The sequence below is a fragment of the Acinetobacter sp. YH12254 genome (assembly GCF_013417415.1).
In the GTDB taxonomy this organism is placed as follows: Bacteria; Pseudomonadota; Gammaproteobacteria; order Pseudomonadales; family Moraxellaceae; genus Acinetobacter; species Acinetobacter pseudolwoffii.
Genome location: NZ_VPEB01000021.1, coordinates 1 through 48,846 on the forward strand (window position 1 = coordinate 1; position 48,846 = coordinate 48,846).

Annotated in this window: 41 protein-coding genes and 1 pseudogene; 19 read left to right on the forward strand and 23 right to left on the reverse strand. The window is 43.5% G+C overall.

Features of this window, described 5'->3' with window-relative positions; translation table 11 throughout:
• Positions 1 to 787: 787 nt before the first annotated feature.
• Together FTV29_RS13475 and tyrS are read right to left on the reverse strand one after the other, a co-directional pair.
• Positions 788 to 1,075 carry a hypothetical protein gene (locus FTV29_RS13475; RefSeq protein ID WP_180072807.1) on the reverse strand — a complete coding sequence of 96 codons (288 nt, stop codon included), beginning with the start codon at positions 1,073 to 1,075 and terminating at the stop codon, positions 788 to 790.
• Between the two features lie 519 nt (positions 1,076 to 1,594).
• Positions 1,595 to 2,827, reverse strand: coding sequence for a tyrosine--tRNA ligase (gene tyrS, locus FTV29_RS13480; RefSeq protein WP_180072812.1), 1,233 nt, complete (start codon positions 2,825 to 2,827; stop codon positions 1,595 to 1,597).
• A gap of 63 nt (positions 2,828 to 2,890) precedes the next feature.
• On the opposite strand from tyrS, the gene FTV29_RS13485 reads away from it, so the two are divergent.
• Complete coding sequence (locus FTV29_RS13485; protein ID WP_180072805.1) at positions 2,891 to 4,018, forward strand: anhydro-N-acetylmuramic acid kinase; 1,128 nt, start codon at positions 2,891 to 2,893, stop codon at positions 4,016 to 4,018.
• A 60-nt stretch (positions 4,019 to 4,078) separates the two neighbouring features.
• Here FTV29_RS13485 and FTV29_RS13490 read toward each other — a convergent pair whose 3' ends face one another.
• The 4 genes from FTV29_RS13490 to FTV29_RS13505 form a co-directional block, all read right to left on the reverse strand.
• Positions 4,079 to 5,374 carry a lytic murein transglycosylase gene (locus tag FTV29_RS13490; RefSeq protein WP_218945111.1) on the reverse strand — a complete coding sequence of 432 codons (1,296 nt, stop codon included), beginning with the start codon at positions 5,372 to 5,374 and terminating at the stop codon, positions 4,079 to 4,081.
• Positions 5,375 to 5,998: 624 nt separating this feature from the next.
• Positions 5,999 to 7,120, reverse strand: a complete 1,122-nt coding sequence (locus FTV29_RS13495; protein ID WP_005173460.1) for a 5-(carboxyamino)imidazole ribonucleotide synthase — start codon at positions 7,118 to 7,120, stop codon at positions 5,999 to 6,001.
• A gap of 27 nt (positions 7,121 to 7,147) precedes the next feature.
• Entirely contained in the window at positions 7,148 to 7,660 is a 513-nt protein-coding gene (purE, locus tag FTV29_RS13500) for a 5-(carboxyamino)imidazole ribonucleotide mutase (RefSeq protein WP_005173464.1), read from the reverse strand.
• A gap of 199 nt (positions 7,661 to 7,859) precedes the next feature.
• Entirely contained in the window at positions 7,860 to 8,201 is a 342-nt protein-coding gene (locus FTV29_RS13505) for a DMT family protein (protein ID WP_005173466.1), read from the reverse strand.
• Between the two features lie 242 nt (positions 8,202 to 8,443).
• On the opposite strand from FTV29_RS13505, the gene mpl reads away from it, so the two are divergent.
• Both mpl and FTV29_RS13515 read left to right on the forward strand, forming a co-directional pair.
• Positions 8,444 to 9,808 (forward strand): UDP-N-acetylmuramate:L-alanyl-gamma-D-glutamyl-meso-diaminopimelate ligase, encoded by a 1,365-nt coding sequence (gene mpl, locus FTV29_RS13510; protein ID WP_005173468.1) that lies wholly within the window; start codon positions 8,444 to 8,446, stop codon positions 9,806 to 9,808.
• 308 nt (positions 9,809 to 10,116) lie between these two features.
• Positions 10,117 to 11,199: a zinc-dependent alcohol dehydrogenase family protein gene (locus tag FTV29_RS13515; protein WP_100329855.1), complete on the forward strand. Its 1,083-nt coding sequence runs from the start codon at positions 10,117 to 10,119 to the stop codon at positions 11,197 to 11,199.
• A 141-nt stretch (positions 11,200 to 11,340) separates the two neighbouring features.
• On the opposite strand, the gene FTV29_RS13520 is transcribed toward FTV29_RS13515, so the two are convergent.
• Together FTV29_RS13520 and FTV29_RS13525 are read right to left on the reverse strand one after the other, a co-directional pair.
• The gene (locus FTV29_RS13520; protein ID WP_100329856.1) at positions 11,341 to 11,631 is read right to left on the reverse strand and encodes a GNAT family N-acetyltransferase; all 291 of its coding nucleotides are present in this window, start codon (positions 11,629 to 11,631) and stop codon (positions 11,341 to 11,343) included.
• A 24-nt stretch (positions 11,632 to 11,655) separates the two neighbouring features.
• Positions 11,656 to 11,940: a GNAT family N-acetyltransferase gene (locus FTV29_RS13525; RefSeq protein ID WP_005173474.1), complete on the reverse strand. Its 285-nt coding sequence runs from the start codon at positions 11,938 to 11,940 to the stop codon at positions 11,656 to 11,658.
• 153 nt (positions 11,941 to 12,093) lie between these two features.
• On the opposite strand from FTV29_RS13525, the gene FTV29_RS13530 reads away from it, so the two are divergent.
• The 5 genes from FTV29_RS13530 to FTV29_RS13550 all read left to right on the forward strand — a co-directional run bounded on the left by FTV29_RS13530 (position 12,094) and on the right by FTV29_RS13550 (position 17,285).
• Positions 12,094 to 13,287, forward strand: coding sequence for a sugar transporter (locus FTV29_RS13530; protein WP_005173477.1), 1,194 nt, complete (start codon positions 12,094 to 12,096; stop codon positions 13,285 to 13,287).
• Between the two features lie 331 nt (positions 13,288 to 13,618).
• Positions 13,619 to 14,584 carry a TerC family protein gene (locus tag FTV29_RS13535; protein ID WP_005173479.1) on the forward strand — a complete coding sequence of 322 codons (966 nt, stop codon included), beginning with the start codon at positions 13,619 to 13,621 and terminating at the stop codon, positions 14,582 to 14,584.
• Positions 14,585 to 14,771: 187 nt separating this feature from the next.
• A complete protein-coding gene (gene guaD, locus FTV29_RS13540) occupies positions 14,772 to 16,109 on the forward strand; it encodes a guanine deaminase (protein WP_180072799.1) in 1,338 nt (445 codons plus the stop codon).
• 218 nt (positions 16,110 to 16,327) lie between these two features.
• Complete coding sequence (gene hpt, locus FTV29_RS13545; RefSeq protein WP_159516724.1) at positions 16,328 to 16,855, forward strand: hypoxanthine phosphoribosyltransferase; 528 nt, start codon at positions 16,328 to 16,330, stop codon at positions 16,853 to 16,855.
• A 172-nt stretch (positions 16,856 to 17,027) separates the two neighbouring features.
• Positions 17,028 to 17,285 (forward strand): GlsB/YeaQ/YmgE family stress response membrane protein, encoded by a 258-nt coding sequence (locus FTV29_RS13550; protein ID WP_005173486.1) that lies wholly within the window; start codon positions 17,028 to 17,030, stop codon positions 17,283 to 17,285.
• Between the two features lie 77 nt (positions 17,286 to 17,362).
• Here FTV29_RS13550 and FTV29_RS13555 read toward each other — a convergent pair whose 3' ends face one another.
• Positions 17,363 to 18,064: a DsbC family protein gene (locus FTV29_RS13555; protein WP_180072797.1), complete on the reverse strand. Its 702-nt coding sequence runs from the start codon at positions 18,062 to 18,064 to the stop codon at positions 17,363 to 17,365.
• A 416-nt stretch (positions 18,065 to 18,480) separates the two neighbouring features.
• Between FTV29_RS13555 and FTV29_RS13560 the strand changes: the two genes are divergently transcribed.
• The gene (locus FTV29_RS13560) at positions 18,481 to 19,626 is read left to right on the forward strand and encodes an MFS transporter (protein WP_180072809.1); all 1,146 of its coding nucleotides are present in this window, start codon (positions 18,481 to 18,483) and stop codon (positions 19,624 to 19,626) included.
• A gap of 388 nt (positions 19,627 to 20,014) precedes the next feature.
• On the opposite strand, the gene mnmE is transcribed toward FTV29_RS13560, so the two are convergent.
• The 5 genes from mnmE to rpmH form a co-directional block, all read right to left on the reverse strand.
• Complete coding sequence (gene mnmE / locus FTV29_RS13565) at positions 20,015 to 21,373, reverse strand: tRNA uridine-5-carboxymethylaminomethyl(34) synthesis GTPase MnmE (RefSeq protein ID WP_159516723.1); 1,359 nt, start codon at positions 21,371 to 21,373, stop codon at positions 20,015 to 20,017.
• Positions 21,374 to 21,464: 91 nt separating this feature from the next.
• Positions 21,465 to 23,228, reverse strand: a complete 1,764-nt coding sequence (yidC, locus tag FTV29_RS13570; protein ID WP_180072795.1) for a membrane protein insertase YidC — start codon at positions 23,226 to 23,228, stop codon at positions 21,465 to 21,467.
• A gap of 5 nt (positions 23,229 to 23,233) precedes the next feature.
• Positions 23,234 to 23,554, reverse strand: coding sequence for a membrane protein insertion efficiency factor YidD (gene yidD, locus FTV29_RS13575; RefSeq protein WP_005173498.1), 321 nt, complete (start codon positions 23,552 to 23,554; stop codon positions 23,234 to 23,236).
• A gap of 9 nt (positions 23,555 to 23,563) precedes the next feature.
• Positions 23,564 to 23,956: a ribonuclease P protein component gene (gene rnpA, locus FTV29_RS13580; RefSeq protein WP_005173501.1), complete on the reverse strand. Its 393-nt coding sequence runs from the start codon at positions 23,954 to 23,956 to the stop codon at positions 23,564 to 23,566.
• 29 nt (positions 23,957 to 23,985) lie between these two features.
• Positions 23,986 to 24,120 (reverse strand): 50S ribosomal protein L34, encoded by a 135-nt coding sequence (gene rpmH / locus FTV29_RS13585; protein ID WP_000831329.1) that lies wholly within the window; start codon positions 24,118 to 24,120, stop codon positions 23,986 to 23,988.
• A gap of 660 nt (positions 24,121 to 24,780) precedes the next feature.
• On the opposite strand from rpmH, the gene dnaA reads away from it, so the two are divergent.
• From dnaA to gyrB, 4 genes are all read left to right on the forward strand, one after another.
• Positions 24,781 to 26,157, forward strand: coding sequence for a chromosomal replication initiator protein DnaA (dnaA, locus tag FTV29_RS13590; RefSeq protein ID WP_005173504.1), 1,377 nt, complete (start codon positions 24,781 to 24,783; stop codon positions 26,155 to 26,157).
• Positions 26,158 to 26,265: 108 nt separating this feature from the next.
• The gene (gene dnaN, locus FTV29_RS13595; protein WP_074383791.1) at positions 26,266 to 27,414 is read left to right on the forward strand and encodes a DNA polymerase III subunit beta; all 1,149 of its coding nucleotides are present in this window, start codon (positions 26,266 to 26,268) and stop codon (positions 27,412 to 27,414) included.
• Between the two features lie 28 nt (positions 27,415 to 27,442).
• Positions 27,443 to 28,525 (forward strand): DNA replication/repair protein RecF, encoded by a 1,083-nt coding sequence (gene recF / locus FTV29_RS13600; RefSeq protein WP_005173511.1) that lies wholly within the window; start codon positions 27,443 to 27,445, stop codon positions 28,523 to 28,525.
• Positions 28,526 to 28,581: 56 nt separating this feature from the next.
• Positions 28,582 to 31,053 (forward strand): DNA topoisomerase (ATP-hydrolyzing) subunit B, encoded by a 2,472-nt coding sequence (gene gyrB / locus FTV29_RS13605; protein ID WP_005173515.1) that lies wholly within the window; start codon positions 28,582 to 28,584, stop codon positions 31,051 to 31,053.
• Between the two features lie 1,168 nt (positions 31,054 to 32,221).
• Here the strand turns inward: gyrB and FTV29_RS13610 are convergent.
• Positions 32,222 to 33,385 (reverse strand): zinc-dependent alcohol dehydrogenase, encoded by a 1,164-nt coding sequence (locus FTV29_RS13610; RefSeq protein WP_180072793.1) that lies wholly within the window; start codon positions 33,383 to 33,385, stop codon positions 32,222 to 32,224.
• Between the two features lie 344 nt (positions 33,386 to 33,729).
• On the reverse strand, positions 33,730 to 35,661 hold the full coding sequence (locus FTV29_RS13615) for an ATP-binding cassette domain-containing protein (RefSeq protein ID WP_180051067.1): 1,932 nt from the start codon (positions 35,659 to 35,661) through the stop codon (positions 33,730 to 33,732).
• 217 nt (positions 35,662 to 35,878) lie between these two features.
• On the opposite strand from FTV29_RS13615, the gene FTV29_RS13620 reads away from it, so the two are divergent.
• The 4 genes from FTV29_RS13620 (at position 35,879) to erpA (ending at position 39,804) form a co-directional block, all read left to right on the forward strand.
• On the forward strand, positions 35,879 to 36,883 hold the full coding sequence (locus FTV29_RS13620) for a putative solute-binding protein (RefSeq protein ID WP_100329866.1): 1,005 nt from the start codon (positions 35,879 to 35,881) through the stop codon (positions 36,881 to 36,883).
• Positions 36,884 to 37,136: 253 nt separating this feature from the next.
• Positions 37,137 to 38,147, forward strand: coding sequence for a putative solute-binding protein (locus FTV29_RS13625; RefSeq protein ID WP_159138959.1), 1,011 nt, complete (start codon positions 37,137 to 37,139; stop codon positions 38,145 to 38,147).
• A 192-nt stretch (positions 38,148 to 38,339) separates the two neighbouring features.
• On the forward strand, positions 38,340 to 39,347 hold the full coding sequence (locus FTV29_RS13630; RefSeq protein ID WP_074384156.1) for a putative solute-binding protein: 1,008 nt from the start codon (positions 38,340 to 38,342) through the stop codon (positions 39,345 to 39,347).
• Between the two features lie 121 nt (positions 39,348 to 39,468).
• Complete coding sequence (erpA, locus tag FTV29_RS13635; RefSeq protein ID WP_004281944.1) at positions 39,469 to 39,804, forward strand: iron-sulfur cluster insertion protein ErpA; 336 nt, start codon at positions 39,469 to 39,471, stop codon at positions 39,802 to 39,804.
• A gap of 55 nt (positions 39,805 to 39,859) precedes the next feature.
• Here the strand turns inward: erpA and FTV29_RS13640 are convergent, their stop codons facing one another.
• The 6 genes and pseudogenes from FTV29_RS13640 to FTV29_RS13665 form a co-directional block, all read right to left on the reverse strand.
• Positions 39,860 to 40,237 (reverse strand): hypothetical protein, encoded by a 378-nt coding sequence (locus FTV29_RS13640; protein WP_167381287.1) that lies wholly within the window; start codon positions 40,235 to 40,237, stop codon positions 39,860 to 39,862.
• 105 nt (positions 40,238 to 40,342) lie between these two features.
• Positions 40,343 to 41,251 (reverse strand): matrixin family metalloprotease, encoded by a 909-nt coding sequence (locus FTV29_RS13645; protein WP_180072791.1) that lies wholly within the window; start codon positions 41,249 to 41,251, stop codon positions 40,343 to 40,345.
• A 60-nt stretch (positions 41,252 to 41,311) separates the two neighbouring features.
• Positions 41,312 to 41,572, reverse strand: a pseudogene (locus FTV29_RS13650) (OXA-134 family carbapenem-hydrolyzing class D beta-lactamase); the annotation flags it as partial.
• Between the two features lie 170 nt (positions 41,573 to 41,742).
• Positions 41,743 to 43,686 carry a molecular chaperone DnaK gene (gene dnaK, locus FTV29_RS13655; protein WP_180072787.1) on the reverse strand — a complete coding sequence of 648 codons (1,944 nt, stop codon included), beginning with the start codon at positions 43,684 to 43,686 and terminating at the stop codon, positions 41,743 to 41,745.
• Positions 43,687 to 43,841: 155 nt separating this feature from the next.
• The gene (gene grpE, locus FTV29_RS13660) at positions 43,842 to 44,390 is read right to left on the reverse strand and encodes a nucleotide exchange factor GrpE (protein ID WP_005173545.1); all 549 of its coding nucleotides are present in this window, start codon (positions 44,388 to 44,390) and stop codon (positions 43,842 to 43,844) included.
• A gap of 851 nt (positions 44,391 to 45,241) precedes the next feature.
• Positions 45,242 to 45,751: a hypothetical protein gene (locus FTV29_RS13665; RefSeq protein ID WP_180072785.1), complete on the reverse strand. Its 510-nt coding sequence runs from the start codon at positions 45,749 to 45,751 to the stop codon at positions 45,242 to 45,244.
• A gap of 216 nt (positions 45,752 to 45,967) precedes the next feature.
• Here FTV29_RS13665 and FTV29_RS13670 point away from each other — a divergent pair, with 216 nt between their 5' ends.
• Entirely contained in the window at positions 45,968 to 47,038 is a 1,071-nt protein-coding gene (locus FTV29_RS13670) for an alpha/beta hydrolase (RefSeq protein ID WP_180072783.1), read from the forward strand.
• A 71-nt stretch (positions 47,039 to 47,109) separates the two neighbouring features.
• Here the strand turns inward: FTV29_RS13670 and FTV29_RS13675 are convergent, their stop codons facing one another.
• Positions 47,110 to 47,784, reverse strand: coding sequence for an acetoacetate decarboxylase family protein (locus FTV29_RS13675; protein ID WP_100355786.1), 675 nt, complete (start codon positions 47,782 to 47,784; stop codon positions 47,110 to 47,112).
• 103 nt (positions 47,785 to 47,887) lie between these two features.
• On the opposite strand from FTV29_RS13675, the gene FTV29_RS13680 reads away from it, so the two are divergent.
• The gene (locus tag FTV29_RS13680; protein WP_180072781.1) at positions 47,888 to 48,460 is read left to right on the forward strand and encodes a peptidylprolyl isomerase; all 573 of its coding nucleotides are present in this window, start codon (positions 47,888 to 47,890) and stop codon (positions 48,458 to 48,460) included.
• The last annotated feature ends 386 nt before the right edge of the window (positions 48,461 to 48,846 follow it).

Sequence of the window (48,846 nt, forward strand, 5' to 3'; positions counted from 1 at the left end):
CCTGCCGCCAGCGTTCAATCTGAGCCATGATCAAACTCTTCAGTTTAAAATCAGTAGTGCCTAAAGGACACCAATCTTGGCTCATCAATTTTCTGACAAATATTTCTCAAATAAACTTCGAGTCATTCTTACCATCAATCAATGAAAATAATTTCGATCGATCAACCAGTAAAAATCCACACAAGTTGTTCTTCATAAGCTCTTAATGATCTTTCCAACACCTCGTCAGTGCCAGAAGCTGGACTTCGATATACTTAACAACTCAGCAATCTGCTTCGTTCGTTTCCGTCTATCTCGTCGGTATGGGTGCATTCTAGAGGATTTCAGAATCATTGCAACCCCCAATTCACTATATTTTTCACGTATGTCTTTTTTTTCTACAAAAAATCCTAAAAAATCGCTTTTTTATCTAATTTTTAAGCGTTTTTATGCAAAAAATACACTAAACACATCATTTTATTTTTATAAGCCAAAATTTAATTAGACTTAAAAGCGATCAAAATAATAGTTAGAGTAGTGATTTTTTACTTTTTATCTTTAAATAATGCTTTTATCTGGTTCAACCCCCAGAAACAAAACCAAATCATGACATATTAGCGAAACCAACGATTCTTTCCTTTTGGCTTGGTAGTTCATTCGCACTTTTTCAGTGAAACTTCTTATAAAAGCGTATAGGTATCTTAGGCTATAGAGCAGTATTCAATGATTTTGGTGTTTGGCTATAAGGCCGCACAAGCTTGCTTATCTATATAGAGATAGAACATATCAGCAGGTTAATTCTATTCAGTTACTTTTCCTGCTTGCGCTGCCCAAGCCAGTATTGCATGACTTCTATAATTATGTCTTTTTTGCCCTGATAGTCTTCAGCAACAAAGAATAGTTTTGCACGTCGCGGTAAACGCTCTTCAATCAGGGAAAATAGATAGTAATTCGCAGCCAGATCAAGCTGCATAAATAAGTTATAGACAGGGATATAACGTTGCTGTTTTTGTTCGGCAGACTGATATTCAAATAAGAAACTTAAAATACAATCAATGTCTTCATCAAAAATATCTTCTGTTGGATAGCGATACATCGAATCATCTCTGCTTTCTTTTTATATTGTGCTGTCTTTTGCGAACCAATATAGTCAGCCACCCTTTAGCTAGCAAAACAACACTTAATTAGAGGATGAATTCTAGGTGGAATGTCCTCCAAGAAAATAATACCTGCGGTTTTAAAGGTTCAGAATGAAATCGCTACAAATAAAAAAGGAAGAGATCTCTCCCAAAATCTCCTCCTTAGAATTGAATCTTTACCCGATCCATTATGTCATTATTATAGTTATTCACTTTAAAGCTTAAAAAAGAGTCTCTTGGGGAAGAGACCTTATAAATTGTGGAGTTGTCTTATTATCACCCTCTAGATGCTTTGAACCAATTCTCTAGATGAATAAATCCTATAGATAATAAACCCGAAAAGCAAGCAATTTGGGAAAATTTAACTCTTGTTTTTATAGGGTTTTTTTTGAAGTTGCTTATTTGCTTTATGAATATAGGACATCAATAAAAAAGCAGACCGAAGCCTGCTTTTATTTCAATAACTTATCAATTTTTTAATCGGTGAAAGTAACTTTCGCAATCGCTTTTTTGCTGGCCTGAACGATCAAGGTCAGATTTTCCTTGACCGAATAAGAACTATCTACAGTGTGCCAATCCACTTTCACCGCGCCACGACCTAAAGCATCTTTGGCTTGGGCCGCATTCTTCGTCAAACCCGCTTCACGCAAAATTGAAGTAATAAAGATCTCACCACCAAATTCCGACAATGAAATAGTCACTTCAGGTGTACCTTCGGGTAATTCACCTTCAGTAATAATATTGCCTGCACCTTTATGTGCATTTTCAGCAGCTTCTTGACCGTGGAAACGCTCAACCAATTCAAGTGCAAGAATTTTCTTCACTTCTTGTGGGTTACGACCATCTTCGATTTCTTTTAGCAGAACATTAATTTCTTCAATTGATTTAAAGCTCAAAAGCTCGAAATAACGCTCAATCAATGAGTCCGGCATGGAAAGGACTTTTTGGTACATTGCACCTGGTGCATCAAACACACCAATATAATTACCCAAAGACTTAGACATTTTATTCACGCCATCTAAACCTTCAAGAATCGGTACAGTAATACATACCTGTGCTTCTTGATCATAACGACCTTGCAGCGTACGCCCCATCAACAAGTTGAAAGTTTGGTCTGTACCACCCATTTCAACATCTGCTTCAAGTGCAACTGAGTCATAACCTTGAACCAATGGATACAAGAATTCGTGAATCGCAATCGGCTGTTGATTATTATAACGTTTTGTAAAATCATCACGTTCCAACATACGTGCTACAGTTTGCTGTGAAGCCAATTGAATCAAATCAGCTGCTGTTTTTTGCGCAAACCATTCAGAGTTGAATACAACTTTGGTTTTGTTTGGATCAAGAATTTTAAAGACTTGTTCTTGATAGGTTTTTGCATTTGCTAATACTTGTTCACGCGACAACGGTGGACGTGTTGCACTTTTACCTGTTGGGTCACCAATCATTGCGGTGTAATCACCAATCAAGAAGTAAACTTCATGACCTAAGTCTTGGAAAACTTTTAATTTATTAATTAAAACCGTATGACCTAAGTGCAAATCAGGTGCTGTAGGGTCAAAACCCGCTTTAATTTTTAATGGGCGATTCAGCTTTAATTTCTTCAGAAGATCTTCTTCAGAAATAATTTCGTGGGTGCCTCGTTGGATGAGGGCAAGTTGTTCTTCAGCCGGCAGGAAATTTGACATCACAAAATCCAAATAGATCAGTTATACAATTTGTGCGATATACTAACACTTTTTCAGCACATTGCAGGCTTAAGAATCATCATGACAGCGATCTATATTGGGGTAATGACCGGCACAAGCATGGATGGTGTCGACATTGTTGCTGCTTCTTTTGATCCCTTACAGCTTCATGCCACCCTAACCCTTCCATTCGATCCCGACCTTCGTGATGAACTCATGGCACTGACTTTGCCTGATGACAATGAAATTGATCGCATGGGTAAAGCAGATGTTGCACTTGCCGAAATGATTGGTCATGGCATTAATGCACTGATTGAAAAAAACAACTTAGATAAGACGCAGATTAAAGCGATTGGCTCACATGGGCAAACCATTCGCCATCGCCCTGAACACAACTTTACCTTACAAATTGGCGACCCCAATATTATTACTGAAATCACAAAAATTCCTGTGATTTCAGATTTCCGTCGTCGCGACTTAGCCGCTGGTGGTCAAGGTGCACCTTTAGTGCCAGCATTCCACCAAGATATTTTCCAACACGAATCGATTCATCGGGTCATTCTTAATTTAGGTGGGATTGCCAACGTTAGTCTCCTACCCGCAGGCAAACCTGAAGATGTCTACGGCTTCGATACAGGTCCTGCCAACATTTTGATGGATGCTTGGTGTGAACGCTACACAGGGCAACCTTATGATGAAAATGGTAATTGGGCAGCCTATGGCACACCAATTCGCAGCCTACTAGACCGCCTGCAAGAACATGAGTTCTTTTCAAAAGAACCACCAAAAAGCACAGGGCGTGAGGACTTCAATTTAGAATGGCTTGATGAACAAATTGCGGATTGGCGTAGCAGCCTCGAATATGATGAACTCGAAGACGTTCCCGAAAATGTTCAAGCAACCTTAATGAAACTCACCACACGTGCCATTAAAAAAGCCATTTATCGCTCCGAAATGCCAACTGGAGAAGTCTATGTTTGCGGCGGTGGTGCGTATAACTCACATTTACTCGAGCAACTACGCTGGCGGCTACGTAAACATGAGTGGAGTGTACAAACCACAGCAGATTTAGGCTTGAGCCCAACCTGGGTGGAAGCAACTGCATTTGCGTGGCTCGCAATGCGTTTTATGAACCAATTAAGTGGCAACCTACCAACAGTGACAGGTGCTAAAGGTTATCGTGTTTTAGGAACCATTACAGCTGTTTAAATATTAAAAACACAGTCCAAACATGAAAAAAGGTCTGCAATTACAGACCTTTTTCTTATTCTATTTCATGATTTTTTGGGCATTTTCAGCTCGTAATGCAGCAAGAATTTGCTGACCTGCTCGCCCAGTCGGATTCAAACCCAAACGAATTTGCTCCTGACGAATCGCTTGGCGAGATTTATCACCAATCAAGCCATCCACAACACCAATGTCATAACCTTTATTCAGTAAAAATTGCTGAATCTCGCGACGTTCTGAACGCGAAGTACCCGCGTCATCGGTTGGCCAAGATGTGCTGAAGCTCCCTTTACCCTGTAAACGATCAGATAAATGCGCAATCGCCAAGGCATAACTTTCTGCTGCATTATAGCTATAAATGGCATCAAAGTTTCTAAAGACCAGGAACACCGGGCCATTCGGGCCGGCAGGCGCAAGCAAGCCAGCTTGAGAAGACGCTGATAAATTCCCTTGAATTAAAGGGGAACCATCGGCACGCACTACACCACGGCTAATCCAGCTATTCAGTGATTTTTTATTGCGACGGCCTTCATTTGAGATTGACATGCCTTGCGGGATTTTTACTTCAAAACCCCAAGGCTGTCCGGTCTGCCAACCACGCTTGCTTAAAAAGTTGGCGGTTGATGCCAAAGCATCCGGAATACTCGAAACCAGATCACGGCGGCCATCGCCATCAAAATCGACCGCAAGCTCATCATAGGTCGATGGCATAAACTGGGTATGACCAAAAGCTCCAGCCCATGAACCTTTCAGCTGATCCTCTCGTACATCACCGCGCTGTAACAGTTTCATCGTGGTAAAAAACTCACCACGGAAATAACTCTGGCGTCGCCCTTCACAGCTCAATGTTCCCAGAGCCTGCAATAAAGGATAGCGACCGGAAATATCACCAAAATTACTTTCTACACCCCATACCGCGACAATCGTTTCTGCAGGCACGCCATAGGCTGCGGAAACACGATTTAAGACTTCGCGATGTTGCTGTAATTTTTGCCGGCCGAGCTGAACCCGCTCTTCATCGACCAAACCAGACAAATAGTCCCAAATCGGGGTAGAAAATTCCGGTTGATAATTTAAACGTTCAATTACGGAATAATCAGGCGTTAAATTTTGCGTATAACGGTCATAGCTGCCTGCACTAACACCTTTTGCTACAGCCTGACTACGTAAATTCGCCAAACAGTTTTGAAAATTATTCTGGGCAGGGAAATTTGACGGGCTGCTGGCCGCTGAAGGCAAAGTAGTCGTGTCGACACGCTGACCATTAATAATCAGCTCGGCATTTGCCTGAGAAACAGCCAAGAATAAAGAACCAACCACAAGCGCAAAACGTTGCATAAGACCCTTGAATATTTAGATTTTGAATTATGTTCCTAACATAGCAGCTCAATCTAAAAATTAAAGCTCAAATAGGTAAATTTAAATTCATAATTTCTGCACTTTTGAATTCATTTTGTAGTTTTAAATTTAAATAACTTATCCACAACTTGTTTTTAAATTCAAAAGCAGCGGCGCTGTTTGAATTTAAATTTAAAATCCAGGAAACAACCTTTAAATTCAAAACCTTCTTTGTGGATAACTTAACATAAACAGGATTAATCAGATATTTATCAAGGTTTTATTTTGTGAATTAAAAACAGGGTGGCTTGGTTTATTTTTAAATTTAAACTTTGAATTCAAAGTAGCGGTTTGAATTTAAATTCATATTTTGAATTCATTTAAACTTTAAATTCAAAGACTGTTTTAAATTTAATATTTTAAATTCAAAGTATTTCTCTGTGGTCTGTGAATCTTCATTTAGACTCTTTTATGTATACGCAATTGTTTATTTTACAATCAATTGAAAAATATCATGATCCGATAAATGGCAGGCATTTTCGAAGAGGCGCAATCATGCCTGAATCTGGAGAAATAAAAAAGCGACCACCGAAGTGATCGCTTTTTTTATCAGCAAGATAGCGCTTAAATGGTCATATCTTCGCTCAATGCCAGTGGATTCGGTAAAATCTTCGCCAGTTGACGGCATAAAGTCGTCAGCTGAGTACTGTCGGTTGGCATCAGGGTAATGTGACCAATCTTACGACCTTCACGCTCTGACTTGTTATACAGATGCAAATGCGCACCTTCTAAAGCCAGAACATCTGCAGATTTTGGATGCTGTCCGATGATATTCACCAGTACGCTTGGACGAATCACTTCCGTTGAACCCAGTGGCAGACCGGCCACCGCACGAATATGGTTTTCGAACTGTGAGCAGACTGCACCTTCAATCGACCAGTGCCCTGAGTTATGCACACGTGGTGCCATCTCGTTTGCATATAAGCCTTTGTCTGTCACAAACAGCTCAAGGGTCAAGACGCCCACATAGTTCAGATGATTGAGTAAGCGAGTGATGTAGTCCTGTGCGACCGGCTGCAAGTCTGCACTGTTCGGTGCAGGCACAATCGAGTGCGACAGAATGCCATTGTGATGATGATTTTCAGCCAGGGGCCAGGTTTTTACATCACCATTTTGACCACGTACCGCAATGATCGACACTTCACGTGAGAAGGTCACAAAGCTTTCTGCAATCAGTTCACCGGCAGGGCCAAGTTCCGCCCAAGCCTGCTCAATTTGATCAGCACTCCGCAGGACAAATTGACCCTTACCATCGTAACCACCGCGAGAGGTTTTTAATACGATTGGTAAGCCCAGTTCAGCCACAGCAGCCTGTAAACCTTCAAGTGCAGTCACTGCTTTATACGGCGCAACAGGAATGTCGAGCGTATCAAACAGGGCTTTTTCAGACAGACGATGCTGTGCAATTGCCAAGGCTTGGCGTGGTGGATGCAGGTCTTTATTTTTCACCAGCACATCCACATCTGCAAGCGGGGTATTTTCAAATTCCAGACTGAATACATCAGCACTGTCAATAAAATCCTGTAGACCATTTTCGGCCTTGCTGGAAATCACTTGACCGAGTGTCGCAGAAGGGCAATCCGTACTTGCTTCAAAGAAAGTACATTGAATATTCAATGGCAATGCCGCTTGCGCCATCATGCGCCCGAGCTGACCGCCGCCAAAAATACCGATGGTTTTATCCATGATGTCTGTCCCGTATGAAGCTTGGCTTTAGTTTTGACCAGGAATGTTATTGCTTGCCACTTTGTCTGTTTGTGCTGCACGGAAATCTGCAACATTTTTCGCGATGTCAGGGCGGGTCAGACCTAAAATCTGCGCTGCCATAATCGCGGCATTGGTTGCACCGGCAGGGCCAATTGCAAGCGTACCCACCGCAATACCAGCTGGCATTTGTACGATTGAAAGCAATGAATCAACACCGTTTAAAATCGATGATTTGACTGGCACACCCAACACCGGAAGATCGGTCTTTGCCGCACACATACCCGGCAAATGCGCAGCACCACCAGCACCGGCAATAATTACCTGAATGCCACGATCACGGGCCTGTTCAGCATATTCAAACAAACGGTCAGGAGTACGGTGTGCAGAAACAACTTCAGCTTCAAATGGGACACCAAGCTGCTTCAGCATGTTGGCAGTATGTTCGAGAGTTGCCCAATCTGATTGAGAACCCATGATAATTCCTACTAGAGGAGCATCTTGTGCAGCAGCCGCATTCATTGCAAATTTTCCAGAGATTAAAGTAACAAAAAATAAATCTCGACGAGAGAGCCAAGCTTTAATAGGAGTTGCCTATTATAGACTGATTTTTCGGCTTCATAAAATTTAACGGTCAAAGCAAGGTTCGATTTTTCTTATTTTTTTGGCAGAATATTAAAAACTGGAATAAAAATAGGCCTGTAGTCTGCAAAGCTTTCGATCAGGAAGTTCTGAAGACAAAATACACACATCCGCACAGACACAAGGCTGCCCAGAGATAATCCAGTTTAAAGGGCTGCTTAAACATGAAAATCATAAAAGGCACAAAGACCAGCAAGGTCACCACTTCCTGAGTGATTTTCATTTGCCCCACGGCCAGTCCCTGCTGTGCCAGTAATCGGGTGGCCGGAATCATCAGGCTATATTCAAACAGGGCAATCATCCAGCTGAATAAAATTGCCTGCCACAACGGCGCATCATGCGGTAAAAATTTTAAATGCCCATACCATGCCAAGGTCATAAAGCAATTGGCAATCACCAGAAGAAATAAAGCCGGTAACATCGGCATGTACTCTGCAAAAAGATCGGGTTTATTCTACGATTTATTTTGCAAAAAGATATTCTCTAAATTTGAAATTTTCTCTGAATTTATCCGTGAAACAGGATTTAAAAATTCCCGCAGCAATGCTTGAACTTTGACTATCTTTTCCGTGTAAGCCTTGCTATCGTTGCTTGCAAATTGAATAAATCATGATAACCGCACCAATATAAGGTGATGGGTCAGACAGGAACGGAGTGAAGTAGATGCATCTGCATATTTTGGGTATTTGTGGCACTTTTATGGGATCGCTGGCGCTCCTTGCACGCGATCTGGGCCACAAGGTGACAGGTTCAGATTTGAACGTCTATCCACCGATGTCGACCCAACTTGAAAATGCAGGCATCAGCTTGATGCAGGGTTATGAGCGTAGTCACTTGCAGCCACATCCGGACCTGATCATTGTCGGCAATGCCATGAAGCGTGGTATTGATGCAGTAGAATATATGCTGAATGAAGGCTTGCCTTATATTTCAGGCCCACAGTTCCTGGCAGATCATGTTCTGCAAGGCAAACATGTATTGGGGGTTGCGGGTACACATGGCAAAACCACCACCACAACCATGCTGGCCTGGGTGCTGGATCAAGCCGGTTTAGAGCCAGGCTTCCTGATTGGTGGTGTGCCACTGGGTTTTAGTGAGAGTGCACGTCTCGGTGGCGGCAAATATTTCTGTGTCGAGGCGGATGAATACGATTCGGCTTTCTTCGACAAGCGTTCCAAGTTTGTGCATTACCATCCAAAAACGGCGATTTTAAATAACCTTGAATTTGACCATGCTGATATCTTTGATGATCTGGCTGCAATTCAAAAACAGTTCCATCATTTAGTTCGTACTATTCCAAGCGAAGGCCGAATCATTGCGCCGATTACCGAAAGCAATATCGATGAAGTACTAGAGCAGGGTTGCTGGACACCGGTGGTGCGCACCAGTCTGGATGCCAATGAAAAATCTGAACTGTATGCCGAACAGTTATCGACAGATGGTTCTCACTTTAAAGTCTTGCAACACGGTGTGGTGAAAGGTGAAGTGCAGTGGAGCATGACCGGACAGCATTCGGTGGCCAATGCGCTCGCGACGATTGCCGCTGCCGAGCATGTCGGCGTCTCCATTGAAACCGCCTGTGAAGCTTTATCTAATTTCGGTGGGGTAAAACGCCGTATGGAACTATTAGGCACAGTCCGTGGTATTGAGGTTTATGATGATTTCGCCCATCATCCCACAGCGATTGATACGACCTTGGAGGGCGCGCGCAAACGACTGGGTGAACGCAAACTCTGGGCAATTATTGAACCACGCTCCAATACCATGCGTATGGGCAGTCATAAAGAGGGTCTGGCTCATTCAGCACGTCTGGCCGATGCAGTAATCTGGTATCAACCGGAAGGACTGGACTGGGATCTGCAACCGATAATTAATGCTGCGCCAAATAAAGCCAAAATTGCACGCACACTGGATGACATCATTCAGACCGTGGTAGCAGAGGCAGGTGAGGGCGATGCCGTAGTGATTATGTCAAATGGCGGTTTTGGTGGTTTACATCAGAAATTGATCAGTGCTTTAAACGCATAAAATAGATGCGTGGATAAGTATGTGAAAAAAGAAGCCCGCGATGCGGGCTTCTCTTTTTCAGGGCAGTTGTTTTAGCAATCAAGAGAGAATGGCTGTTTTGACCTTTGCATTGCATGATGTCAAATTGGCCTAAAATGCCGATCACTCATCAGCCATTACGCATGATGTTTTGTTGCAATCTGAACGCGAGATAGATTGCAGCAGCACATCACTCAAGGCACAATCGAGAAGAACACAGGTATTTATAGACCTGACAGCCAGATCAGAATCAGGTCATTCTCATTCCTCACTCCTTCAGGAGATGTGTCATGACAACAATGAAAGCCATGGTCTATTACGGCAAAAACGACATCCGGTTTGAAGACCGTCCCATTCCCACTATTTTGCATCCCAGCGATGCGGTTATCAAACTCACTAAAGTCACTATTTGTGGTACAGACCTCGGGATCTGGAAAGGTAAAAACCCGGAAATTGAACAGCAAGCCACACGCAAACAGGGCAGTTTTAATGGCCGTATTTTAGGTCATGAAGGCATTGGTATTGTAGAAGAAGTCGGTTCTGCCGTTCAAAACTTCAAAAAAGGCGACCGGGTGATTATTTCCTGTGTCAGCCGCTGTGGAACCTGTGAAAACTGTCAGAAACAGCTGTATGCACATTGTCGCAATGAAGGCGGCTGGATCATGGGCTATATGATTGATGGTACTCATGCCGAATATGTACGCACGCCGTTTGCGGATACTTCTCTTTATCATTTACCTGAAGGGTTAAATGAAGATGTCGCTGTGTTCCTGTCGGATATCTTGCCGACATCACATGAAATTGGTGTGCAATATGGCGATGTCAAACCCGGAGATAATGTGGTGATTGTCGGTGCCGGCCCGATCGGCATGAGCTGCCTGCTGACCGCTCAATTCTATTCACCGGCCAACATCATCATGGTCGATGTCGATGACAACCGACTCGAGTTCGCCAAAACAGTGGGAGCGACGCATAGCATTAACTCCGCGAAAGAAGATGCCATACAACGTGTGCTGGAGCTGACGGATGGGCGAGGGGTCGATTGTGCCATTGAAGCGGTTGGTCTGGAGGCGACCTGGAATATCTGCCAGCATGTAGTCAAAGAGGGTGGACATATTGCCAATGTCGGCGTACATGGCAAATCAGTTAATTTTGAACTGAATAAACTCTGGATTAAAAACCTGACCATCACCACCGGACTGGTCAATGCCAATACCACTGCTATGCTGCTCAAAACCTGCTGTTCCGGTAAATTACCGCTGGAAAAACTGGCGACCCATCACTTTAAATTTAATGAATTTGAAAAAGCTTATGATGTGTTCAAGCATGCAGCCGATGAAAAGGCCTTGAAAGTGATGATCGAACTCAATTAATGCGGGAAAGTAAAAAGTCCGCTTGGCGGACTTTTTTTATTTGTAGCTGGAGTGAAAAATAGGGCATATCACCGCACTACTTATCAGCTTGTATTGAAAGCTCATTAGGCCGTTTTGCTCTTGGCAAATCGATCTAAATGATTAAGTAGAAGAGGCCGCGACATCAGATAAACTTTGGTCACGCTTAAACATCACATCCACATAGGAACATTGCGGAATGATGGTTAAACTTTTTTCACGGGCAAAATCGACCAGCACATCCAGCATTTTTCGGGCAACGCCCTGACCACGCAAGGAATGATCGACCCAGGTATGATCTGCAATAATCACCGAGGCTTCCCGCCATTGATAGGTAATCTCGGCCAGACGTCGACCTTGATCTTCCATAAAAAATACACCACCGCGTTTTGAATCTTGATATTGAATCTGCATAGATCTCCACCTTTATTTTCATTTTTAACTGCTTAACACATCGCTGAAATTAGGATCACGCTCAAATACCGATTGAGCAAAAGGGCATTCCGGAATAATCTTGACCCCTTGCTCACGGGCAAACTTGACCGCTGCTTCGACCAGATAATGTCCGACATGCTGTCCACGCAAACTGTCATCGACCCAGGTATGTTCAATCACCAGTCGATCCTCATCTTTCCAGAAATAGCTCATTTCGGCCAGACGCTTTTCATTTGGCTCGACAAACCATTGACCTTGACTGCCTTGTTGCTGATGCTCAATCAACATCCTCTAAACTCCGTATTTTTAATCCAGACTGACATATTTTTCAGTCGCATATTGTTCGATTTCTTTAAACGATTGTGAATCTGTGCTCTTTCCTGATATCACCGTGCAATGAACAGGTTTAAACTGCCTGTCTGTTGTTTAAGCCAGATATTTATGTCCAGCCCTTCTTTTAGCTCCTCGGTAAGACGTCAATGGATCTGCGTAATTGCGTTAGCCAGTGCCGCCTTTATTTTCAACACCACCGAATTTATTCCCGTGGCCTTACTCAGTGATATTGGTGCAAGTTTTGACATGTCGGCGACTCAGGTCGGGTTGATGCTGACCATTTATGCCTGGGTCGTGGCTTTATTGTCTTTACCGATGATGCTACTGACCAAAAACATTGAACGACGTTTCTTGTTGATGGTTTTATTTGCGGTCTTCATTTCCAGTCATGTGCTGTCTTATTTTGCCTGGAGTTTCAGTGTTCTGGTATTTAGCCGGATCGGGATTGCAGTAGCGCACGCGCTGTTTTGGTCAATTACCGCTTCGCTTGCAGTACGTGTCGCACCAGCAGGCAAAGAATTTCAAGCCTTGGGTTTATTGGCCACAGGTACTGCCATGGCCATGGTTCTGGGAATTCCCTTTGGTCGCATGATCGGGGAGGCCTATGGCTGGCGCAATAGTTTTGCCTTGATTGCCATCGTCGCCAGCGTGGTCTGCCTGCTACTGGCCAAAACCTTGCCCTTATTACCGAGTGTCAATTCAGGTTCACTCAGCAGCTTGAAAACCTTGTTAAAACGTCCAAGCCTGATGCTGGTATTTGCCCTGACGGTCATTGTAATTAGTGCACAATTCACCGCCTATAGTTATATCGAGCCATTTTCACTGAATATTGCCCAGCTCAGTTCTGTACAGACCACGACTTTATTGCTGGTCTATGGTGGGGCAGGTTTAATCGGCTCTTATCTATTTGGCCGTTTTGCACCACATTTTCCCAAACTTACTATTCCACTGTTCACACTTGGACTGGCTATCTCGTTGCTATTATTGCTGCCGTTGTCCAGCAATGTCTTGCAGTTAAATACCCTGGCTTTACTCTGGGGCGTCAGTATTATTGGTTTCAGTCTGGCCTTACAAGCCAAGACCTTAAATCTGGCCTCCGATGCCACCGACGTGGCCATGGCGATTTATTCTGGCCTGTATAATATTGGAATTGGTGCTGGCGCTTTACTCGGTGGGATCGCAACGGCACAGATCGGCTTGCACAGTATTGGCTGGCTCGGGGCCATCTTGGCCAGTCTGGGTTTTCTCATCACGTTATATTTAATTCGCCGTCCGGATTTTATTGCTCAAAAAATAGCTTGAATCATGCATTTTTGTAAATGAAATTGTAGTCTTAATAAAAATCTGTCATGCTTCTGCATATTGAGCATTTGCTCAAACAGAATTTCGTTTGAACAAGGGGAGTAGCCTCCTCCAAACGTTTAGCAATTGTGGTTCAGATTGTTCAACGTGTCAGAATATCGTCATTACACTTTGCAAAAAGTCGGTATCTGAGCATCTCACTGCGACACTTTTAATAAGAAGTGTAACAGTGAGATGTAGGCAAGACCTTGATCATGTTGGTATAGATGTTTTTCATCTGACAACAGGTCAAGGTTTTTTTATGGCCGATTGTCAGATGTGGAGAATTCACATGGAAACAATTGGTACGCTGTGGCTGTATCTTGTCTTTTTCGCGATTGTCGCAGTCATGCTGATCATCGATTTCGTCGGCTTTAAACATCAGCATGGCCAGGAGGTCAAAGTCCGGACTGCGGCCTACTGGAGTATTGCCTGGGTCAGTATCGCGACTTTATTTGGTGGCGGTTTATGGCTCTATCTGGAGCAGACCGCAGGTACTGCAATTGCCAATGCCAAGGTCATGGAATACTTCGCCGGTTATCTGCTGGAAAAATCCCTGGCAATTGATAACGTCTTTGTCTGGCTGATGATCTTCGCTGCTTTCGCCATTCCACCCGTGCTACAACGTAAATTGCTGCTCTACGGTGTACTCGGTGCGATTGTCCTCAGAACCATCTTTATTTTTATTGGCGCCTGGTTCGTTCAGGAATTCTCATGGATTTTATATATCTTCGGTGCCTTCCTGGTGTATACCGGCTTTAAATTCCTGCGTGGTCAGGATGAAGAAGAAAGCAATATTGAAGATATGGCGATTCTGAAATGGCTGCGTAAACGTATGCGGATTACACCGCAACTTGAAGGTGACAAATTCTTTATCCGTAAAGATGGTTTACTGTGGGCAACGCCGTTATTCCTGGTTTTGATTCTGGTCGAAGCCTCGGATGTGATCTTTGCGGTCGATTCTATTCCGGCAATTTTCGCTGTGACCACCGATCCCTTCATTGTACTGACTGCTAACCTGATGGCGATTTTGGGTCTGCGCGCGATGTTCTTCCTGTTATCGGGTGCCGCATCAAAAATGCATTATCTGCCTTATGGTCTCGGGATTATTCTGGTCTTTATCGGCTTTAAAATGCTGATGCTGGATGTATTCCATATGCCAATCTGGATTTCACTGAGCTTTATTGTGATTGTCTTGACGATCACGGCGATCCTGTCGATTCGCCACAGTAAAAAACATAACCAAACCACGCTCTAATAACTGTATAGACGATCATCTTTAGCGTCAAAAAAGTCCGTTCAATCATGAGCGGACTTTTTTTATTGCTCGACTGCCTTACCACAGCTTCGACTTAACTCAGGCAAATGAAGTCAGCATGATCACGTTATAAATCCACTGAAGTGGGTTACAATCTATTGAAAAAATTAAAAGCACAGGTTTTAACATGTCTTCTCAGATTGCAACAACGGCAGTCCGCGGTCGTTTCCTTGATATCCAGCATACAGTTGCCCAGGCACATGAGATTGATGACCAGGTGCGCTATGTAGAAGATGGTCTGATCATCATGCAAGATGGCAAGATTCAATGGTTTGGCAGCTGGGATGAAGGGCAGAAACATCTAGCTGAAAATATCCAAGTCGCCCATTATCCTGAACAGCTGATTGTGCCGGGATTGATCGATACCCATATTCATTTCCCGCAAACCGAGATGGTCGGGGCCTATGGCGAACAACTGCTGGAATGGTTAAATACCTATACCTTTCCAACAGAAATCCAGTTTGCAGATACAGCCTATAGCGAAAAAATCGCCGATTTTTTTGTGCAGGAATTGCTTAAAAATGGTACCACCACGGCACTGGTCTTCTGTACCGTACATCCTGAATCAGTAGATGCTTTGTTTACAGCGGCGAGTCGCAGAAATATGCGTCTGATCGCCGGTAAAGTCTTGATGGACCGACATGCACCGGAAGCGCTGACGGATACGGCAGAAAGCGCTTATACCGATTCTAAAGCGCTGATTGAGAAATGGCATGGGCAGGGCCGTAACCTGTATGCCATTACCCCTCGCTTTGCCCCGACGTCCACCAATGAACAACTTGAAAAAGCAGGTCAGCTCAAAGCCGAATATCCAGATGTCTATGTACATACCCATTTAAGTGAAAATAAAAATGAAATTGCCTGGGTCAAAGAGTTATTTCCGGAACGTAAAGGCTACCTGGATGTCTATCATCACTATGGTTTAACCGGTGCAAAATCAGTATTTGCACATTGTGTACATCTGGAAGAGCAGGAGTGGGATTGCATGCAGCAGACCAATTCAGCGATTGCTTTTTGTCCGACCTCAAACCTGTTTCTGGGCAGTGGTTTATTCCCTTTAAAAAAAGCATGGGACAAGCAGGTGAAAGTCGGTCTGGGTACCGACATCGGGGCAGGCACCTCGTTTAACCAGTTACAGACCTTAAATGAAGCCTACAAAGTGCAGCAATTGCAGGGAGAAAAACTCTCTGCTTTTGAAGCCTTGTATCATGCCACCTTAGGCGGTGCTAAAGCCTTAAGTCTGGACGATCGTTTGGGGAACTTTAATATCGGCAAGGAGGCGGACTTTGTGGTGCTGGATCTAAATGCCACCGCTTTACAGCAGTTACGCCAAAGCAGAGCCAAAAATATTGAAGATGCATTTTTTGCACTGACCATGCTCGGCGATGACCGTAATATTGCAGTGACCTATGTCTACGGAGAAGCTGTCTATGTCAAAGCCCGATGTACCCGCTCAGACGACTAAAACCCAGCACCGCCATCGCTGGCTGATCGTCTCTGCCATGTTGCTGACCTGTACTTTCATCCTGCGCAGGGATTCGCAGGCAGCAAAGAAATGATTACATTTACAGCATGCAAAACAGGTGCATCTGCAGTAGGGATGTATTAAAATTACAGTGTATTCAGGTGTTGCAGGTCAACACCTTTTTTATTTTGCTATTTTTACTTTTTAGGTATCTACCCATGACCGTTCAAATGAGCGTAATGATTTCCGCTGAAGAAATTCAAGCTAAAGTCAAAGAGCTTGGTGCTCAAATCGATGCACACTATGCCCATAGTGACAAAGACCTTGTGCTCATCGGTTTATTACGTGGTTCAGTGATTTTTATGGCCGATTTGTGTCGTGTGATTTCCAAACCCCATGAACTGGATTTCATGACGGTATCCAGTTATGGCGGTGGCACCCTATCTTCGCGTGATGTAAAAATTCTGAAAGATTTAGACGGCGAAATCCGTGGCAAAGACGTGCTGGTGGTTGAAGATATTATTGACTCGGGAAATACCTTGAGCAAGGTGCTGGAAATCCTGCAAACCCGCCAACCAAACTCGATTCAACTGTGTACTTTGGTAAGTAAACCATCACGTCGTGAAATCGATTTAAAGGTCGAATTTTTGGGCTTTGAAGTTGAAGATAAATTTATCGTAGGTTATGGTCTGGACTATGACCAGAAGTATCGTCATCTGCCATTTATTGGTGAAATCGGTCTTTAAAATTTATTTAAAAAAGTGGCTTAGGCCACTTTTTTTATGTCTCAAATAGACAGAAAAATAGGAACAAAAAATAACATCTCGTTTCAGGATTCAACTTTTTTTGCTTTCTATTCTGTTTCAAGATAATTAAACATGATGTAAAAACAAAGACATGATAATAAGGAGCATACCTATGTGGACAATTATTGTTGCGATTGTCATTGGTTTTATCGCGGGTCTGATTGCACGTGCAATCCATCCAGGTAATGACAAGGCAGGCTTTATCATGACGACCCTGTTAGGTATTGCCGGTTCCTTATTGGCTACATTTGCTGGTCGTATGCTCGGTCTTTATTCGGCAGATTCTGCGGCAGGTCTGATTGCTTCCGTGATCGGTGCGGTGATTATTCTGTTTATTTATAACATGCTGACCAAACGCCGTACGGTCTAAGCGGTTCTGGCTCAATCTGAGCAGTTCCAGTAAAAGCACCCAGTCGGGTGCTTTTTGCTCTTGTATATCTCTCAACTTTATAGTGAAAATTCCTTAAAAATCTGTTCGATCTGTTCTGCCGGATAGGCCCCCATGACTTTAAAACCATTCGAAAAAATAATTGCTGGTGTCCCATTCACACCCAAAGACTGGGCCAGTTTTTTATTTCGCTCAATCGGATTGGCACAACTTTTTTTCGATTTTGGCAGGCTACCTTGAGTGATCAGATCTTCCCAGGCCTGAGCAGGATTAGACGCGCAATACACCTGTTTTGAAGGCGCAACCGATTGTGGCTTTAAAGGCAGAATAAAAGTATAAATCGTCACATCCTTGAGTTTTTTCCACTCTACTTCAAGCTGTTTACAATACGGGCAATTTGGGTCAGAAAAGATCGCAATCTGACGTTTACCCGTACCTCTTACACTTTTCACAGCATCTTGAAGCGGCAATTTTTTCCAGTCAACACTGTTCTGTTTTAGCATCAAATCACGGGTCAGATTATGCTGATCCTGAATCCGCAGCATCGACCCAGCAAGCAGATGCTGGGCATCTTCATTCAGATAAACCACCTGACCCTGCATAAAACCACTGTAGATACCCTTCATTTCCGTGGTCTGGATATTTTCGATTTTTAAATTGGGGCTATTCTTTGCCAGATTGGCTTTTACCATATCAATATTAGCGAATGCGAAGCTTGAAACAAATGTACTTAAAGCAATAATCAGTGTTTTTTTTAACATGAATGTTCTACATGAATCAGATAAAAATATGCTTCGATTCTAATGGGTCTGCTTTTAAATTACCCACGGATTTATGTTACTGTTTATTCCAAGTTTAATCCCTGCATTATGTTTCACGTGGAACAGAAGCGATAAAAGAAGCTTAAATGACGGACAAAAATAAATTCTTGCATGAGATTACATTGTGGTTAAGATTTCATATCTTATAAAATAATATATTATTTTATTGAAATCTATATAAACACATCTATTTGATTTAAAATCTTTTACTGATTCGCCCTTGACCATGTTTCTTGGCCCGCTCTACACTGCATATACTTTTCTTTTTCTTCGCTATGCCCTGACATGGATTGGCCAAGGATCAACACTATAACGGCATGTTCATGACAACAATAACCACTTGGCGACCCTTCTGGATGGTCAGCCTGGCTTTAATCATGGGAACGATTGGTACTGCTTTGGCGAGTCCACTCTATCCGATTTATCAACAACTCTGGAATTTATCCCCAAGCCAGATTACCTATATTTTTGTCGCCTATATGTTTGGCTGTCTGGGCACCTTATTGTTTCTGGGGCGCACCAGCAATAGCATTGGCTTTTTAAAAACTCTACAAATTGGCCTCGTGTTTATTAGTCTGGGTTTGATTATTTCGGTCTTTGCCAATAATGCCCCGATTTTATCTTTGGGCCGTTTCATTATCGGGATTGCCTCTGGTTTGATGACGACTTCTGCCATGCTTGGCATGATGCAGACCATTCCGGAGAGTCATAAGCAGCTTGCGCCGCAATGGGTCTCTATTTTGACTGCGATTGGCTTTGGTCTGGGTCCGTTTATCGGAGGTGTCATTGCGCAGTTTTCTCAAGCCCCACTGGTGACTCCCTATATTCCGATTATTGTTGGAGCAGTGCTTTGTTTTATCGGCTTATTCTGGTTAAAAGTGCCTGCTTTTGAGCGTCAGCCCTTTAGTATCGCCCCCAAATTACAGCGTCCTGAGGCTCAATATCATGCTGTATTTATGATCATTGGGTTCACTGCATTTAGTGCCTTTGCTGCCTTTAGTTTATTTGCCTCACTTTCGCCTTCTTTTGTGCAAGATATTTTACCGTGGCATGGTCCTTTAGTAAGTGGTACCGCCATTACCTGTATTCTGCTGGTATCTGCAGTGGTGCAATACCTGGCCAAAGCGGTGGCTGCAAAAAAATGTCTGAATATCGGCTTGTTCATGATGCTGATTAGCCTGCTCAGCCTTGCATTGTGTATGTTGCTTAAGGCAAGTTTCTTATTCTTCGTGAGCGATTTTTTATTTGGTATTGGGCATGGTTTTGCCCTGATGGGGGCTTTTGGCGTAATTCATGCTATCACCACTTTGCAAAACCGGGCCGCGGTGATGTCGACCTACTTGTTTATTGGCTATTTGGGCACCATTGTGCCGATTCTTGCGGTGGGTTACTTGGCCGACCATTTTGGATTAAATTTCGCTGTGATCAGCTTCTGTGTGGCGATGAGTGCTTTATGTGTCGTGCTCTGGTTATGCCACCAGAAGCTCAGTGTAAAAGCTTAAAATAGCCCTCTGATGAGGTAATGCTGATCAGTTAAGGAGTTTAGAAATAGACTCTTTAACTTTTTAGTCGTTCATGACGGAGTCTTCACCTTATAAATCAAATACTTGAAAATAATTTGTTACTTTGGTTTCGCCCAAATGAGAAGCGAAGCTTCGCAAGGAAGGCATCTTGCGGAGCAACACTCCTCACCGCAAAACTCGTCAGCCTCCATCGACTAGTAAATTTGTCGCAGAAACAATCATTTTTAAATCTAGTCCTGCCTCAAACAGTTGCGGATGACTTTTCTACTTGTCAAATATGATCATGAATTTAAAAAAGAAAATACTAGTCAATTTCTTAACTGACTGGCATTCCTCTGATGAGGGCTATTTATGCATAATTTTTTGCTTACTTTCCAATACAAAACGAACCGAAAATTTTTCCAAGCAGATCATCGGCACTAAAGTCACCGGTAATTTCCCCCAGTGCATTCTGGGCTAGACGTAAGGACTCCGCCACCAGTTCACCGGCGTTGTACACCACCAATTGTTCACGTGCTTCAGCCAAATAGAGTTGAGTGCGCTTCATTGCGTCTAAATGACGGGTACGCGCAATAAAGGTATCTTCTTCAGGCTGGAAGCCTGCATGCGCTGTAATCGCCTCTATGAGCGCTTGCACACCAGTTTCCTGCTTGGCAGAGACTGCGATATGCCGGAAACCATTCAAATCAGCAATTGCAGCTTCAGCACCAGTCAGATCACACTTATTCCCAATCAGCATCAGGCGTTTTGCTTCAATATGTTCAGCAAAATATTCTTGGGCCAGTTGCAGTGGATCTTCACCTTGACTTAGGTCATAGACCAGCAGTAACAAATCGGCCTGTTCGATTTCCTTGATTGCACGGCGAATCCCTTCTTTTTCGACAATATCCCCGGTCTCACGCAAGCCTGCGGTATCCGTCAGGGTAATTGGCAAGCCATTTAAGGTGATTTTTTCATGTAAAACATCACGGGTTGTACCCGCAATATCGGTCACAATCGCACGCTCGATCCCTGCCAAAGCATTCAGTAATGAAGATTTACCGGCATTCGGTTTACCGGCAATCACCACTTGTAAACCTTCACGCAATAACTGACCTTGACGTGCTGATTGCTGAACTTGCGTGACCGCAGTCGCCACACCATCGAGCAGATTCAGAATCTTGCCATCAGCCAGAAAGTCAATTTCCTCTTCTGGAAAATCAATTGCGGCTTCCACGTGCAAACGTAAATGTACCAGCTGCTCAAGCACCGTATTGACTTTGGTCGAAAATGCACCTTGCAGAGAACGAACCGCAGAACGCGCAGCTGCTTGTGAGGTGGCATCAATCAGGTCAGCAATGGCTTCAGCCTGTACCAAGTCCATCTTGCCATTTTCAAAGGCACGCATGGAAAACTCACCGGCTTTGGCAGCAATCGCACCCAGTTCCAGCAAACGTGCAAGCAAGGCATTTTGAATCACAGGACCGCCATGACCTTGTAACTCCACCACATCCTCGCCGGTAAAAGAATGCGGATTCGGGAAGCAAATGGCTAAGCCTTCATCCATAATTTCACCAGCAGTATCGTAAAACTTACGAAAGGCAGCATAGCGTGCACCGGCAAGGGGTTGTTTTGTGAGTGCTTCGGCAATTTCATAGGATTTTGGACCCGATAGGCGAATCACCCCAACGCCGCCACGTCCTGGTGGCGTTGCAATCGCAGCAATAGTCGTGGTTCGGTTGAGCATAAAATTCACCTAAAAAATCCAAAAGTTCAGCCAAAAAAAATCCGCCTAAGAGTATCATCTTAAGCGGATTTATTCAGCCCGTCATTACAACTTAGTTGACTGGCGTTGCTTCATCACGTTTGGCACGTTCTTTAGCAACAGACTTGTTAATCAAACCTTGTTGCAGGATGGTGATCAAGTTGTTCACAATCCAGTATAGAACCAAGCCCGCAGGGAAGAACAGCAAGAATACGGTAAAAATCACCGGCATAATCTTGAAGACTTTAGCTTGCATTGGATCAGTGGGTTGTGGATTTAAGGACTGTTGAATATACATCGTCAGACCCATTAACAATGGCAGGATAAACCATGGATCCATTGAGGATAAATCCTGAATCCAGAGCATCCATGGCGCATGACGCAGTTCAACCGATTCCATCAATACCCAGTACAAAGCCAGGAAGATTGGCATTTGTAATAACAGCGGTAAACAGCCCGCAAGCGGATTGACCTGCTCACGTTTATACAGTGCCATCATTTCCTGAGAGAAGCGCATACGGTCTTCACCAAACTCTTCTTTCATACGCTGCATTTCTGGAGCAATCACACGCATTTTCGCCATTGAGCGGTAGCTCTTCGACGACAATGGCCACAGAATCAGTTTCACCAGAATGGTCAATAGAATAATTGCCCAGCCCCAGTTACCCACTAAACCATGGAAGAATTCCAGACCCACGAACAAGAGTTTCGCAATTGGCCATAACCAGCCATAATCGACTGTTTGGTTTAAACCTGTGGCCAAATCCTTCAATTCTGACTGGATTTTTGGACCTGAATAGAAGGTCGCATCAATCTCGGCCACAGTACCTGCAGGCACATTAAAGGTTGGAGAAGTAAAACCAATAATGTTCATGTTATCGGTTGATTTACGTGATTCAAGCTTGGCGCTATACGCTTCACCATTACCCTGAGTCAACTTCAGATTACCTGGTACCCAAGCACTGACAAAGTAGTGCTGTACCATGGCAACCCAGCCACCTGTCGCTTCAGTACTGACTTTTTCTTCAATAAAGTTGTCAAATTTAAGCTTGTTGTACTGCTCGTCTGGCGTACCCCAGGCACCGCCCAGGAAAGTCCCTAGCGTGAAAATACCCTGGTCTGATTTACCCGGATCTTCTGAATTATCACGTTTGATCTGGCCAAACATCTGACCTTGCCAGGTCTGAGCACTGCGGTTCACCACTTTGTGGTTCACAACAACCGGATATTCACCTTCAGTGAAATTGAAGGTTTTGATAATCTCGACACCATCCGCGGTTTTAAATACCAACGGTACAGACAAGACTTTAAGGTTTTCACCCTCTTTAGATTTGGTTGCTTTCGCGTCTGCCAAGGTATAAGCGGTTTTTTCCAGCTCATACGTCGGACGGCCGTTACGGCTGCTGTCCGGTCCATTCAGACCGATCAGACCAGACTGAGCGACATAAGTACGTTTCGCATCGCTTTCCAGCATCACGAACGGTTCATCGCTGTCCTTGTTTTTGTCATGATTGAGTAATTCAACACGAACAATATCACCACCTTTCGGATTGATCCAAAGATGATAAAGGTCAGTTTGTACTGAAATAAGCTGCTGACTTACAGGTGCTGTGGCATCCGTGGCTTGCTGCGCTGGCATATTCGCTTGTGGCAGATCAGAGGCAACTGTAGCCGTCTGAGCATTTGGCAAATCTGCAGATACGTCATGCGAAACAACAGCAGTTTCTGGCTGCGGTTTGGTTTCAGCATTTCCATAATCTTTTTGCCACGCCAAAATGAGCAAATATGCGACAACAAACATGGCTCCGAGAATTGCAATCCTGGCCCATTGTTGCATATGTATTACCCCAAGTGGTGAGAGTGATTTTGGTTCAATAAACGATCACGAAAGGGTACAGCAACGTGAAGCGTTTGAGAATCTATTTGCTGAAATGAAATAAAACGAATCGCTTTAGAGGGAACAGGATCATATCCCGAGCCCCCCCACGGATGACAACGGCAAATACGCTTAGTAGCCAGCCACACTCCACGTCCAGCCCCATGTATCTGGACTGCTTCCAAGGAATATTGAGAACAAGTTGGAATATAACGACAGCGCGGCCCCAATAAAGGACTGATCGCAATCTGATAGAAACGTATCAACCAATGTAGTAAACGTACCATTGGCCTACTCTACTTTTGTGGGGAGGGGGCTATTTTTGTATGCTTTTTGGCAAGACGGTTCAGTTTTTGCCAAGCAAATTGTAATTGCTGATGCAATTCTGCATTAGGCACTGCTTCCACACCCATTTTTGGCATGATTACAATGTCTAAGTCATCTAATTGCTGTTGATGCAGGCGAAAACTTTCGCGAGCAAGTCGTTTTACTCTATTTCGTTCGTGTGCTCGGCGCACTTTCTTCTTAGCAACAACTAAACCCAAACGGCTATTTGGCAGTTCGGAATGTTTTGCAAGAAATAAGAAATGGGGCTGATGCACTTTAAAAAGCGCACCATCAAACACACCTTTATAATCGGCGGCACAGCGTAATCGCAACTCTGTACCAAAACTATAAAGTTTTGTCATAACACCCAAAATCGTCTTAGCGTAACTGATTAAACAGTTAAGCTATGACGACCTTTTGCACGACGGCGAGCTAATACTTGACGACCAGCTTTAGTAGCCATACGAGCACGGAAACCATGAACACGCTTACGCTTTAATTCAGATGGTTGGAATGTACGTTTCATATTGAAACTCCAAAAAATGATCTTTCTATGAAGGTCCGCGATTTTAGTGCTCATTGCTTGAGCTGTCAATGCAAAAGCACTTTTCTTTTCAAATAAGCTTAAAAAAGATTTTTACCCGAGTTGTCAAAAAAACTGTTGCTAAAATGACTAAATTATACTTAACCACAGATTAAATTATTGTTATACATAGATATATAACTTATAAACAACTCTATCAACAAAGTTATCCACAATCTATCCAGTGTTGAAAAGCAAGATTCTGTTTTTGAATTTAAATTCGTAATCTCTCGATTTATCCACAGAAAACTCAAAGCTTATAAGTAAATTCAAATTTATAAATTTAAGTTTATTACTATTAGGAAGCACTTTTTCTATGGATAAGCCACTTTTTATTTAATTAAACATATATTTATGTTGTGGATAAAACTGTTTCTAATAATTTTATACTTTGTGGATAACTTTGTGCTATATTTTATCCACAGCTTGCGGATAAACTTATCCACACCGGGTTTTAAATTTAAATTTATGCACGATGATGGCTTTTTGCACAGTTTTTGTGGAAATGATCATGACAGATGTGGATAACTTGGTTAGAATGGCGACCCGCTTTTGGTCGCGGTCATCTTTTTGAATGAACAATGGAATGAATAGGGGATTCACATGCTTTGGACGGACTGCTTAAATCGCCTGCGACAAGAGCTCTCTGGAAATGTCTTTACAATGTGGATTCGCCCATTGGTTGCAGAAGAGCTGGAAGATAGCTTGCGTTTGTATGCACCCAATCCTTACTGGACGCGTTACATTCAAGAGCATCATCTGGAACTGATTACGATTCTGGCCGAACAGCTGTCCGAAGGACGGGTACGCAAGGTCGAAATTTTGGTCGATTCACGTCCTGGTGCGATTTTATCGGCCAGTGAACAGCCAGCGACTACCACCGCGGCGTTGAGTTCAACCCCAATGCCGGTACAAAAACCGAAAAAAGAAAAAGAAGATACGGTTAAAAATAGCCGTAGACGTCAGCTCAATCCGTTATTTACTTTCTCGCTGTTTGTCGAAGGCCGTTCTAACCAGATGGCAGCAGAAACCTGTCGCAAGGTACTGACCCAACTCGGTGCTTCACAGCATAATCCCTTATTTTTATATGGGCCGACCGGTCTGGGTAAAACTCACTTGATGCAGGCCGTGGGCAATGCACTGTTGCAGGCCAAGCCGAATGCACGGGTGATGTACATGACCGCGGAAAGCTTTGTACAAGATTTTGTTAGTTCTTTGCAGCAAGGCAAAGTGGAAGAATTTAAGAAAAACTGCCGTTCTCTGGATTTGTTACTGGTCGATGACATCCATTTACTGGCCGGTAAAGAAGCCAGCCTGGTAGAATTTTTCTACACCTTTAACGCACTTTTAGATGAATCTAAGCAGATTATTCTGACCTCGGACCGCTATCCAAAAGAACTGACTGAACTGGATCCACGTTTAGTTTCACGGTTTTCCTGGGGCTTGTCGGTTGGGGTTGAACCACCGGATATTGAAACCCGGATTGAAATTTTATTAAGAAAAGCCGAAAGCAATCAGGTGGATTTACCGCGTAACTGTGCCCTGTTTATTGCGCAGCAGGTGGTGGCCAACGTGCGTGAACTAGAAGGTGCGCTAAACAAAGTGGTGGCAATTTCACGTTTTAAAGGCACACCGATTGATCTGGATGTGGTGCGTGAATCCTTAAAAGATGTGCTGGCGATTCGTGCCCGCACCATCAGTACTGAAAATATTCAGCGTGTGGTCAGTGAATATTTCCGTATTCCCTTAAAAGAGATTGTCGGACCGAAACGCACCCGAATTTATGCCCGTCCACGTCAGCTGGCGATGGGTCTGGCACGTGAACTGACCGGCGACAGTTTTCCAGAAATTGGCATGGCTTTTGGTGGTCGTGATCACAGTACCGTGATGCATGCCTGCGAGAAAGTGCAGAGCCTGCGTGAGGAAGATCCAATCTTTAACGAAGACTATAAAAACCTGCAACGTCTGTTGCAAAGTTGACCTAAATCGCTCAAATTCTATTCTTGCTATGCGGCTGCTTTTGCCGCATAGTAAACCGTTAAAAATTCACTTTTTCTATATTAATCTTCAGCTTTAGAGGAATGCACCGTGCGTTTAAAAATCGCGAAAGAAAGCTTACTGAATGTTCTCTCACATGTCGTAGGAGCGGTTGAACGTCGCCATACCTTAAATATTTTATCTAACCTGAAAATTCAGGTGACTGCACAGGCATTAACCGTGACCGGTTCCGACCTTGAGGTTGAACTGGTGGCCAGTACAACACTGGCTGAAGGTGCATGTTTGCAGGCCGGGGAGACCACAGTTCCGGCGCGTAAGCTGATTGATATCTGTAAGTCACTTCCTTCAGCGGCATTGGTGGATTTGCATATTACTGAAGATCAGCGCTGCATTCTCAAATCAGGTAACAGCCGTTTTGTGCTGGGTACCTTGCCTGCTGATGATTATCCATTACTGAATACTGAAAACACCCAAGGTACGCAAGTAACTGTTACCCAGCGTGAGCTGAAGCGTTTATTCGAGAAAACTGCCTTTGCGATGGCGGTGCAGGATGTGCGTTTTTACCTGACCGGTACTTTGCTGGAAATTGATGCCAATCAGCTGCGTGCTGTGACCACCGATGGCCACCGTCTGGCGCTTTGTGAAACTGCGGCTCAATCTACTGCGACCCAGCCGATTCAAGCGATTGTGCCACGTAAAGCCGTTGCGGAATTACAGCGTCTGCTCAGTGTTGAAGATGAGCAGTTATCTTTGCTGATTGGTCGTGAACTGCTGAATGTGACCATCAATATGCCAAGCCGTGACAAGGAACAGGCCGATATTACCGTGCGTTTTACCACCAAACTGATTGATGGTAAATTCCCGGATTATCGTCGTGTGATTCCACGTGGTGGTGACAAAATCGTGATGATTGCGCATGATGTGTTCAAGCAGTCTTTGCAGCGTGTCGCGATTTTAAGTAATGAAAAACTCCGTGGCGTGTTCCTGAATTTTAATGCCGATTCCCTGCAACTTCGCGCCAATAACCCGGAACAGGATGAGGCGATTGAAGACTTAGCCATTCAATATGCCGACTCACCGCTGGAGATGTCGTTTAATGCGCAGTATTTGATTGAGGTGCTGGGTGTGCTGGATGGTGATGATGTCTCCATGACCATGACTGAAGCCAATCAGTCTGTGTTAGTACAAGACCCGGCACATACCGATCAAACTTATGTCGTCATGCCGATGCGTGTTTAAGTCGCGGCTATTGATACTCGTATAAGACATGCATATTACGCGTTTACATATTGAGCGTGTACGGAATTTAAAGACGGTTGCTCTCCACAGATTGCAGCCGTTTAATGTTTTTTATGGCCAAAATGGTTCAGGTAAAACCTCGATTTTAGAGGCGATTCATTTGCTAGCTGCCGGTCGTTCTTTCCGTACCCATATCCCGAAAAATTATATTCAGCATGGCGCACAAGACGCGATTGTGTTTGCACAGTCCGCGACCGAAAAAATCGGCATGCAAAAAATGGCCAGCGGGGAACAGCTGATTAAGGTCAATGGTGATCTGGTGGCAACGCAGGGCCAACTCGCCAAGCTATTGCCTTTGCAGCTGATTGACCCACAAAGTACCGATATTATTGATCATGGTGCCAAGCCACGACGTCAACTTTTAGACTGGTTAATGTTCCACGTGGAACCTGAGTTTTATCATGCCTGGCAATATTATTCGCGTGCCTTGAAGCAGCGCAATAGTTTACTGAAAAGCAAACGTTTCTTGAGTCTTTCCGATCTGGAGCCTTGGAACCAGATGCTGAGTGAGTATGGTGAACTTCTGCATTCGCAACGTGCGGGTATCGTGGAACAGTGGAAGTCCTTTTTTGAAGATGATCTAAAGCAGCTATTGCCTGATCTGCAGATCAGTCTGGAATACAGTCCGGGGTTTCATAGTGAAACCGGCCTGCTGAATGATCTGACCAATCAGCATGCAAAAGATCTGGAAAGACGTTATACAGAATACGGTCCACATCGCGCAGATTTGCGTCTGAAAACCCCTCTGGGGGATGCTGATGTGATCCTGTCACGCGGGCAAAAAAAGCTGCTGATGATGGCGTTAAAACTGTCGCAAATCGCAATGCTGCATTCTTGTAATAAGGAAACTGTGGTATTATTAGATGATGTGACAGCAGAATTAGATTTAACCGCACAACAACGTTTAATTGAGCGATTGAGCCAACTTGGTAGTCAAGTTTTTATTACCACCTTAGACCATGAATCAGTACAAAAGCACTTACATGATTTGTCTATCTCATATCAGTTATTCAATGTTGAAAACGGTACAGTTCAGGTTGTTGTGCAATAGTATTTTTTTAGTTTTACCCATCTTGGGATAGACCTATTTTTCACTAGGGAGAAACCATGAGTTCAGAAGATCAAGCTGCTTCTCAAACAGAACAAACCATTGAAAAGGCTTATGATTCCTCTAGCATCAAGGTATTACGTGGTTTAGACGCAGTACGTAAGCGTCCGGGCATGTACATTGGTGACACAGACGATGGCACAGGCTTGCACCACATGGTGTTCGAAGTAGTCGATAACTCGATTGATGAAGCCTTGGCAGGCCACTGTGATGAAATTATAGTGACTATTCATGAAGATGAATCGGTTTCAGTTTCTGACAACGGTCGTGGTATTCCAACCGATATTCACCCTGAAGAAGGCGTGTCTGCGGCAGAGGTGATTTTGACCATTCTGCATGCCGGCGGTAAGTTTGATGACAACAGTTACAAGGTCTCAGGCGGTCTGCATGGCGTAGGTGTGTCTGTGGTCAACGCACTCTCTGAAAAACTACTGTTGAACATCAGTCGTGCAGGTAAAACTTATGAACAGGAATACCGTCATGGTGATCCTGTTTATAAATTACGTGAAACAGGGATAACCGAAACGTCAGGTACCACTGTACGTTTTTACCCAAGTGCTGAAACTTTTAGCCAAACCATATTCAATGTCGATATTCTGGCGCGTCGTTTGCGTGAACTATCGTTTCTGAACGCAGGTGTACGCATTGTACTTCGCGATGAGCGCGTCAACCTTGAAAATATCTATGACTATGAAGGTGGTTTATCTGAGTTCGTTAAATACATTAACGAAGGCAAAACGCATCTGAACGATATTTTCCATTTCACTACTGCACAGCTCGATACCGGCATTACGGTAGAAGTGGCATTACAGTGGAATGATTCTTATCAGGAAAACGTACGCTGCTTTACCAATAACATCCCGCAAAAGGATGGTGGTACACATTTGGCCGGTTTCCGTGCTGCACTGACCCGTGGTTTAAATAACTATATGGACAGCGAAAATATCCTGAAAAAGGAAAAAGTTGCAGTCTCGGGGGATGATGCCCGTGAAGGTTTAACCGCGATCGTCTCGGTGAAAGTGCCTGATCCAAAATTCTCTTCGCAGACCAAAGAAAAACTGGTGTCGAGTGAAGTAAAAACTGCGGTTGAGCAGGCCATGAACAAGGCATTTTCTGAATATCTTTTAGAAAATCCACAAGCAGCGAAATCGATTGCCGGCAAAATTATTGATGCCGCGCGTGCCCGTGATGCAGCGCGTAAAGCCCGTGAAATGACCCGTCGCAAGAGCGCACTGGATATTGCCGGTCTTCCAGGTAAGCTGGCCGATTGTCAGGAAAAAGATCCAGCCTTGTCTGAACTGTATCTGGTCGAGGGTGATTCTGCCGGTGGATCTGCGAAGCAAGGCCGTAACCGTAAAATGCAGGCGATTTTACCGCTGAAAGGTAAGATTCTGAACGTAGAGCGTGCGCGTTTCGACCGGATGATTTCCTCTGCGGAAGTCGGCACACTGATTACTGCACTTGGCTGTGGTATTGGTCGTGAAGAATATAACCCGGACAAACTGCGCTATCATAAAATCATTATCATGACCGATGCTGACGTCGATGGTTCGCACATTCGTACGCTGCTGTTGACCTTCTTCTTCCGTCAGATGCCGGAACTGGTCGAGCGTGGTCATATCTATATCGCCCAGCCACCACTCTACAAGCTGAAAAAAGGCAAGCAGGAACAGTACATCAAAGATAACGATGCACTGGAAACTTACCTGATTTCCAATGCCATTGACGAGCTAGAACTGCATATCAGTGCTGAAGCACCTGCGATTCGTGGTGAAGCACTGGCAAGGGTGATTGCCGATTATCAAACCTCACAGAAGAGCTTGGCGCGTTTAACCCAGCGTTATCCGGCGAGCTTGCTCGATGCTTTGCTGTCGCTGGACGCCTTTAAACTCGATCAGCTTGAAGATAAAAGTTATGTCGAAACTTGGGGTGAAAACCTGCGTGCAGCGATTGAAGCCATTCAGCCGACGCTACGTCCAGAATTAACGCTGGAATCTTTTGAGAAAGAACTGGCAGATGGTCAGAAAACTCAAAGCTGGTTACCAAGAATCACCATCTATGTGCATAACCTGCCACATAGTTATCTATTAGACTCTGTGCTTTTAGGTTCAAGTGAATATGCACGTTTATTAAAGAATTCGAAGAGCTGGTTCAGCCTGCTTGAAGAGGGTGCTTATTTGCAAAAAGGTGATCGTAAGATTAACGTGAACAATTTTCATCAGGTTTGGCAGCATATTCTGTCTGACTCGCGTCGCGGCATGATGATCCAGCGTTATAAAGGTCTGGGTGAGATGAATGCGGAACAGTTGTGGGAAACCACCATGGATCCGGATAACCGTAACATGCTGCAAGTGACAGTCACCGATGCGATTGAAGCAGACCGCATGTTCTCTTGTCTGATGGGCGATGATGTGGAACCACGTCGTGCCTTCATTGAAGAAAATGCCTTGAATGCAGACATTGATACCTGATTAAGATGATTTTAAAAAGCGCCTTTCGAGGCGCTTTTTTGATGCAAAATTTATGCGAATATCATCTGAATTATTTTAGAAGCATTCCAACCTAGGTCGTGCTTTTCTGCCAAATGATCAGCTGATTTTAGCTGCAAAAAAAAGTCGAATTAAGCGGTGGCTAATCGACCTAAAAAGAATTATCCATAAGTAAGCAACATAAAGACAAGTATGAGATCTGGATGAATGCAATTTATCATGGTGGGGAAGTAATTGTGCCACTATAAATATGAAGATTTTAGCAGGGTTTAAAGGATAACTATCGATACTAGGATCAATTGTACATATGCTGCAAAATAGCGTGTAGAAGCCATTGAAGCCAAAGTTGGTGTATGAAAAATACCCGTAGCGAAGGCCGAATTGAAGAGTGGAGAGCGATAGAGCTGGAAAATAATAAATACAAAATGATAAAGCTGGTTTTTTTAAATTCTATTATTTGAATGGCTTATTAAAATATCCTGCCGTATCTCAAATAATATGTGAATAGGATTATTTTAAGGTCTGCTCTAAATATGATCAAACGTGTGGATAACTACAAAGTTATCCCTAATTAGTTATGTGAATAAGATTGTATTTATCCACAAACCAACTCCCTCTCTAGTTAATTTCTGGTTTTAAATTTAAAATATTTGGCTTGTGGGCAAGTGCTTTTGAATTTAAAATGGCGTTTTAAATTTAAAGTGCTATTTAGAGTTATATTTCCTCTGTTATACAACCTTGCAAAATCAATAGCTACTCGTCAGCATGCTTGAGCAGCTATTTTTATCGAAAACTAAAAATACTTTTAAAATTAATTACCTATATATCTATTGTAGTTTTATTTAACAATGAGCGTGAAACATATTTTGATTGAAAAATAGAGGGTGTAGTTAAACTACATAATTAATTTAACAATCAAGTTAATTTTCATTTTTTAATTTAAAATCATCGTGTTATTGTTTTTATTCCTTCTTGAGGTTTGTATTTTCTGGCTGAGTGCTAAATCTCATTGTGACAATCATGCTATGCAGGATGTTTAGAAAAAACAGAAAAGGACATCAAAGTTTTGTGGATTGAAAATAGAAAAAATACAATTCATCAAATGCGGTAAAAAAAAGCGCCTGACGGCGCTTTTTGCTATCCAAGCTATTTAGGGTGTCAGGATAATCTTGCGGCAGTCTTCTTCACGTTTATCGAAAATGCGATAACCTTCAGCAGCATCTTCCAGTTTCATGCGATGGGTAATAATCAGGTCTGGCGAAAGATCACCATTTTCAATATGTTCCAGTAATTGTGGCAGGAACTTGTGCACATGGGTTTGTCCCATTTTAAAGGTCAGGCCTTTATCGAAGGCATCACCAAACAGGAAACCGTGAATTGGACCGGCATAAACCCCCGGCACACTGACCACACCGCCACGGCGCACCGCCGCAATACATTGTCTTAGCGCAGAACCACTCGAACCTTCCAGTTTTAGATTGGTCATTACCGTTTCCAGCATACTCCCTTTGGCCTCAAAACCCACCGCATCAATCACCGCATCGACACCACGATAACCTGCCGTATTTTGAATGATGAATTCGGCTGCATCCACGTCATCAAAATTGACCGGAATCACCCCATAAGTTTGATGAGCAAAACGCAAGCGATAAGGATGGTGATCGACCATAAAGATCTGTTCGGCACCAAGCATGCGTGCGCAGGCCGCAGCCAGCAGACCGACCGGCCCAGCTCCATAAATGGCGACACTGGAACCTCGGCCAATCTGGGCATTGGTCACAGCTTGCCAGGCTGTGGGTAAAATATCGGTCAGAAACAATACTTTTTCATCAGGCAGGGAACCGGGAACCTTAAACGGTCCGACATTGCCTTTGGGAATCCGCACATATTCGGCCTGACCGCCTGGTACACCGCCATACAGATGGCTATAACCAAACAGGGCGGCACCTGGTGGAATCTGTTTTTTATTGATAATCGCACCACGTCCGCTATTGGTATTTTCACAGGCAGCCATCAGCTCGTGTTCACAGAAAAAACAGTGGCCACATGCAATCACAAAGGGAATAATCACCCGATCGCCTTTTTTTACTGAAGTGACTTCAGGACCGACTTCTTCGACCACCCCCATAAATTCATGACCGAAAATATCACCCTGTTCGGTTGCGGGAATTTTCCCACGATAAAGATGCAGGTCTGAGCCACAGATAGCAGTAGCCGTTACTCTGAGAATGACATCATCTGCTTCCTGAATGACTGGATCAGGAACAGATTCAACTCGTACATCGCGAGTACCGTGATAAGTAAGAGCACGCATGCGGATTTCCTCTCTCTAGTTCAACATTAAACAGACTCGAATCAAGGCTGCCAAAAATTAAAAAACACTTGTATTAGAGCCTTAGGATGCAAGCTGACGCTGTAAATTAATGTATGAAAAAAGCCACTCCACTGTTTAAAAAATAAACTTATATGGCACTTGCGTAATTCACGACAAAATGTGTCGAGTTTTGAAGAAGAGATGCAGCACTTAAGAATAGCGAGGAACTACACGAAGATGAAAAGCAGGAGGAAAATATTAAAAATGGGTGGTTTTAATAAAAAAAAAAGAGATGAATAACGCTTGTTACTCATCTCTCAGATAATGGGGGTGTTGAAATAGTGTTAGAAGGACTGCTCCAGACTTTCCAGTTCCATCATCAGTTCCAGCATCTGTTCTTCGGCTGTTTCCAGTTTGGCTTTCAGCTCGGTTTGCTCATTCATCAGTTTGAGCAAATCATTTTTACGTGAGGCATCATATAAAGCACTATCTCCGAGCAAGCTTTCAATTTCAGCCAGTCGTGGTTGCAGCTTTGAAATCTGTGTTTCACATTTTTCGATATTTTTACGAATCGGGCGGCTCAGTTCCCGCTGGCGTGCCGCTTCCTTACGCTGTGCTTCTTTGTCCAGTTTGGAAATGGTTGCTTTGACTTCAACCTGAGATTTCACCGGCTCGGCTGGCTTTTGTCCATTTTTGATCATCTCAATGCGGGCTTGGCGTAACCAGTCGGCATAAGCGGTCAGATCACCGTCAAATTCACGGCATTGACCATTATGTACCAGCAGCAATTCATCACAGACACTGGCAATCAGCTGGCGTTCATGCGACACCAGCACCACAGCACCTTCAAAATCCTGCAAGGCCATGGTTAATGCATGACGCATATCCAAGTCTAAATGGTTGGTCGGTTCATCCAGAATCAACACGTTTGGACGCTGCCAGACAATCAATGCCAAAGCCAGACGGGCACGTTCACCGCCCGAGAAACTTTCACTCGGCGTATCCATGCGTTCGCCGCTAAAACCAAAACTGCCCAGGAAAGAACGTAAGCTGGCTTCACTGATTTTTTTATCGGCAATACGTGCCAGCTGTAACATCGGGCTGGCATTGCCATCCAGTGCATCCATTTGGTGTTGGGCAAAGTAGCCAATATTAAGCAGTTCCGAGTCTTTGCGCAGACCCTGAAGCAATTTTAAATCACCGACCAGCGATTTAATTAGGGTAGATTTACCGGCACCATTCATCCCGAGCAAACCAATCCGGCTGCTTGGCGTGATCTGTAAATTGACATTGGTGACAATCAGCTTGTCACCATAACCAATATCGGCATGTTCCAGTTGCAATAAAGGCGAACTCATTTTGGTCGGTTCACGGAAACTGAAGGTAAATGGTGTATCAACATGGGCAGCAGACAGTTCCTGCATACGCTCCAGCTGTTTGATCCGGCTCTGTGCCTGCTTGGCTTTGGTGGCTTGCGCTTTAAAACGGTCAATATATTTTTGCAGATGTGCGCGGGTTTCCAGCTGCTTTTCATAAGCCTGTTGCTGCTGCGCCAGACGTTCACTGCGGGTACGCTCGAAGGTCGAGTAGTTACCGGTATATAAAATCAGTTCCTGATTTTCAATATGTAAAATATGGTCGGTAATCGCATCGAGAAAATCCCGGTCATGCGAAATCAGCACCAGCGTACCTTCATAGGCTTTCAGCCAGTCTTCGAGCCAGAGAATGGCATCCAGGTCTAAATGGTTGGTCGGTTCATCAAGAAGGAGTAAATCGGAACGGCTCATCAGGGTACGCGCCAGATTCAGGCGCATGCGCCAGCCACCGGAAAAACTGGACACATCCAGTTGGGATTGATGTTCAAAAAAGCCCAGACCGGCCATCAGTTGCGAAGCTTTGGCCGGCGCAGAATAACCTGAAATTTCATCAAAACGGCCATATAAATGCGCCAGTTCTGCATCATCTAGCTGATCTGGCTGCTCCAGTTTCTGCTGAATATCCCAGTATTCTTCATCGCCGGACAAGACGAAATCAATGGCTTTCATATTCAGCGCTTTGATTTCCTGTGCCATATGCGCCACGGTCCAAACCGCAGGACGGGTCAACGAACCGGTGTCTGACTCCATGCCACCGAGCAAGGCTGAAAACAGGGTCGATTTCCCGGCACCATTGACACCGGTTAGGCCAATTTTCCATCCTGGGTGTAACTGCATCGACGCTTTTTGAAATAAAACACGTCCACCGCGACGTATAGATAACTGGTCTAACTGAATCATTGAGAAATCAAAGCTAAGAAATAAGATGCGCCTATTCTAAAGGAAAGCCTTGTGAAAATGAAAAATCTTGCGACTTTTACTGAAATGAGCCAGCTTTTAAATACTGTGAATTTATATATTATGGACGCATAAGTTGAGTATAAGCTCTATTTTCAGCATTAACAGTTGTTTATAGTAGAAGCTGATCGAGCAAAAAATACGATAGAGTAAAATAAAAATGAAAAAGGGATTTTTAGTTTTATCTGCACTGGGTCTACTGGCATCGACTTCAAGTCATGCCAAAGTAAATGTCTGTGTTTTTGATTTGCTGGGCAAGTCTGGCGAATCTTTTAAATTACTGGAAGAATGGGCCTTAGCTGCAAAAGCTTGGAATGCTGATGTTCAATTGACTGCCTATCAGGACGAAGCCAAAGTGGATCAGGATGCCAAGGCAGGTAAATGCGATGGCTTCTATATGACCTCCATGCGGGCCCGCGCCTATAACAAATTCGCCGGCTCGATTGATGCGATTGGTGGTGTGCCAAATAATGACATTGCCATGAAAGCCATCAGTTATGTACTGGACAAACGCAACAGCAAGCGCTTGATCACCCAGATTGGCAAAGAAAAATTTGAAGTGGCTGGGATCGGACAGATTGGCCCGGCTTATATTTTTGTTCGTGATCGCGAGCTGAATAAACTGGAACAGGTAAAAGGCAAGAAATTTGCCGTGCTACATTATGACTATGCCCAGAAAATTATGGTCAATCGGATTGAAGCCGTGCCGGTAATGTCGGAAATTTCCAATTTTATCCGTAAATTTAATCAGGGCGAAGTCGATATTGTGGCTGCACCGGCTTATGCCTTTAAACCGCTTGAATTAGAAAAAGGTCTGGGCAATAAAGGCGCCATGATTAATTTTCCAGTAATCAATGTCACTGCCGACCTGATCATCCGGCAGGATAAATTTCCTGACTCTTTCGCAGTACAATCCAGAGACTGGTTTGTGAAACAGTTGCCGCGCAGTTTTGCCATGGTGAAACGTATGGAAGCGGAAATTCCCAATAAATATAAGCTGAACTTAAGCCGTGAAGATCGCATTGCCTATCAGAAGATTCTGCGCGAAGGCCGCATCGATTTAACCCGGCAGGGGATTTATGATCCCGGCATGATGACGGTATTGAAGCGTGCCCGCTGTACCGTCGAAAGAACCAATTTTGAGTGTTCAATTAGTGGCGAATAAAATTCAAATGATGTATATCTTTGTAACTCTCACGGATTAAATGTAATGATACGAAACTTCTATTAAATATTAAGAAATTGATATTTAAAAATATTTTATAAAATAATATTTAGAACATACGCTGATTTATCTTTATAGGCCAAAACACGGGTTTTAAATGGAGTAAATGCTCTATTTTTTTTAATTAAACTTGCTTAATATTTGTTCCGTGTAAGGACACTCAGCGAATAACAAGATTCCAAAGGATAATACAATGAAAAAAGCACTCTTATCATTGGCTGCACTTTCTACATTTGGTTTTGCCAATGCAGTGCATGCAGAAAAAGTCGATATCTGCGTGTTTGACTTACTGGGTAAATCGGGTGAGTCTTTCCAGATGGCGCAAGAATGGGCACTGGCTGCAAAAGGCTGGGGCGCAGAAATCAATCTGATTGCCCGCCAGGATGAAGCTGTTGCCGACAATGATTTTAAAGCCGGAAAATGTGATGGCGTATTTATGACTGCCATGCGCGCCCGTCAATACAATAAATTTGCCGGTTCTATCGATGCACTGGGCGGTGCACCGAGCAATGCAATTGCACAGCGAGCCATTAGTTTTGCGCTGGACAAACGCAATGCCAGCAAAATGGTGACTAATCTGGGTGGTAAAAAATACGAAATTGCCGGGATTGCACCACTTGGTTCGGCGTTCATCTTTGTCCGTGACAAAAATATTAACTCGATCGAAAAAGCCGCAGGTAAAAAATTCGCGGTATTGGGCTATGACGATGCCCAGAAAATTATGGTGCAGCGTGTCGGTGCCCAGGCCGTGATTTCCGATGTATCCAATTTTGTGGCCAAATTTAACAATGGTCAGGTGGATATGGTGGGGGCACCAGCCTATGCTTATAAACCGCTAGAGATTTATAAAGGCCTTAGCAATAACGGCGCGATGTTTAATTTCCCGGTGCTGCATGTGACGTCCGATTTTGTCATTCGCCCGGAAAAATTCCCGGCAGGTTTTGGGCAAAAATCGCGTGACTGGTTTATCAAAAACCTGCCAAAAAGTATGGCCATGATCGGCCGTCTGGAAGCCGGAATTCCGTCGAAATATAAAATGAATCTGAGCGCTGAAGATAGAACCAAGTATCAGAAAATGTTACGTGATGGCCGTATGGACATGACCAAACGCGGAATCTATGATGCTGGCATGATGTCAGTGTTAAAACGCGCACGCTGTTCTGTCGACAAAGCCAATTTTGAGTGTTCACTTTCGGGTGAGTAATTTGATTTTTAAAGAAAAAGCTTAGCTGAGTCTAAGCTTTTTTTGTGGTTGAACTGAGGCAGATCAGCCATTGTACAGCTGATTAAATAGCTTAAGCTTGATCTAAAGATTGATTTCTTATGGTTGATATAAAAACAATTAGATGCGGCTGAAATCGCAATAACAAAAACAAGGTATAAGGACATTAGGATGATGCAAAGAAGATGGAAAATACTGGCATTGGCCGCAGCGACATTTACTGTTTCAGGTCTGGTACAGGCCAAACAGGTGATGTGCGTATTTGATCTGGTGGGCAAAAATGGCGATGTGTATAGCGTCATGAAAGATTATCAGCTGGCAGCGAAAAACTGGGGCGCTGATATCGAGCTTAGAGTGAATACCAATGAAGCCGTGGTTGCAGAAGATTTTAAGGCTGGAAAATGTGACGGGATTAGTGTCACTGGAATGCGCGGACGTCAGTTTAACAGCTTTACCGGCTCACTCGATGCTATCGGGGCGATTCCAGATCTGAATCTGGCCGTTAAAGTGATGCAGGGTCTGGCGAGTCCGACTTTTGCCAAACATATGCTCAATGGCAAATATGAAGTGGTGGGGGTGATTCCTGTCGGTGATGCTTTTCTGTTGGTCAATGACCGTAGTATTAATACCGTGGCCAAAGCCGCAGGTAAAAAAATTGCGGTACTCGACTATGATGAAGCACAAAAAATCATGGTGCAGCAGGTTGGTGCTCAAGCCGTCAGTGCCGATGTCACCAACTTTGGCGCCAAGTTTAACAATGGTCAGGTTGATATCATTGGCGCACCCGCTGCGGTATTTAAGCCGCTAGAATTACACAAAGGCTTAGGTACAAAAGGTGCGATTGTGAATTATCCGGTGTTGCAAGTGACCGGTAATATCATTATCCGTCCCGATAAATTCCCGGCGGGTTATGGTCAAAAATCACGTGAATGGGTGAGAAGCCAGTTGCCGCGCGCTTTTGGTATTCTGGGCAAAATGAAAGCCGATATTCCTGCAAAATACTGGATGGATATTCCGGCTGCAGATAAACCGGGCTATCAGAAAATGATGCGCGATTCCAGAATCGACCTGACCAAACGCGGCGTATATGACAAACGCATGATGAAACTGCTGTGGCAATTCCGTTGTAAGCAGAACCCGCAAAACTTCGAATGTGCCTTACAGGATGAGAACTACAAATAATCCTGATAAAATTACTCTGATTTGACTTTTAATCTGTAGAGACTGACCATATATTGAGTGTGTTATACTTCGATATGGTCTTTTCTTTTTAAAGACATTCCATTCAACAGAGGAATCCGCCATGAATGCCCAAGCGCTTGTGCTCACCGACAATGCCGCAAATAAAGTACGCCAGTTGCGTGACAGTGAAGGTAACCAAGACTTAATGCTCCGTGTGTATGTTACCGGTGGCGGCTGTTCAGGTTTCTCTTATGGCTTTAACTTTGCCGAAAGTCAGAATGAAGATGATGCAGAATTTGCCAACGGCGATGTGAAAGTACTGGTCGATTCACTCAGCTATCAATATCTGGTCGGTTCCGTTGTAGATTATTTGGAAGGTCTGGAAGGTTCACGCTTTGTGGTGCAAAACCCGAATGCGACCACCACTTGTGGTTGTGGATCTTCATTCTCGATCTAAACACGCACAATAAAAAAGTCCTCTTGATGAGGACTTTTTTATATCTGAAGAAAACTTAATTTTCCAGTTTTACCGCTTCCAAGAGGTCAAAAATTACTGATGTGACATCCTGACTCAGCTCACGATTATTAAAAATCTCATAAGCGCTAATGGTAATATCGGTATCACTTGGCAACAAGCGCTGCTCTTCTTCGATCAGGTCATTGATCGGCAAGAGGGTCTGTTTGATTTCCAGATGTAAAATATCTTTATATTCCAGATTCTCATCGTCCAGTTCAATCAGCTGTTCATTGAAATAAGGCAATAAAATCGCATGAAGATGTGGCTGAATATCCTCAATATCAAAGATCTCGATATCACGCGTTTCATCAATCGTACTAATGTGGTCATTTACTTCAATTAAAATATGGTAGTAACTCACATGAATCTCCAAAGATGGCCTGAACAATGTAGCCGTTCACAATAACATGAAATCCGAATAGAGTGTTTTTTATAACACTTATACACTTAAATTAATTAAGGAATTCAGGCTGATCACTTAACGGTGATACAGCAAAGTCTTGTCGGCAGGTCGCAACTGAAAGTGTTGTAAATTCTGTTTTCCCAGTACCGGATACATCAGCGCCTCTGGATCATCATGATGATACAGGCCCAAAGCATGCCCCAGTTCATGAGCCAGTGTCAGACGCAGATCATCTTCTGCATCAAACTGATATACATGAATCTGATGACCCATAAATACCCCTTTATGAAATTCACGGGCAGGAAAACGTTGCTGGGCCTGAATGATATTCTGTTGATGATTTTCAAGACTATGTTGATGCAGCGAAACATTCAGGTTAAAAGAACTTTGCTGTCGCTGAAGATACTCGGCTTCCCGTTTAAAATTTTCCGATTTGTGCTGTAAAGCCTGAAACTCATATTCTAATTGTTCGTGCTCATAGGCAGATAAATTTGGCTGATGCCGTCGTTGCTGTAGCTTCTGAAATTCATAATTAATCTGATCTCTTTGCTGGATCAAGCGTTGTTGTTGACTTTCCAGATGTTGATAAGATGCTTCCAGATTTTTGACCTGACGTTGATACTGGGCATCATCTGCCAGCAACTGTTTTTCGACTTTCTTTAAGGCATTATATTCCTGTTGCCGTTGATCATAGATCAGATGAATACTCAGCTGGGCATTTTCATCATAGAGCAGCAGATCATCGCGATGGGTGCCCTGATGCCAGATCTCAACGGCTTCTTTGCTCAGTTGAATCACTTGCTCTTTACTCAGCCCAAAGCCTGCATCAACCTGATCGACCTTAAAGCGTAAACGTGTGTCAAAAGGATGACTGAGCCGGTCTGCCAGCGAGTTGTAGCGCAGTTGTGGATGAGCTTTGGTCTGCATATGCATAGAGGCAGACAGGATTAACCCAACGATGACCAAACAGAGTAGAAGGCGCATATTGCTATTGAAATGCTTGTTTTTAAAGAATATAGCTTAATTTTAAGGCATTTCCCATGCTTATTTGCCTTCCTGATCAGCTTTTGGATAAAGTCCTAATTCGGCCAAGGCCTGCTGTAAAATGTCCAGGCGAATCGCCGGATCCATATGACTGTGCATCTGCATATTCAGGGAAAAGGCCACGATGTCAGCCTGTGGTGTTTCGATCCAGCCCGTGCGCCAGCCAACTTGCGCTTCCAGCTCCATATCCCGGCCGGATTTGGCATACAGTCGACAAGCGTGGTGTTCCTGTAGCAATAACATGGCTTTAACCCATTGCTGAAAGGCCGCAAAATCAGAATTTTCAGGGTTGATGGTCGTTTCATGTTGGATTTAACTTAAACAGCTTTACTTGAACATACGATCCATTTTTAGTCATTTTACCTTCATGCTTTAAAATTTGGACATAAAAAAACCGCGCTATTGCGCGGTTTTTCAGTTAAAGCGACAAATTATTTTTTGTCATCTTTTACTTCAGTGAACTCAGCATCTACAACGCCGTCGTCCGCTTTTTGCTGTTGTTGACCAGCGTCACCACCGAATACGTTCGGATCAAAACCTTGCGCACCGCCTTGGCCTTGAGCTGCTTCATAGGCACGCTGAGTGATCGGCATGATGATGTTTTGCAACGCTTCAGTTTTCGCTTTGATTTCTTCAACATCATTTTCTTTAGTTGATGCTTCAAGCTCAGAAACCGCAGTTTCAATTGCAGTTTTTTCGTCTGCAGTCACTTGCTCGCCCAAATCTTTCACTGCTTTTTGAGCAGAAGAAACCAGTGCATCCGCTTCGTTACGTGCTTTCGCTAATTCTTCGAATTTGCGATCTTCTTCAGCATTCGCTTCAGCATCACGGATCATTGCTTCGATTTCAGCATCAGACAAACCTGAGTTTGCTTTAATCTGGATCGATTGCTCTTTACCCGTGCTCTTGTCTTTTGCAGATACTTTCAAGATACCATCAGCGTTGATATCGAAAGACACTTCAATTTGTGGCACACCACGTGGCGCAGGTGGGATATCGCCCAATTGGAAGTTACCCAACAATTTGTTTTGCTGTGCCATTTTACGTTCACCCTGGAACACAGAAATGTCTACAGCAGGCTGGTTGTCAGCAGCAGTCGAGAACACTTGAGATTTCTTCGCAGGAATCGTGGTGTTTTTCTCGATGATTGCTGTTAACACGCCACCCATGGTTTCGATACCAAGTGTCAGCGGAGTTACGTCAAGAAGAAGTACGTCAGTTTTGTCACCTGAAAGTACCGCACCTTGAATCGCAGCACCCATTGCGACTGCTTCATCAGGGTTCACGTCTTTACGTGGCTCTTTACCGAAGAATTCTTGAACCTTCTGTTGAACCATTGGCATACGTGATTGACCACCCACCAAAATCACGTCGGAGATGTCTGAAGTCGAAAGACCAGCATCTTTAAGTGCAATCTTACATGGCTCAATGGTACGCGCAACCAAGTCAGCAACCAAACCTTCAAGTTTCGCACGTGTTACGTTGATCACCAAGTGTTTAGGACCAGTCGCATCAGCAGTGATGTATGGCAGGTTGATTTCAGTTGCATTCGAAGAAGAAAGCTCGATCTTCGCTTTTTCAGCAGCTTCTTTTAGACGTTGTAGCGCAAGCGGATCTTGTTTCAAGTTGAAGTTTTGTTCTTTCTTGAACTCTTCAACCAGGAATTCGATCAATGCGTTATCGAAGTCTTCACCACCCAGGAATGTATCACCGTTAGTAGACAACACTTCGATTTGCTGGTCGCCATCAAGATCCGCAATTTCAATGATTGAAACGTCGAATGTACCACCACCCAAGTCATAAACCGCGATTTTACGGTCGCCTTCTTTCTTGTCCATACCGAACGCAAGTGCAGCAGCAGTTGGTTCGTTGATGATACGTTTCACTTCTAAACCTGCAATTTTACCTGCATCTTTAGTGGCTTGACGCTGGGCATCGTTGAAGTAAGCAGGAACGGTAATGACCGCTTCAGTTACTGTTTCACCCAGGTAATCTTCCGCTGTTTTCTTCATCTTTTTCAAGATTTCAGCAGAGATTTGCTGTGGCGCAAGTTTCTTGTCGTTGACATCAACCCAAGCATCACCGTTGTCAGCTTTGATGATTTTGTACGGTACCAGACCGATATCTTTTTGTACCGCTTGGTCTTCATAACGACGACCGATCAAACGTTTGATCGCGAACAAGGTATTTTTAGGATTCGTTACCGCTTGACGCTTTGCCGATTGACCTACCAGAATTTCGCCATCTTTATAGGCAATAATTGATGGCGTTGTACGCGCGCCTTCAGCGTTTTCGATTACTTTAACTTTGTCGCCTTCAAGTACTGCAACACATGAGTTTGTAGTACCTAAGTCAATACCAATGATTTTAGCCATTTGGATGTTTCCTCAAAAATTTTTTTATTCCCAAACTTTTCCCTTTATCAAAGGGAAATTAAAAGGGATTTACTTGTTATCCGATATGAGAGCCGTTCGATTTTTTTCAAGTAAAATTGTTGAAAAAATTTCACAAACTCCCGAATTTATTTGGCTTAAGCGCCAACCATGACCATCGCCGGACGCAACAGGCGATTATTCAGCGTGTAGCCTTTTTGCAAAACAGTGCCAATTTCATTGGCTTTGGCATTTGGATCAATCCCAACTGCCTGATGCAGATCAGCATTAAAGCCGTTACTGGTGTCTACCACCACGACTCCAAATTTCTCTAAGGTATTCAATAAAGATTTAAGTGTCAGTTCAACGCCTTCCAGCAGTGGAGTTTTCTCTTCACCTGCGGCAACAATGGCGCGCTCGAGATTGTCGACGGTTTCTAAAAGTTCTTTAGAGAACTTTTCTAAAACGGTATCTTTATGCTTTTCAGATTCACGCTGAATACGTTCCACACTTTTTTGTGCTTCGTAGACTGCATTGGCCGTACGTGCTTTTTCTAACTTTAAGTCACCTTCAAGCTGCGCAATCTGCTCTTGTAAAGACTCAACGGAAACTTCAGCCTGCTCGGTTTCAGCTTGAGTTTGCGCTGTATCTTGTTCCGCTTGCTCTTGCTCAAATTTTTGAGCTTGCTCGTTTTGCTCAGTCGCCATTGATTTACTCCGTTTAAATGGGTTCTTAAACATGTACAGTCCTCAGGCCTCAGTATTCACTGCGTTAATGCTGAACTGCCATGGTTGAAGTTCTTGATTACCTAAAGAAATCGGGGCAGGGCGTAAAAATTCAAGCGTCAGTCAAGATTAAATTTAAGATTTATACAAAATTCTGAATAAAACAGCGAGCAGATGGCAGGCTTTTACCGCGATATAGGCGGAGATAAATTGAAGTAAATGATCAAGGAGTCATCTGATCATTGTTGTATACGTCGCTGAATAGACAGTCTGAGCTTTAAAATAAAACATGAATTATTTGAAAATAAATATAAAAAATTGATAATCGTATTTTTAAATAAATTTAATAATTTTAATCTGTTTTAAATATTAGTAAAAAAATTGCATGATACTGACATAGACAGCGACCTTGTTCAGAGGAGAGAGCCGAACTCGGTTGCTGTTGCCTTATTTCAAGTTACTTTTTTCAAGCTGAGTTCCCCAAGACTTGGCTTTTTTTTGCCTGATTATTTATTAGACATAAAAGCGATTAATATCTAAGCAATAAAGTATTTCTCAATAGATGAACTTTTGATTAATATTTATTCCAGATTCTATCGCTGTAGTTTCTTCTTATTTTGAAATGTGTTTTCGTGGCTTATCTTTTTCTCTAAGATAGGCCTTTTTTTTGCTAAAATTGAGCATTCTTGATCTGATCAAGATAAAAATGATTGCTTGGCGGCTTAGTCCGACCTTCATGCAAAAATACTGCTTTTATTCAATCAGCTTGAGATAAAATTTTCCATTAAAAAAGCCTGCTACAGGCTTTTTTAACAAAGAGTGAAATCAAAGTATTAATCACGGCGATCGCGTGGGCGCTGTTGTTGCTGTTGACGTCGATTATCGCTCCAGCGTGGGTTAGATGAACGGTTTTGCTGGGCTTTTCTGGCACGTTGATCGGTGATCCGTTTAGGATCCTGCTCCAGGCGGCGTTTATTACGTTCTGTTTCAGCCTGTTTTTGCCGTTGGCTCATCATGTTTTTACGCTGCTGTTCCTGGCGTTGTCGTTCCAGCTGGCTTTTACGTCGGTCCTGTTCTAACTGTCTTTTACGGTTCTGTTCCCAGTTACGACGCTGCACTTCCTGTTTACGTCGATCCAGTTCAATACGTTTACGTTGCTGTTCATATTCCCAGCGTTGCCGATCATAACGACGCTGTTGCTCATAACGACGATCCTGTTCATAGCGGCGATCAGAACGCTGATCATAACGGCCATCGTAGTAGCCACCATCTTCAGGGAAAGCAACACAGCCTACAGCCAAAAATGCAGTCGCCAGAGACAGAGCTATAATTTTGCCAGCCATAGGCATTCTCCCAACTTGAAATAAAAAATATACTGAAGCTCGCAAAACTACGTCAAAAATACCATTTAAACGGTCAATGACATCTTTTATAAATCAGGTTAACGTATTGGATAAAACTATATGTACTTAGATATTAAGACTTATATAAGAATATGGTCACTGAAACGCTAATCGTGTAGAAACTATGAAGAATTAAGAGAATAAGGACTAAAAATAATGACTGTGAATCATCCAGTACTGAAAAGTGTCATGGAGAAAGGGCAAGGCACAGCAGCGCGTATGCTGGATCGCTTACCTGGTATTGCACAAGACGCATTGGTTAAGGCTTTGGACTATCCTCATCACTATCCTGATTTAGACCCCATGGTCAAATGCCTGATGGCGATTCAGCTTAAACAGGGGCATGGCAGCTTTCTGAGTGAAGATGTCGCACAGGCACGGGTGGCGTTTGATGCGCGCATGAAAACAATTCAGGCCAGACCGACTGCTGTGAAAATGGTAGAAGAGCTGCGTCTGCCTTTGCAAAGTGGCAGCATCTTTGCCCGGCATTATCATCCAGCTCCACAAAAGAAGTTGCCGATGGTGATTTTTTATCATGGCGGTGCATTTATGGTGGGCGGTCTGGACAGCCATGATGAATTCTGTCGCTTGCTGGCAGTACATGCCAAAGTACAGGTGTTAAGCGTGGCTTATCCGCTGACGCCAGAATTTAGCCCCTTGCAGATGGTACAGGTTTGTGAAGATGCCCTGGCCTGGGCACATCAGCATAGTAAACAGCTGAAAGTGTATAAAAACCGGATTGCGGTGGCGGGAGACAGTGCAGGTGGAAATCTGGCAGCAGTGGTGGCGCAGCGCAGTGTAGGTAAATCTTATGCCGCACGAGCGCAGCTTTTGCTTTATCCGGCGGTCGACTTTAAAAGTCGCCATCCATCTTTTTATGCCTATAAAGATGGACTGGTACTTTCAGAGCAGGATATTGATCTGGTGACCTTCATGTATGCCCAGACCCATCAGATTGAATTAGATGATCCACTGATTTCACCGACCTATGGTGAATTGCAAAACTTGCCGCCGAGCTATGTGATTACCGCACGTCATGATGTCCTGCATGATGAAGGTTCAATCTATGCGCATAAACTACGTCAGAATGGTGTGAGTGTTCATTATCATGAATATACCGACCAGGCACATGGTTTTATCAACCTGACGCCGATCTCCCGCCGTGCCAAAAAATATGTGATTGAGATCAGCAAAAATTTCCGCAAATTCTGGGACAAAAATAGTTAAATCCAAGGCGTGAATGCAAAAAGGTGTTTCTCATGAAACACCTTTTTTTATAGATAGGTTTTTATCAATTCTTATACTTTGCTGCTGATCTGCGCTTCAGGAAAGATCAGATTGAATTTGGGAACATAAAAGCTTTGCAGCAATTTGGCTTTGGAAAAGTCTGGAAATATATTGTCGATATCTTGCCATTCTACTTGCGAGAGTTTGGAGAGATGACCACGGAACTGTGGACTAAACTGAAAACGCTGACCTTTCCAGGCTTGCTGAATCTTCAGCATAGATGCTGGAATATGATGACTATTAATGTAGAACTGGCGTGCAGATTTGGTTTTCTTCAGCCGAATTGTCATATGCTGGTTTTGATGCTGAATCTGACACAGCACTTCCTGATCCTTTTCCTGCCATTCAAATTGCGCATGTTCTTTGGGAATGCCCCATAAATGCTGACCGTGTACCACAGACTCATGGGTAGACACATAAATTTTAGGAATCGAGCTGAGGTGCCGTTTACTAATTAAAGGATGATCCAGAATCAGTAACTCATCATAAGGGCCAATCGGCGAAGAATGATAACGCACCAATAAGACTTGGACCATCCGCCCCAGCGGAGATGGTGCGATCCGGAACTGTTTCGCTTGCTCAATAAAGCTGGGGGTCAGCCAATAATTCAGAATAAAACCTTCACCCTGCAAACGCCAAGGTGGAAACTGGTGGATATTTTGCTCCTGTAATAATGCATGCTTCATTCTTATTCTCTTGTCTTTAGTCGGCAGATCACTGCATTATGAGTTATAAAAGATTAATATATAGTCATTCACAACCATTACTTCTAAGTAGATGAGTTAATAAATGTTAAAGAAATCATTATGTGTGATCGCACTTGCTGCGCTCAGTCTACCAAGCTTTGCTGCAAATACGATTATTGAGATGAAGACTTCATCAGGAAATATTGAAATTGAACTCTTCAATGACAAAGCGCCAATCTCGGCAAAGAACTTTGAAAGCTATGTAAAGAGTAACTTCTATAAGGACACGATCTTTCACCGCGTCATTCCAGGCTTTATGGTGCAGGGCGGTGGCTTTGATGTGAACATGCAGGAAAAAGCCAATACCAAAGCACCCATTAAAAACGAATCATCGAATGGTCTGCAAAATAAACGCGGTACTTTAGCCATGGCGCGTACCAATCAGCCGGATTCTGCCCGAGCACAATTCTTTGTGAACCTGGTTGATAATGATTTCCTGGATCGTTCTGCCAGAAATGCCGGCTATGCGGTCTTTGGTAAGGTCACTAAAGGTATGGATATCGTCGATCAGATTGCTAAAGTACCGACCCGAAACTATGGAATACATCAAAATGTGCCGGTGAACCCTGTAAAAATCACCAGTGTGACGATTAAAGCACCAGTCGTGAAAAACTAGGTACAGAATAAAACAGAAATATTTAATTTATATTTCTGTTTTAAAAATATGTACTTATGTAATGAATTGTATGGAATTGAATCAATTTGGTGCATAAAAATAAAACACTCGTGATTCCTGTGCGTTAAAAGCGCTTGCACGTGTAAGAAATTGCCCTATAATGAGCACATACCGACGAGATAGACGGAAACGAACGAAGCAGATTGCTGAGTTGTTAAGTATATCGAAGTCCAGCTTCTGGCACTGACGAGGTGTTAGAAAGATCATTAAGAGATTATGAAGAACAACTTGTGTGGATTTTTACTGGTTGATCGATCGAAATTATTTTCATTGATTGATGGTAGAAATGACTCGAAGTTTATTTGAGAAATATTTGTCAGAAAATT

Excerpts from the sequence above, each read along its gene's own strand:
- hpt (WP_159516724.1), top strand. The coding sequence starts at position 16,328 with ATGACCGTTCAAATGAGCGTAATGATTTCCGCTGAAGAAATTCAAGCT.
- FTV29_RS13485 (WP_180072805.1), top strand. The coding sequence starts at position 2,891 with ATGACAGCGATCTATATTGGGGTAATGACCGGCACAAGCATGGATGGT.
- FTV29_RS13495 (WP_005173460.1), bottom strand. The coding sequence starts at position 7,120 with ATGGATAAAACCATCGGTATTTTTGGCGGCGGTCAGCTCGGGCGCATG.
- rpmH (WP_000831329.1), bottom strand. The coding sequence starts at position 24,120 with ATGAAACGTACATTCCAACCATCTGAATTAAAGCGTAAGCGTGTTCAT.
- FTV29_RS13490 (WP_218945111.1), bottom strand. The coding sequence starts at position 5,374 with ATGCAACGTTTTGCGCTTGTGGTTGGTTCTTTATTCTTGGCTGTTTCT.
- rnpA (WP_005173501.1), bottom strand. The coding sequence starts at position 23,956 with ATGACAAAACTTTATAGTTTTGGTACAGAGTTGCGATTACGCTGTGCC.
- FTV29_RS13550 (WP_005173486.1), top strand. The coding sequence starts at position 17,028 with ATGTGGACAATTATTGTTGCGATTGTCATTGGTTTTATCGCGGGTCTG.
- FTV29_RS13475 (WP_180072807.1), bottom strand. The coding sequence starts at position 1,075 with ATGTATCGCTATCCAACAGAAGATATTTTTGATGAAGACATTGATTGT.
- guaD (WP_180072799.1), top strand. The coding sequence starts at position 14,772 with ATGTCTTCTCAGATTGCAACAACGGCAGTCCGCGGTCGTTTCCTTGAT.
- FTV29_RS13525 (WP_005173474.1), bottom strand. The coding sequence starts at position 11,940 with ATGTTGATTGAGCATCAGCAACAAGGCAGTCAAGGTCAATGGTTTGTC.
- FTV29_RS13615 (WP_180051067.1), bottom strand. The coding sequence starts at position 35,661 with ATGATTCAGTTAGACCAGTTATCTATACGTCGCGGTGGACGTGTTTTA.
- yidD (WP_005173498.1), bottom strand. The coding sequence starts at position 23,554 with ATGGTACGTTTACTACATTGGTTGATACGTTTCTATCAGATTGCGATC.
- FTV29_RS13680 (WP_180072781.1), top strand. The coding sequence starts at position 47,888 with ATGTTAAAGAAATCATTATGTGTGATCGCACTTGCTGCGCTCAGTCTA.
- FTV29_RS13560 (WP_180072809.1), top strand. The coding sequence starts at position 18,481 with ATGGTCAGCCTGGCTTTAATCATGGGAACGATTGGTACTGCTTTGGCG.
- FTV29_RS13620 (WP_100329866.1), top strand. The coding sequence starts at position 35,879 with ATGAAAAAGGGATTTTTAGTTTTATCTGCACTGGGTCTACTGGCATCG.
- mnmE (WP_159516723.1), bottom strand. The coding sequence starts at position 21,373 with ATGCTCAACCGAACCACGACTATTGCTGCGATTGCAACGCCACCAGGA.
- FTV29_RS13530 (WP_005173477.1), top strand. The coding sequence starts at position 12,094 with ATGTCCAGCCCTTCTTTTAGCTCCTCGGTAAGACGTCAATGGATCTGC.
- recF (WP_005173511.1), top strand. The coding sequence starts at position 27,443 with ATGCATATTACGCGTTTACATATTGAGCGTGTACGGAATTTAAAGACG.
- FTV29_RS13665 (WP_180072785.1), bottom strand. The coding sequence starts at position 45,751 with ATGGCTGGCAAAATTATAGCTCTGTCTCTGGCGACTGCATTTTTGGCT.
- FTV29_RS13535 (WP_005173479.1), top strand. The coding sequence starts at position 13,619 with ATGGAAACAATTGGTACGCTGTGGCTGTATCTTGTCTTTTTCGCGATT.
- FTV29_RS13515 (WP_100329855.1), top strand. The coding sequence starts at position 10,117 with ATGACAACAATGAAAGCCATGGTCTATTACGGCAAAAACGACATCCGG.
- dnaA (WP_005173504.1), top strand. The coding sequence starts at position 24,781 with ATGCTTTGGACGGACTGCTTAAATCGCCTGCGACAAGAGCTCTCTGGA.
- purE (WP_005173464.1), bottom strand. The coding sequence starts at position 7,660 with ATGAATGCGGCTGCTGCACAAGATGCTCCTCTAGTAGGAATTATCATG.
- gyrB (WP_005173515.1), top strand. The coding sequence starts at position 28,582 with ATGAGTTCAGAAGATCAAGCTGCTTCTCAAACAGAACAAACCATTGAA.
- FTV29_RS13630 (WP_074384156.1), top strand. The coding sequence starts at position 38,340 with ATGCAAAGAAGATGGAAAATACTGGCATTGGCCGCAGCGACATTTACT.
- mpl (WP_005173468.1), top strand. The coding sequence starts at position 8,444 with ATGCATCTGCATATTTTGGGTATTTGTGGCACTTTTATGGGATCGCTG.
- erpA (WP_004281944.1), top strand. The coding sequence starts at position 39,469 with ATGAATGCCCAAGCGCTTGTGCTCACCGACAATGCCGCAAATAAAGTA.
- FTV29_RS13670 (WP_180072783.1), top strand. The coding sequence starts at position 45,968 with ATGACTGTGAATCATCCAGTACTGAAAAGTGTCATGGAGAAAGGGCAA.
- FTV29_RS13505 (WP_005173466.1), bottom strand. The coding sequence starts at position 8,201 with ATGTTACCGGCTTTATTTCTTCTGGTGATTGCCAATTGCTTTATGACC.
- dnaK (WP_180072787.1), bottom strand. The coding sequence starts at position 43,686 with ATGGCTAAAATCATTGGTATTGACTTAGGTACTACAAACTCATGTGTT.
- FTV29_RS13520 (WP_100329856.1), bottom strand. The coding sequence starts at position 11,631 with ATGCAGATTCAATATCAAGATTCAAAACGCGGTGGTGTATTTTTTATG.
- FTV29_RS13610 (WP_180072793.1), bottom strand. The coding sequence starts at position 33,385 with ATGCGTGCTCTTACTTATCACGGTACTCGCGATGTACGAGTTGAATCT.
- FTV29_RS13645 (WP_180072791.1), bottom strand. The coding sequence starts at position 41,251 with ATGCGCCTTCTACTCTGTTTGGTCATCGTTGGGTTAATCCTGTCTGCC.
- FTV29_RS13555 (WP_180072797.1), bottom strand. The coding sequence starts at position 18,064 with ATGTTAAAAAAAACACTGATTATTGCTTTAAGTACATTTGTTTCAAGC.
- FTV29_RS13675 (WP_100355786.1), bottom strand. The coding sequence starts at position 47,784 with ATGAAGCATGCATTATTACAGGAGCAAAATATCCACCAGTTTCCACCT.
- grpE (WP_005173545.1), bottom strand. The coding sequence starts at position 44,390 with ATGGCGACTGAGCAAAACGAGCAAGCTCAAAAATTTGAGCAAGAGCAA.
- yidC (WP_180072795.1), bottom strand. The coding sequence starts at position 23,228 with ATGCAACAATGGGCCAGGATTGCAATTCTCGGAGCCATGTTTGTTGTC.
- FTV29_RS13625 (WP_159138959.1), top strand. The coding sequence starts at position 37,137 with ATGAAAAAAGCACTCTTATCATTGGCTGCACTTTCTACATTTGGTTTT.